Genomic DNA, 55,562 nt, shown 5'->3' with positions numbered 1-55,562 from the left:
TCGTCACCTCCTCCGGCGTCCAGGTCATCGACGTCGCCGAACCGAAGCCGGGGCCGCATGAGGTCCTGGTCCGGGTCCGTGCCAGCGGGCTGAACCGCGCCGATCTCGGCGTCGCCGCCGGCCATGCCCATGGCCGCATGGGCGGGGCGGGCACCATCCTCGGCCTGGAATTCGCCGGCGAGATCGCGGCGGTCGGCACCGAGGTTCCGGCCGAGTTCACCCCGGGCCTCAGGGTGATGTGCAGCGGCAACGGCGGCTACGCCGAATATGCCGTCGCCGACTGGGGCCGCACCACGCCCCTGCCGGACAGCAACATGAGCTGGGCCCAGGCCGCCACCCTGCCGGTCGCGCTGCAGACCATGCATGACGCCATCATGACCAATGGCGCGCTGAAGCCGGGCCAGACCATCCTGATCCAGGGCGCCTCCTCCGGCGTCGGGCTGATGGGCATGCAGATCGCCAAGGCGATGGGCGCGAGCCAGGTCTTCGGCTCCTCCACCAATGCCGCGCGCCGGGCGAAGCTGGCGGAATTCGGCTGCGACCTCGCCATCGATACCAGCGACGCCGCCTGGCCCGACCAGGTGCTGGCGGCAACCGAAGGCCGCGGCGTCGACGTCATCATCGACCAGGTCTCGGCCAGCGTCGCCAATGCCAATATGCGCGCCTGCGCCATCCTCGGCCGCATCGTGAACGTCGGGCGGCTCGGCGGCGCGAAGGGCGAGTTCGACTTCGACCTGCATGCGCTGCGCCGCATCGCCTATATCGGCGTCACCTTCCGCACCCGCAGCGTGGCCGAGGTGCGGGAGATCAACCGCCGCATGCGGGCCGATCTCTGGCCGGCGGTGGAGGCAGGCAAGCTGGCCCTGCCGATCGACCGCGTCTTTCCGCTCGCCGAAGCCGTCGAGGCGCTTGCGCATATGCGCAACAATCAGCATTTCGGCAAGATCGTGCTGGCAGACTGACCGCCGGCCTGCCAGGGGCGCTGAGAGTGGAGCCGGGATTGAGCGAGGACCAAGGGCAGCACCGGAACCAGCCCGGCCCGGGACCGGCGACACCCCCGGTGCCCGAGGGTCCAGGCGCCGGCACAACCGAGGCCGGCCCGGCCGAGCCCTGCTTGGCCGAAGCGGACCGGCTTCGCGCCGCGCTGGCGGCCATGACCGCGGCCCATGCCGAGGCCGAGGCCCGCGCCGCCCGCGCCGAGCGCACCATCGCCACCCTGCGGGCCGAGGTCGCCCTGCTGAGCGCCGCCCGCAATGCGGCCGAGAAGGCCCGCAATTTCGCCCAGGAAGCGGCCATGTCCCAGCATGGGGAGCTGATCCGCCTGCGCGCCGAAACCGGCATCATGCCGGAAGCCCCGCCGGTGCTCAGCCCCGCGCCGCCCCCGCCGCCACCGCCGCCGCCCCTCCCCTTCGACGAGGACTGGTACCTGGCGACCTATGGCGACGTGAGGGCGGCGGTGGCGGCGGAGATCTTCCCCTCCGGCCGCGACCACTACCTCCAGCACGGCCGGGCGGAAGGCCGCCAGCCGCTGCCGGAACCGCCCAAGGCCAAGCAGGGCTGAAGGCTTCCCCTGGCGGCGCCGTCGCTGCCGCGCCAGACTGCCGCCCTGCGGGCGCAACGCCGCCCGCATCCAAGGGGGGACACCAACCATGCTCGGCCGCATCCTGGCCGGGGCCGCACTCGGCCTCGCGCTCCACCTCAGCCCCGCCCCACTTACCCCCGCCGCTGCGCATGGCCCGAACCAGCCACCGCACCAGATGGCCCGGCTCGGCGACCTCACGCTGGAAAGCGGCGAGACCATCCGCGACTTCGGCATCTCCTATGTCACGCACGGAACGCTGAACGCGGCGAAGTCCAATGCCATCCTCATGGTCACCGCGGTCGGCGGCAACCACCACCGGCTGGACTTCCTGATCGGCCCGGGCAAGGCGCTGGATACGGAGAAGTATTTCATCGTCGCCACCGATGCGATCGGCAACGGCCTGACCACCTCCCCCAGCACCAGCACGGCGCAGCCGCGCATGCGCTTCCCGCGCTACGCCATCCGCGACATGGTCGCCTCGCAGCACCGGCTGCTGACCGAGCACCTCGGCATCAACCATGTCGTCGCCGTGGTCGGCCCCTCGATGGGCGGGATGCAGGTGCTGCAATGGGGCGTCAGCCAGCCCGACTTCATGGACAGCCTGGTCGCCATGGTGCCGCTGGCCCGCACCCCGGCCTGGACCGTCGCGGTGCTGGAGGCGAGCCGCAAGGCCATCATGCTCGACCCCGCCTGGGCCGAGGGCAACTACACCGCCCCGCCGGAGCGCGGCATCCGGCTCTGGCGCGACATCCTCAGCTTCCTCGCCGCCCGCAGCCCGGAGCTCTACCGCGACCAGTTCGCGCAGGACCCGATGGCGGTGCTGCCCTGGCTGCAGCAGCAGGAGACCGCGCAGCTGACGGCCTTCGACGCCAACGACTGGCTGTACCAGACCTGGGCCTATGAGCGGCACGACATCGGCGCGACGCCGGGCATGGGCGGCGACCTGATCCGCGCGCTGCGCGCCATCAAGGCCAAGACCCTGATCCTGACCGGCACCAAGGACCTGCTGAACCCGGAATACGAGCCGCAGGAGGCCGCCCGCTTCATCCGCGACGTCCGCGTCGTCACCATCAGCCCGGGCACCGTCACCGGCCATGCCGCGGCCGGCGGCGGCGCCCCGGCCGACGTGGACTTCCTGAACCGGGAGACCGCCGGCTTCCTCGACCTCGTCGCCCGCGGCGCCCGGCGGAACTAGCTTGAGCCTAGCCGCAGCGGACGGACATGCCGCCATCCACCACCAGCTCCGTCCCCGTGACGAACCTGGCCTCCTCCGAGGCCAGGAACAGCACCGCGGCGGCGGTATCCCGGCCGTCCCCGGCGAAGCCCATCGGGATGCGCGACAGCCGCTGCTTCACCAGCGCCTCCACATCGCCGCCGGCCCGCTGCCCAGCCAGCCGGGTCTCGACCATCGGCGTGTGCATCTGCCCCGGCACCACCGTATTCACCCGGATGCCGCGTGCCGCATATTGCACCGCGACGACCCGCGAGAGCTGGATCACCCCGGCCTTGGAGGCGGCATAGGCGACCTGCGCCGCCCCGGTCCAGCGGATGCCGGAGGTGGAGGCGAGATTCACCACCGCGCCGCCGCCCTGCCGCTCCATCACCGGCAGCACGTGCTTGAGGGTGAGGAAGACGCTTTTCAGGTTGGTGTCGATCTGCAGGTCCCAGACCTCCTCGCCCATCTCCACCGGCCCGCCGGGCGCCGAGCCGCCGACGTTGTTCACCAGCACGTCGATGCGGCCATGCCGGGCGACGATATCGGCCACCAGACCAGCGATCGCGGCGCCGTCCCGCACGTCGAGCGTCGCCGGCTCGAAGCGGCCGCCCTCGGCGGCGATGCGCTCGGCGGTCTCGGTCATGGACTCAGGCGACCGGTCCACGCCGACGACCATGGCGCCCTCCCGCGCCAAGCCGACCGCGATGGCCCGGCCATTGCCCCATCCCGGGCCGACGCAGCCGGCCCCGGTGACCAGGGCGACCTTGCCCGCGAAACGCTGTGCCATTCTTCCGCTCCATCCCTCAGCCATGGCGTCCCTTCTAGCGCCGGCCCAGGCTGCAGCAGAATCCACCGAATATCCGGGACGAAATCCATGACGCGACGCCTTCTCCTCGCCACGCTCCTGACCCTGGCAGCAACGCTGCCGGCCCAGGCCCAGGACCGCTTCCCCAGCCGCCCCATCCGCCTGGTGGTGCCCTTCGCCGCCGGCGGGCCGAGCGACATCATCGCCCGCATCCTGGCGCCGCGCATGGGCAGCACCCTGGGCCAGCCGGTCATCATCGAGAACCGCGCCGGGGCCGGCGGCGTCACCGGCGTCGACGTCATCGCCAAGGCGGCACCCGATGGCTATACCTTCGGCATCGGCAGCGCCGGGGCGCTGGCCATCTCCCCCAGCCTCGGCCGCGGCACGCCCTACGACCCCAGCCGGGACCTGCTGCCGATCAGCCTCGCGGCCCTGGTGCCGGAACCGGTGGTGGTGCCCGCCGCCTCCCCCTTCCGGACCCTGCAGGAGCTCGTCGCCGGGGCCAAGGCCAAGCCCGGCTCGCTGAACTTCGGCACCACCGGCAACGGCAGCATGCCGCATCTGGCGGCCGAGCAGCTCCGCGCCGCCGCCGGCATCGATATCGTCAACATCTCCTACAACAGTGGCGGCCAGCTCGCGACGGCGGTGCTGCGGAACGAGGTCCAGCTCGGCTTCGCCGACCTGCCGGTGCTGCTGTCCAACATCCAGGCCGGCAGCCTGCGGGCGCTGGCGGTCGGCACGCCGCAGCGGCTGTCCTGGCTGCCGGACGTGCCGACCTTCGTCGAGCTCGGCCTGCCCGGCGTCGATGCCAGCAACTGGCACGGGCTGGTCGCCCCCGCGCGCATGGCCGAGGCGCCGCTGCGGCTGATCCGCGAGGCCGCCCTCGCAGCGCTGCGCGACGCCGAGGTGCAGCGCCTGCTGCACGACCAGGGCGCCATCCCCGGCGGCAACAGCCCGGAGGAATTCGCCGCCTTCCTGCAGTCCGAGCTGGTGAAGTGGCGCGAGGTGATCCAGCGCAACAACATCTCCCCGGACTGAGCGGCCGGGGCACCACCTTCGCATCAGCCGCCTCCCATGCCTCAATGCCAGCCGCATTCGAGGATGACCGGCATGACCCACCCGCTCCGCATCGGCATCTGGGCACTCGTCCACGGCAACCGCGCCGCGCTGAACGACCCGGAGGAACCCTACGACGCCTCCTGGCCACGCAACCGCGCCCTGGTGCTGGAGGCCGAGCGCCTCGGCTACGACTGCACCCTGGTGGCGCAGCACACCGCCAATCCGCACAAGGAGGAGCTGGACCAGCTCGAGGCCTGGACCTCCTCCGCGGCGCTAGCGGCCGAGACCAGCCGGATCGAGATCATCGCGGCGATCAAGCCGATGCTCTACCACCCGGTGGTGCTGGCCAAGATGGCGCTGCAGATCGAGCACATCAGCCGCGGCCGCTTCGCCATCAACCTGGTCAATGCCTGGAACCGGAAGGAGATCGTCGATGCCGGCATCCCCTTCCTCGAGCATGACGACCGCTACGCCTATGGCGGCGAATGGCTGGAGGTGGTCGAGCGCCTGATGCGCGGCGAGCGCGTCGACCACCAGGGGACGCATTTCCGGATCAGGGACTACATGCTGCGCCCGGCCGGCACCTTCCGCCCGCGCCCGCGCATCTACATCGGCGGCGAATCCGAGCCCGCCCGGGCGCTGAGCGCGGCGCAGGCCGATGTCTGGTTCATCAACGGCCAGCCGCTGGAGGATGTGCGGGCGCTGATCGAGGACGTCTCGCGCCGCCCGCGCAGCGGCGCCCCGCTGCGCTTCGGCCTTTCCGCCTTCGTCATCGCGCGGGAGACGGCGGCCGAGGCCGAGCGGGCCTACCAGCGGCTGCTGGCCCTCGCCGCCGAGGACGGCGAGATCAAGGCCTATGTGAAGGCCAATACCGACCCCGCGGTGGTGATGCGCCAGACCATGGCGAAATCCGTCCGCGTCGGCACCAACGGCGGCACCGCCGCCGGCCTGGTCGGCAGCTACGAGGAGGTCGCCGCCCGCATCGCCGCCTTCCACGAGATCGGCATCGAGACCCTGCTGGTGCAGTTCCAGCCCTTCGAGCCGGAGATGCGCCGCTTCGCCGAGCACGTCATGCCCCGCCTCCGCGGCCTCCGCCAAGCATGAGGCACCAGGCATGAGGCGGCGTGCGCTGCTCGGCGCCGCCCTGGCGGCACCCGGCCTCGCCCAGGCCCAGCCGGATTGGCCCAGCCGCCCGCTGCGGCTGGTGGTCCCCTTCCCGCCCGGCGGCGCCTCGGACCTGCTTGGCCGGCTGCTGGCGGAGCAATTGCAGGCCCGCCTCGGCCAGACGGTGGTGGTGGAGAACCGCGGCGGCGCCGGCGGCCTGACCGCGGCGGACTACGTCGCCCGGCAGGCACCCGATGGCCATACGCTGATGCTCGGCACCCAGGCGACGCAGGTCTTCAACAAGTACCTCTATGCCCGGCTGCCCTACGACCCCGACCGCGAATTCACCGCCATAAGCACCGTCGCCGCGGTCGCCTTCGTCCTGGTGGTCACGCCCGGCATCCCGGCCGCCGACCTGCCCGGGCTGATCGCCTATGCCCGGGCCAATCCGGGCAAGCTCAACTACGGCTCCTCCGGCATCGGCGGCGGCATGCACCTGGCGACGCACCTTTTCGCCGAGCGGGCCGGCGGCGCGATGGTGCACGTGCCCTATCGCGGCGCCGCCGCCGCCGTCACCGCCCTGGTGCAGGGCGAGGTCCAGCTCATGGTGGACCTGGTGCCCAACAGCCTGCCGCTGGTGCGCGGAGGCCAGTTGAAGGCCTTCGCCGTCGGCCTGCCGGAGCCGACGCCGCTGCTGCCCGGCGTGCCGACCTTCCGGCACTACGGCATCGCCGACTTCGACGTCGCCTCCTGGTTCGTCCTGGTCGCCGCCGGCCGGGTGCCCGCCCCCGTCGAGGCCCGGCTGCGCGAGGCCACCGCCCAGGCGCTCGCCGACCCCGGCTTCGCCGCCCGGCTGGACGCGGTCTCGGCCCGGCCCATGCCGCTGGCGGGAGAGGCGCTGCAGGCCTTCCTGGCACGCGAGAATGCGCGGTGGGAGCCGATCATCCGCAGCACCAGGGTGCAGCTCGACTGAAGCGCCGGCCTTCCCGCCCGCCGCGGGACGCGCCACAGTCGCCCGCCCGGTCCCGCCGGGCCAAGAAAGCACCGAGGAACCGCCATGATGCCGACCATTCCCCGGCGGGCCGCGCTGGCGCTGCTGGCCGCGCCCGCCCTCGCCCATGCCCAGGTTTTCCCGCAGCGCACCATCACCGTCATCGTGCCCTCCGCGCCGGGCGGCACGCTGGATGCGCTGGCGCGCTTCTTCGCCCAGGCCATGGCGCCCCTGCTCGGCCGCAACGTGGTGGTGGAGAACGTCAGCGGCGCCGGCGGCCTGGTCGGCATGCAGCGCGCGGCGCGGGCGGAACCGGACGGCCACACGCTGTCCTTCGGCAACATGGGCGTCATGGCCGTCGGCTATGTCCTCAACCCCCATGGCGGCTTCGACCCGCGGCGGGACATGGCGCCGGTCTCGCTGGTCGCCGACGTGCCCATGGTGCTGGCCGGCAGTCCGCGGCGGGAGCCCCGGACCCTGGCGGCGCTGCTCGCGCGCATCCGCGGCAGCGACGGCCAGGCGACCTTCGGCACCGCCGGCCTCGGCACCACCAGCCATCTCGCGCCGGGCTACCTGCTGCACCTGGCGGGGCTGAAGGGAACGCTGGTCTCCTACCGCGGCGCCGGCCCGGCGATGAACGACCTCGCCGCCGGGGTGGTGGATGCGGTGATCGACCAGACCGTGACGATGATCCCGGCGCATCGCGGCGGCACCGCGGTGGCGCTGGCGGTCAGCGCGGCGCAGCGCATCCCGCAACTGCCCGATGTCCCCACCTTCATCGAGGCCGGGCTGCCCGGCTTCGACCTGGTGATCTGGAACGGCTTCGCCGCCCCGCCCGGCACCCCCGCCCCGGTCATCGCCCGGCTGGCCGAGGCGCTGGAGGCGGCGCAGCAGGATGCGGCGCTGCAGGGCCGGCTGCAGGAGCTGGCGAGCACCGCACCGCCCGCCGCGGCGCGCGGCCCGGCGGCGATGCAGGCGCGGATCGCCGCCGATGTAGAGAAATGGACCGGGCTGATCCGCAATTCGGGGATGAACCAGGAGTAGCAGCGGAGACCGGAGACCCTCAGCATTCATTGAAGCGCCATCACTTGGCAACCGGTGGCTGGCATCCCGGCCGATGTCTGCGGCGTCCCGATCATCGAACCAAGGATGAGGTATCCGCATACACGGAATGCGATTATCGAGATTGTGAATTTCGCGTCCTGGCTGCAGATTGCAGACAACTCAGGCGTGCCGGTTGGTCGTCGACCAAGGCATTCGTGTGCTGCACAAGGCGTAGGATCGGGTCAGATCCTCGCCGAATGACCAGGGGTCCAGGCGATGCGAAGCGGTGCGCTGCATCCGGTCATGGTCGCGGTTAGCCGGCCCGCCCCGAGCCATCCGTCCCCGACCGGCACCCGCCGGCATTCGGCATGGTCATGGCCGGCACTGATGGTACGAAAGTCAACGGTCCGATGAAAATCTTCCACAGCCCCGATATCGCCGTCGTGGACCGGACTTTCGCGGAAGACACCGACCTCGTCGTCGTCACCTTCCCGGCCCGCACGGAACGCCAGGGCATCCATCGCAAGGGCTTCGGCGAGGACTATTTCGCCAAGCACCGCATCTCGACGGTGCTGGTCAAGGCCGGATGGAACCACTGGTTCCAGGTGTCCGAGGCCGAGGCGGCGATCGCCGCCATCCAGGCCATCACCCGGCGCTTCCGGCGCGTGGTCACCTATGGATCCTCAATGGGTGGCTACGCCGCGGCGCTCTGGAGCGGGGCATTGGCCGCAGATGCGATCATCGCCGTCTCCCCGCAGTTCTCGATCGACCGTCTGACGTCGCCACGGGAGAAGCGCTGGGCTGAGGATGCGCGCCGGATCACCTTCAGCCGGGACGACATGGCCGCCGGCCTCAATCCCGCGGCGCAACTCAACCTGCTCTATGATCCCTTCACGCCGGACCGCGACCATGCGGAACGCCTGCTGGCGCTATCCTCCAATCCCCGGCCGCTGCTCATTCCCTTCGGTGGCCATCCCGCAGGAGCCTTCCTCCGCGATGCCGGCTGCCTGAGCCGGATCATCCTAGGCTTGGTCCGGGGGAGCCTCGGTCCGGCAGAGGCAAGGTCGATCGTTCGGCAGAGCCGCCGGTCCACCGCCGTCTATTGGGCGAATTCCGCCGCGCTTCTCACCAAGAACAGGCGCAGTCTCGCCCTGGCCGCAATCGGCCAGGCCCAGGCGCTGCAAAGCAGCAACCCAGGCGTCCACTACCAGCTCGGCAAGATCCTCTCCCGCCTCGGGCAGTTCACCGAGGCGGCGCGAGCCTTCGAGCAGGCAGTGGCTGGCAAGCCATTGGTTGCCCCCTACCACCTCGAGTGGGGCCTGTCCTTGCTCCGCATCGCACAGCCGGATGCGGCGGTCAGGGTTCTCACCACCGCCACCTCGCTCGACCCGCGGCAGGTGAGGGCGCATGCCGCACTTGCGGCTGCATACCTGGCCACGGAGGCCATCGGCCCGGCCAGGGAGGCCCTTGACCGGGCCGCCACCATGAATCCGCAAGATCCCGTGGTCGTCAAACTCCGCCGCCAGATCGCCGGACGTTCCGCCGAAGTCCTGCTGGCCGGGCCTTGAGCCCGGCTCCAGGCCCAGCGCCGTTGCCGGCGCCGGGCATGGCCATCAGGCCGCTTCAAGCGGCTTGCGCTGCGCCCGAATGACGGCCTTGGCGAGACGTGCGCTCGCCGCCAGCGAACGGGTGGCCAGTTCCTGGCGTACGAAGCCCAGCGATCCGCTCAGCTTGCCGAGAGCGACCGAGATTGCCTCGAGCACCTCCGGCGCCGCATCACCGAGGCTGATGTCACGCTGCCGGCGATCCGCGTCGGAGACCGCCACCTGGACCAGCTTGCGCTCCTCGAGCGAACGCAGCAGGTCGCGCAGCCTCTGCCGGGAAATGCCGACCTGGCGGATCAGCGCGAGGTTCCCGACCGAGCCACCTTCCGCCTGGGACACTGCCCGCAACACGGCCCATTCGGCCAGGCCGATGCCGTGTTCCGCGAAGATGGCCGAGTCCGACAGGACCGAGACGATGCGGTTGGCATCCAGGACATAGTCCTCGAATGCGGCGTTGATGCTGATAGGCTGATTGGTCTGGGACATCGTCATAGCCCTTTCGTCATGACCGACCACCAGCTGCTACCGGTGGTTGCTCATGAGAGCATCAAATCGCCCCTTTATGTCAAGGGGGCTTCCATATTACCGCCGCAGCCCCAGCACCACCTCCCGCCGCCAGATATACAACCCGCTCGCCACCAGCACCGCGATCCCGGCGAAATCCCAGCCATCCGGCAGCTCCGCCCAGACCACCGCGCCCATCGCCGTGGTCCAGAGGATCGCCGAATACTCGAAAGGCGCCAGCAGGGTCGCCTCGCCCCGGCGATAGGCTTCCGTCATCATCACCTGCGCCCCGGCCGAGAGCAGCCCGGTCCCCGCCAGCATCGCCCATTGCAGCGGCGTCGGCGCCACCCAGAGCGGCACCGCGACCACCGCGGAAACCGCTGTCGCCCCCAGCGCGAACCACAGCACGATGGTCGCATTGCCCTCGCCGGCATCGCCCATGCGGCGGATGGTGATCATCGACAGCGCCCAGCCCACCGCCCCGGCCAGCACCGCCGCCGTCCCCAGCGCATTGGCCGCGCCGCCGCTGCCCGGCACCGACATCAGCAGCACCCCGCCGAACCCCGCCAGCACCGCCGCGCCCCGCCGCGGCCCGACCTTCTCGCCCAGCAGCGGGATCGACAGCAGGGTCAGGAACAGCGGCATGGTGAAGCCGAGCGCCGTCACCGTCGCCAGCGGCAGCACCGCATAGCCGTAGAAAGCGCCGACCATGCCCACCAGGCCGGTCAGCATCCGGATGGCATGCAGCTTCGGGTTCCGCGTCCGCAGCGCCGACCAGAGCCCGGCGCGCCCGGCGGAGATCCAGACCAGCGGCAGCAGCGCCGGGATGCCAAAGAGGTTGCGGCAGACCACCACCTGGGCCAGCGGCAGCTCCCCCTTCAGCCCCTTCACCAGCGCCCCGGCGACCGAGAAGACCGCCGCCGCCGCCAGCACCATCAGCACGGCATGCCGCCGCGCCGCGCCGCGCTGGCGGCGTTCGGCTTCCTCCGAGGCAGGCTCGGCCGTGCCCTTGGCGAGGGCTGCTTCCAGTTGCGTGTCCATGGACGGCGTTCCGCCCTGAGGCTAGGGTCCTCGGCGCATGAACACCAGACCCCCCAAGGCCCCGCTCATCCCCGCCCACCCCGGGCTCGAGGTCCGCGCCGACGAGGTGGTCTGGGACGGCCGCTTCCCGCTCCAGCGCGTCCGCTTCACCTATGAGCGTTTCGACGGCGCCCGCTCGGCCGAGCTGACCTGGGAGCTCTGGCGCCGCGGCAGCGGCGTCGCCGTGCTGCCCTACGACCCCGCCGCCGATTGCGTCGCGCTGATCGAGCAATTCCGCCTGCCGGCGCTGGCCGCCGGCTTTCCCGCGGTGATGACCGAATGCCCCGCCGGCCTGCTCGAGCCCGGCGAGGACCCGGCCGAGGCCGCCCGCCGCGAGACCGAGGAGGAGACCGGCCTCAGGCCCGACCGCTTCGAGAAGATCAGCCACACCATGCTGCTGCAGGGCGGCTGCGACGAGGCGATGTTCCTCTACGCCGCCCGCGTCACCCTGCCCCGGCCCGGCGCCGCCGGCACCTTCGGCCTGGCGCAGGAGGGCGAGGATATCCGCGTCCTGGTGATGCCGGCGGAGGAGGCCTTCGCCCTGCTGGACGCCGACCGGATCGGCAATGCGACCGCGGCCATCTGCCTCTGGTGGCTCCGCCACCACCGCGCCCGGCTACGGCGCGACTGGGCTTGACGCAGGGGGCTGCAGCGCCGCCCGCAGCTGCTCCCGCTCCGCCGGGCTGAAATCCGCCCAGGTCATCTCATGGTCGAGCGGAAACGGCGCCTGCCCCGGCACGCCGACGCCCAGCGCCACCGCCTGGGTCGCATCCAGCCAGAGCGGCTCCGCCTTGGCCGGCAGCGGCCAGACCATCGGCGTGCCGCCGGCCATCGGCACCAGCTGCCAGCCGTTCTGGTCACGCCGCAGCAGCCGCAGCGGCACCGGCGCCAGCCGCTGGCCGGACAGCGCGCGCATGGCGCTCCGGGCCCGCCAGCCGCGGCGCATGCTGATCAGCCCGCCGAAGATGATCAGCAGCATGCCCAGCGCGAAGCCCGCCAGGGTCAGCATGCGGTTGACCAGGTGGTCCTGGCCCATATCCGTGGTCAGCCAGTCCGGCCGGTCCGGATCCGCCATCACCTGCACACTGTAGTCGCCCATGTGCGGCTCGACGAAGAGGTAGTCGACCTTCTGCCGCAGCGGCGCGCCGCCCTTCATCTGCGAGGCGGCGATCAGCACCATCTCGCAATCCTGGAACAGCGCCCAGCGCGACCGGCAGCGCCCGGACTCGATCCGGCCGCGGATGGGGGCCGCGCCCTCCCGCACCGCGTAGTCCTGCAGCAGGGTCGGCACCACCTCCGCCGTGGCGAACCAGCCGAAGCCGCCGGCCAGGATGATCGCGCCGATGGCGAGGAAGACGCTGCGCACCCAGGCGATGGGAGCCTTCAGCGTCAGGGGACGGGCCGGGAAGGCAGCTTCCAACGTCGGCTTGCTCAAGCAGCGGCTCCTGGATGCGTGAAATGGCATGGGATGGCGGCAGCCTAGCCCCATGCGCAGGCCACGCGAAGCGGGTCGGGGCCGGTCGAACCGGACTGTGATCGGGCGCGGCGAGGCTTGCCACCGGCCGCCGGGCGGGGGATGAAGTCGTATGCCGACCGAACTGCTCTATCGCGACGACGCCACCCTGCAACAGGCCGAAGCCCGCGTGCTCGCCGCCGGGCCGGAAGGCGTGCTGCTCGATCGCACGCCCTTCTACGCCCAGGCCGGCGGCCAGCCCGGCGATTCCGGCTGGCTCCGCTGGGCCGACGGAGAGGCCATCGTCGCCAAGGCGGTGAAGGGGCCGGAGGATACCGTGCTCCATCAGCTCGCGGAGGGCGCCGCCCTGCCCCCCGTCGGCACCACCGTCACCGCCGTGCTGGACTGGGGCCCGCGCCACCGCCACATGCGGATGCACACCGCCATGCACCTGCTCTGCAGCCTGATCCCCGGCGCCGGCGTCACCGGCGGGCAGATCGGCGCCGAGCGCTCGCGCCTCGACTTCGACCTCGCCGCGCCGCCGACCAAGGAAAGCCTGACCGAGGGGCTGAATGCGCTGATCGCCGCCGACCACGAAGTCGGCGAGCGCTGGATCAGCGAGGCGGAGCTCGACGAGAACCCCGGGCTGGTCCGCACCCTCTCGGTGCAGCCGCCGCGCGGCGCCGGCCGCATCCGTCTGGTCCGCATCGGCGAGGAAGCAGCGCCCGTGGACCTGCAGCCCTGCGGCGGCACCCATGTGCGCCGCACCGCGGAGATCGGCCGGGTCGAGGTCACCAAGCTCGAGAACAAGGGCAAGCAGAACCGGCGGGTCTACCTCGTCCTGGGAGAATGAGCGTCATGGAAGATCTGGTCAGCACCGAATGGTTGGCGGCCGAGCTCGGCAAGCCGGACCTCCTGGTCTTCGACACCACGAAGTACCTGCCGAACGAGCCGCATGACGGCAAGACGAAGTACGCCGAGGCGCATGTCCCCGGCGCCGACTACTTCGACATCGACCTCATCGCCGATCCCGAGGCGACGCTGCCGCACATGATCCCGAGCCCGGCGCGCTTCGAGAAGCTGATGGGCCTGCTGGGCGTCAGCAATACCAGCCGGGTGGTCTTCTACGACCAGAAGGGCCTCGCCTCGGCGGCTCGCGGCTGGTGGCTGATGCGGCTCTTCGGCCATCACCAGGCCGCCGTGCTGGATGGCGGCCTGCCGAAATGGCTGCAGGAGGGCCGCGCCACCGAGGCCGGGCCGCCGCCCTGCACCACCGCCGCCACCTTCACCGCCGATTTCCAGGCCGAGCTGGTGCGCGGCATCGGCGACGTGAAGAAGATCGTCCGCCAGGGCAGCGGCGGCGCGCTCATCCTCGACGCCCGCGCCCGCGGCCGCTTCGACGGCACCGCGGCGGAGCCCCGGCCCGGCCTGCCCTCCGGCCACATGCCCGGCGCAGCGAACCTCCCCTTCAACGAGCTGCTGAACCCCGACCAGACCATGCTGGACCCGGCCGCGCTGCATGCCCGCTTCGTCGCCGCCGGCGTCACCGCCGAACGCCCGGTCGTCACCTCCTGCGGCACCGGCGTCACGGCCTGCATCCTCTCGCTCGGCCTGGTCCGCGCCGGCTTCCCCGAACCCGCCGTCTACGACGGCTCCTGGACCGAATGGGCCGGGCGGCCCGAAACCCCGAAGGTGCATTCCTGATGGCCGACGACCCGAAGACGCATGGCTTCGCCACCCGCCTGAGCCATGCCGGCCGCGCCGGCACCCATGTGCATGGCTTCGTCAACCCCGGCGTCCATCGCGGCTCCACCGTGCTCTTCCCGAATGTCGCCGCCCGCAAGGACGGCGCCAAGCACCGGTTCGAGCAGTTCATGACCTACGGGACCCAGGGCGGCCCGACCCACTACGCCTTCGAGGACGTCATCGCCGAGATCGAGGGCGGCACCCGCTGCCTCGTCGTCGGCACCGGCCTCGCCGCCGTCGCCGTGCCGCTGCTCGCCTATCTCAAGGCCGGCGACCACTGCCTGATGCCGGACAATGCCTATGGCCCGGCCCGCAACCTCTGCGAGGGGCTGCTGAAGGGCTGGGGCGTCAGCACCACCTACTACGACCCGACGGTCGACGAAGCCGGCATGGCCGCGCTGATCCAGCCCAATACCAAGGTCGTCTATACCGAGAGCCCCGGCAGCCACACCTTCGAGGTGCAGGACATCCCTGCCATCGCCCGCGCCGCGCATGCCCGCGGGGCGAAGGTGCTGATGGACAATACCTGGGGCATCCACCACTTCATGCCCTTCCAGCACGGCGTCGACGTCTCGATCCAGGCGCTGACCAAGTATGTCGGCGGCCACTCGGATATCCTGCTCGGCAGCGTCACGGTGAACGACGAGGCCGACTGGCAGACCGTGCGCGCCACCGGCTCGCTGCTCGGCCAATTCGCCTCCCCCGACGATGTCTGGCTGGCGCTGCGCGGCGTGCGCACCATGCTGGTCCGGCTGAAGCGCCAGGAGGCCAGCGGCATCGAGGTGGCGCGCTGGCTCGAGGGCCAGCCGCAGGTGCTGCGGGTGCTGCACCCGGCGCTGCCCTCGCATCCCCAGCACGAAATCTTCAAGCGCGACTTCACCGGCGCCTGCTCGCTCTTCGGCCTCGTGCTCAAGCCGCGGTACAGCCCGGAGGATGCGGCGCGCTTCATCGACAGCCTGCAGCTCTTCGGCATCGGCGCGAGCTGGGGCGGCTTCGAGAGCCTGGCGATCCCGACCACCGGCCATATCACCCGCACCGCCGGCACCGGCGACTTCGGCGGCCCGATGGTCCGCATCCACATCGGGCTGGAGGAGCCGGCCGACCTGATCGCCGACCTGACCCAGGGCCTGGCGCAGCTCGGCTAGCCCAGTGGCGAACCTCCGCGACCTCCGCTCCGTCGCCCCGATCCTGATCGGCTCGGCGGTGATGCTGAGCCTGGCGATGGGGCTGCGGCAGAGCCTCGGGCTGTTCATGCAGCCGGCGGTGAAGGACCTCGGCATCGCGGTCGCGGAGTTCACCCTGGCGGTCGCCATCCAGAACCTCGCCTGGGGCTTCCTGCAGCCCTTCGCCGGGGCGGCGGCGGCGCGCTTCGGCTTCCGCCCGGTGCTTGTCACGGGGGTGCTCTCCTACCTCGCCGGGCTGTTGCTGCTGGCGCGGGCCAACAGCGCGCTGGACGTCATGCTAGGCGCCGGCCTGCTGATCGGGCTGGCGCTGGCCTGCACCGCCTCGGGCATGGCCATGGCGGTTGCCTCCCGCCCGGTCCCGCCGGCCTTGCGCAGCACGGTGCTGGGGCTGGTCTCGGCGGCCGGGTCGCTCGGCGCCCTCATCGCCGCGCCGATCGGGCAATTGCTGTCGGAAGGCTATGGCTGGCGCGCCGGGGTCTTCGGCTTCCTCGCCCTCGGCCTGCTGATGCTGCCGGCGGCCTGGAGCGCCGGCAAGGTCGACAAGGTGGTGCTGCCGACCGCCCGCAACGAGGCCGACAGCGCCATGGCCGCCTGCGGCCTCGCCATGCGGCACGTGCCCTTCCTGGTGATGTCCGGGGCCTATTTCATCTGCGGGCTGCAGCTGGTCTTCCTGACCACCCACCTGCCCTCCTACCTCCAGCTCTGCGGCATGGATCCGATGCTGGCGGCGGAGGCCCTGGCGACCATCGGCGGCTTCAACGTGCTGGGCAGCCTGTTCTTCGGCTGGGCCGGCGGGCGCTGGTCCAAGCCGGCGCTGCTGGGCGGCATCTACCTCACCCGATCGCTCGTGCTGGCCTGGTATTTCGCGGTGCCGCCAACGCCCGGCACCACCCTGGTCTTCGCCGCGCTGATGGGCTTCCTCTGGCTCGGCGTCGCGCCGCTGGTCGCGGGGATGACGGCGGAGATGTTCGGGCTGCGCTGGCAGGCGCTGGTGCAAGGCCTCGCCTTCACCAGCCATCAGCTCGGCAGCTTCCTCGGCGCCTTCGGCGGCGGGCTGGTCTTCGACCTGCTCGGCTCCTACGACCTCGCCATCCGGATCGGCGTCGGCATGGGGCTGGTGGCGGGAACCATCCAGCTGCTGGCGGCGCTGCCACGCTGGCCGGGCTCGGCCCGGCCCGTTCCCGCCGGCTGAGCCTGGAGCGCGATCAAACAATCCGCTAGACCGTGATCTGCGCTTTCGTCAGCGCGGATCACGGTCTAGCGCGGGGGCTTCGTCCCGGGATTCATCCAGCCGCCGTCCAGCAGGGGCGGCGGCCCAACCGGTACCACGCCGCAGGCCGGGCGGAGCACGCCGCAATCCCAGCGATGCGCCGCCGGCCGGCCGGTGAGCGACCCGCCCGGCTGCCAGCGGCATTCGCAGAGCCTCTCGCCGAGGCAGGCGGTCATGCCCTCCCGCCCCGCGGTGCAGGCGGGCGGGGTTTGCGCAGTCGCCGGCAGGGCGGCGAGCAGCAGGAGGAAGGCGATGCATCGCATACGCCGCAGCCTGCACCGCCAGGGATGAGCGAAGCCTGAACGGCAAAAAGGCCCCGGCCTTGCGACCGGAGCCCCCGCGAAACATGTGGTGCCGCCTCGCCTAGTCCTTGAGCTGGACCGCCTGGCGCCCGCGCTGGCCGTCCCGCACGTCGAGCGCGAGCTTCTCGCCCTGCTGCACATCCTGCTTGCCCGCGCGCTGCAGCACGGAGGAATGCAGGAAGACGTCCTGGCCGCCGTCATCCGGCGTGACGAAGCCGAAGCCGCGCACCTGGTCGAACCACTTCACCGTGCCGTTCACCGCATAGGTCGGCCCGCCCGCGTCACGGTCCCCGCCGAACTCGCGCCGCGGCGGCGGCCGGTCCCCGAAGGAGGGGCGCGGCGCTCCGAAGCCGGCACCCGGCGGGCTGCCGAAGTCGCGCCGCGGCGGCCGGTCACCGAAGCCGCCGCCACCGAAATCGCGGCGCGGCGGCCGATCCCCGAAGCCGGCGCCCGGCGGGCCGCCGAAGTCACGCCGCGGCGGCCGGTCGCCGAAGCCGCCGCCGAAGTCGCGCCGGGGCGGCCGGTCGTTGAAGCCGCCGCCCGGCGGGCCATCGCGGAAGGGGCGCCGTGCCGCGCCCGCCGCCGCGCTGCCGTCGCCGAGCTTGCGCTCGGTGATGCGCGTGACGAGCCGCCTGCCCTGCCGATCCGTGCCGATTTCGCAAACCAGGGTGTCGCCGGTCTCGGGCGGCTCGATCCCCGCCTCGGTCAGCGCCGAGGCGTGGAAGAACACGTCCTGCCCATCCGGCCCCAGCACGAAGCCGAAGCCCTTGCGGGCATTGTACCACTTCACCTGGGCCTCGACGGGCCCGGCGCCGCCCTGAATATCGCTGTCGGAAGGCACTTGCTGATTGATCCGTATCTAGTGACCCACGGCCCAACGGGGATGCGGAACCGCGTCACGAAAGAATGGCATCGCCCCCAGGACAAAGCGAGCAGGAAATTACCCGAATCGCCGTGGATCATACGGTTTGGCATCAAACTCCGTTGGTTGGCCCAACAGCATTTGCGCCACCAGACGGGCCGATCGGGGCGCCGATACCAAACCGACATGACCATGCCCGAAAGCATGGATCACGTCGCCCGTCGCCCGCGACGGGCCGAGGCAGGGCAGGCCATCCGGCATGCTCGGCCGATGCCCCATCCAGACCTTCACCCGCTCCGCCGGCAGGTCGCGCGGCAGGCCGGGGAAGCTCCGCAGCAGGTGGTCGCGCAGGATCTCGGCGCGCCGCCAATTCGGCGCCGCCTCCAGCCCGGCGATCTCCACCTGCCCGGCGCAGCGCAGGCCGAGATCGGTCATGGTGACGGACATCTTGCCGTCGGAGGGCATCATCGGCGTCCGCGGCCCGACTTCGGGATGCGTGATCATCGCGTGGTAGCCGCGCTCGGTCTCGAGCGGCACGTCATCCCCCACCGCCGCCGCCAGCACCCTGGAATAGGCCCCGGCCGAGATCACCGCTTTATCCGCCGCGATCTCGCCCGCATCAGTCAGCACCGCGCGCAGCCGCCCGGCCTCGACGCGGAAGCCCGTCGCCCGCGCCGTGACGCGCTTGGCGCCCTGCGCCTCCGCCAGCTGCACCAGCGCCGCGACATAGGCGCCGGGGTCGCGGCAATGCCCGCCTTCCTCGACCAGCGCGGCGAAGCCGTAGCGCCGGTCGAGCTCCGGCTCGCGCTGGCGCAGCTCGTCGGCGGATAGCTCGAGCCATTGCACGCCGACCTGGCGGCGGATGCGCCAGGCCATCGCCTCCGCCTCGAATTCCGCCCTGGAGGGGTAGATGTACATCAGCCCCCGCCGCTCGATCAGGTGGGCGACGCCGGCCTCCTCGGCGAGTGCCCGATGCAGCGCGGGCGCATCGGCCAGCATCGCCCGCAGCGCGCGGGCCGTCCGCAGCACCCGGCCCTCGGTCCAGCCGGAGGCGAGGTAGCGGACCAGCCAGGGCAGCACCTTGGGGAAATAGGACCAGCGGATGGCCAGCGGCCCGAGCGGATCCGCCAGGAAGCCCGGCACCTTCCGCCACAGCCCCGGCATCGCCGGCGGGATGACCGACATGGGGCTGAGCCAGCAGCCGTTGCCATAGCTCGCCGCCTGCTCGCCGCCCGGGGCGCCGGGTTCCAGGATGGTGACCTGCCGGCCCGCCTTCAGCAGCTCCAGCGCAATGCAGGCGCCGACGATGCCGGCGCCGATGACGACTGTCTGAGCGCGCGCCTCCGGCACGACCTCAGCGCGCGCCTCCGGCACGACGTCAGCGCGCGCCTCCGGCACGACGTCAGCGCGCGCCTCCGGCACGACGGTCTGCGTCATGCCCTGGCCACCCGCCCGGGGTCGCTGCCGGCCAGCAGCGAGACATGCGCCGAGACCACCTTGAAGCCGAGCCCCGGCAGCCGTGCCATGATCTTCGTCTCCCGCCCCACCAGCCCGCTGTCGGTGCGCTGGTATTCCAGATGGGTGCAGGCCATGTCCGGCCCGAAGGCGGTGATATGGACGCGGCGGATTGCCCGCGGCGCATAGCGCCCGACGCTGGCGCGGAAGGCGCGGATCGCCTCGATCCCATAGAGGATCTCGGTGATGCCGAAGCGCACCGTGCGCGGGTCCGCCCAGAAGCAGTCGTTCAGGACGTCTCCGTCATTGGTGGCGATCGCCTGTTCGTAGCGGTCGAAAACGGCACGGGCTTCGGCGATGACCGCCGGATCGTCGATCTGCATGTGGCCAGGATGCCGCGACGGCAACGACGACGCAAAGATTACATAGAGTTCATGCGTATACGCTCACGAAATACTGAATAATCAACGAAATCACGCTTTCGTGGGAACGCCACCCCAATGCTGGACTCCCTGCCGCTCACCGCCGCTCCGCCGGCCCTGCATGCCCTGGCCGACCAGGGCTTCCTCTTTGCCACCGGCATCGAGAACAGCGCCCCGACCCTCGACGGCGGCCGCATCCGTCGCGACCAGATGGCCGAATGCGGCCATTACGACCGTTGGCGGGAAGACCTCGCCCTGGTCAAGCAGATCGGCTGCGGCGTGCTGCGCTATGGCCCGCAGCTGCACACCACCCTGCGCGGCCCCGGCCTGCACGACTGGGCCTTCGCCGACGAGAGCTTCGCGGAAGTGCGCCGCCTCGGCATCCTGCCGATCGTCGATCTCTGCCACTTCGGCGTGCCCGACTGGATCGGCGATTTCCAGAACCCGGACTTCCCCGAGCTTTTCGCCGACTATGCCGAGGCCTTCGCCCGCCGCTTCCCCTGGGTGCAGCTCTACACGCCGGTGAACGAGATGTTCATCACCGCCGTCTTCAGCGCGAAATACGGCTGGTGGAACGAGCAGCGGCACGACGACCGCAGCTACGTCACCGCCATTAAGCACATCGTCCGCGCCAATGTGCTGGCGATGCAGGCCATCCTGCGGGTGCGCCCGGACGCCATCTTCATCCAGTCCGAATCGACCGAGCAATTCCATCCGGAATGCCCGCTCGCCCTGCCCCATGCCGAGCACCGCAATGCCGAGCGCTTCCTGACGCTCGACCTCAACTACGGCCGCCGCGTCTGCTCCTCGATGTACGAGTACCTGCTCGACAACGGCATGACCCGCGCCGAGTACCACTTCTTCCAGCGCCAGGACCTGCGCCGCCACTGCATCATGGGCAACGACTGGTACGTCACGAACGAGCACCTGATCGGCGCCGATGGCCATAGCCGCTGGGCCGGTGAGGTCTTCGGCTACGACACCGTGACGCGCGACTACCACGCCCGCTACGGCCTGCCGGTGATGCATACCGAGACCAACATGGACGAGGGCCCGAACGGCGACGAATCCGAGCGCTGGCTTTGGAAGCAGTGGTCGGGGCTGATGCGGCTGCGGCGCGACGGCGTGCCGATCCTCGGCTTCACCTGGTATTCGCTGACCGATCAGATCGACTGGAACAGCGCCTTGCGCGACCGCGCCGGGATCGTGAACCCGCGCGGGCTCTTCGACCTCGACCGCAACATCCGCACCGTGGGCCGTGCCTACCAGCGGCTGATCGAGGGCTGGAAGCCGGTGCTGGCGCAGCAGGGGCATTGCCTGCGCCTGCCGGTGCGGGCCTGAGGAAGGACGGCCGGGGAATGGCCCCTCCCCGGCCCCGCCCTATTCCGGCTTGATCTCCGCCACCCGCACGACCTCCGTCCAGCGCGCCACCTCCGCCGCGATATGCGCGCCGAATTCCGCCGGCGTGCTGGTCTTCGGGTCGATCCCCAGCCGCGCATAGGACTCCAGCACCGCCGGCACGCCCATCGCCCGCACCACCGCATCGTTCAGCCGTGCCGTCACCGCGGGCGGCATCCGGGCCGGGCCGAGGATGCCGCCCCAGCTCGTCGCCTGGAAGCCGGGGAAGCCCTGCTCGGCGATGGTCGGGATCTCCGGCGCCGCGGCCACCCGCTGCAGCGAGGTCACCGCCACGCCCCGCACCCGGCCCTCCCGCACCTGCGGCAGCACCACCGGCGCGGTATCCATCAGGAAGGGCACCTGCCCCGCCACCACCGAGGCGATGGCCTGCTGCCCGCCGCGGAAGGCGACCTGGACCCAGTTGATCCCGGCGAGCGTCGCCAGCTGCGCCAGCACGAGATGCGGCGCCGAGCCGATGCCGCCCGTCGCGTAATTCACCTCGCCCGGCCGCGCCTTGGCATAGGCGATCAGCTCCGGCAGCGTCTTCGCGGGATGCTCGGGATACATGCCCAGCACCATGGGCACCGAGGAGACCAGGCAGATCGGGGTGAAGTCGGCGACCGAATCATAGGGCAGCCGGCGGCCCAGCAGCGCCTGGTTCATCGCGCTCGGCCCGGCATTGCCCATGAACAGCGTCGTGCCGTCCGGGGCGGCGCGCACGACGAGGTCGGCGGCGATCGCCCCATTGGCCCCCGGCCGGTTCTCGATGATCACGGTCTGGCCGAGGATCTCCCCCATCGGCCCGGCCAGCAGCCGGGCGATGACGTCGCTCGCCCCGCCCGGCGGATAGGGCACCACCAGCCGGATGGTCCGCGCCTCCTGCGCGCCCGCCTTGAAGACGACAGGGGCGGCCAGCGCGACCAGCCCGAGCGTCGTCCGCCGCCCGATCATGCCGCCACCTGCGTCAGCTCGGCGGCGGTGCGGCCATGGTTGCCGAAGCGGGTGAAGCCGAAGCGGAGCTGGTCGTTCTCGATCCGCCGCAGCCCGTCGTTCTGCAGCCAGAGCCGCAGCATCAGCCGGCGGCGATCCGCCTCCGGATGGTCCTGGTAGCCGCGCCGGGCGTGGAAGACGGTGTAGTTGCTGGCGAATTCCATGTCCCCCGGCTCCAGGTGGAATTCCAGCAGCAGCTCCGGGTCCAGCGCGACCTTGTCGAAATAGTCGAGCGCCGCCTTCTCCATCGGCGCCAGCGCGATGCCCGTCCGCTGCTCCGCCCGGGTGATGTAGGACCGGGCATAGCGGGCGCTGACCGTGCCGTCGGGCGCCGTGGTGAAGAGCGGGATGCGCCCGCTCACCGCCGGCTCGCCCGGCCCCTCCTCGCCCTTGCGGTCGTAGGGGAAGCCGCGGTGCAGCAGCGGCAGGTATTCCGGATGCTCCGCCAGGATGCGGTTGTAGATGGACAGCGCGCTGACCAGCAGCGTCTCCCCGCCCGACTTCGCCCGGCGCAGGCAGAACAGCCCGACCAGGTCGGAGTTGTCGCAATGCATGGAAAGCTCGGCATTGACCTGATAGGCCCGGACATCGCCGCCGAAGGGCCGGCCGCGGTCATAGACCCCGGCGATCAGCTCCGCCGCGGCATTCTGGGTCACGCCCAGCCCGAGGTGGGTGCCGATCCCCCAGAAGATCAGCCGCGCCTCCGCCTCGGTATAGCGCTCCACCGGCAGGCCGCGCAGCAGCGCCACGCCGCGCCCGGCGCTGACCTGCCGCCACAGGGCGGACAGGACATCGCCCCATTCCGGCAGCGGGAAATCCGCCTTGGTGACGGCGGCGAAGGGCAGGCCGCGCGCCTGCACCGCGGCGAGCGCTTGGTCCAATGCGGCGATATGGTCGGGGGTCAGCCGGATCCGCCAATCGGGGTCGGCTTCCATCGCCGCCCGGGTCCAGGCGGCGGCTTCGGTGATCGGCGTTCGGCGGATAAGTCCCGGCATCGCAGCCCTCCCAGGCTTCCGCCCTTGAGGGCGGTTGCCGGAATGCTCGCGCCGGATGCCGCCGAAGGCAAGGGCTGCGCCACCGCGCCGCCCCTGCCATTCGGTTCAACCGGCGGCGATGACCGCGCGCTTGGCCATCACCGTCACGAGATGGGCGCGATACTCGGCGCTGCCATGGATGTCGCTGTTCAGGTCCTCGGCGGACTGCTTCACGCCGGCGACGGCATCGGGCGACCAGTTGGCGGCCAGCGCCGTCTCCATCGCGGTCTGGCGGAAGACGCCCGGGCCGGCGCCGTTGATGGCGACCCGCACCTTGCCGCCGGTCTTGGCGATGAAGGCGCCGGCCATGACGTAGCGGCTGGCCGGGTTGCGCATCTTGGCGTAGCCGGCCTTCTCGGGGATGGGGAACTCGATCGCCACCAGCAACTCGCCCGGCTCCAGCGCCGTGGTGAACATGCCCTGGAAGAAGTCGTCCGCCGCGATGCGCCGCTTGTCGGTGACGACGGTCGCATCCAGTGCCATGACGGCCGAGGGGTAATCCGCCGCCGGGTCGTTGTTGGAGACGCTGCCGCCGATGGTGCCGCGGTTGCGGACCTGGGTATCGCCGATGGTCCCGGCCATCATCGCCAGCGCCGGGATGGCGCCCTTCACGACGTCGCTCTCGGCCACCTCATGGTGCTTCGACAGCGCCCCGATGACGATCTTGTTGCCGTCCTTCCTGATGCCCTTCAGCTCGGCGATGCCGGAAAGGTCCACCACGGAGGTCGGCTTGTTCAGCCGGTGCTTCAGCGCCGGCAGCAGGGTCTGGCCGCCCGAGATCGGCTTCGCATCCGGATCGGCGGCCAGGATCTTCACCGCATCCGCAATGGAGCCGGGCTTGTGGTATTCGAAATCATACATGGGTCGGGTCCCCTCTATTCGGCTGCCAGCGCGTGGCCAGCATTGATGATGCCCCAGATTTTCGCGGGCGTCGCGGGCATCTCGATATGCCGCACCCCGTAATCCTTCAGCGCATCGACCACCGCATTGATGACCGCCGGCGGCGAGCCGATCGCCCCCACCTCCCCGCAACCCTTCACCCCGAGCGGGTTATGGGTGCAGAGGGTGACATGGGTGGCGACGCTCACCATCGGCAGGTCGTTGGCGCGCGGCATCTGGTAATCCATGAAGCTGCCGGATACGAGTTGGCCCTCCGCGTCATAGACGCAAGCCTCCAGCAGCGCCTGGCCGATGCCCTGGCAGACGCCGCCCTGGACCTGGCCCTCGACGATCATCGGGTTGATGACCCGGCCGACGTCATCGACCGCGGTGAAGTTGACCACCGTGGTGATGCCGGTCTCCGGCTCGATCTCGACCTCGCAGATATGGGCGCCGCCGGGATAGGTGAAGTTCTTCGGGTCGTAGAAGGCGGTCTCGTCCAGGCCCGGCTCCAGCTCCTCGATCGGGTAGTTGTGCGGGACATAGGCGGTCAGCGCGATCTCGCCCCAGGACTTGGTCTTGTCGGTGCCGGCGACGCGGAAGGTGCCGCGGTCGAACTCGACGTCCTCGACCGAGGCCTCCATCAGATGCGCCGCGATGCGCCGCGCCTTGGCGACGATCTTGTCCATGGCCTTGACCATGGCCGAGCCGCCGACCGCCAGGCTGCGGGACCCATAGGTGCCCATGCCGAAGGGGATCTTGGCAGTATCCCCATGCACCACGTCCACCTGGGCCAGCGGCACGCCGAGCCGGTCCGTCACCAGCTGCGCCAGGGTCGTCTCATGCCCCTGGCCATGGCTATGGGTACCGGTCAGCACCGTCACGCTGCCGGTCGGATGCACCCGGATGGTGCCGACCTCATACAATCCCGCCCGGGCGCCGAGCGCGCCGACCACGGCGGAGGGCGCGATGCCGCAGGCCTCGACATAGGTGCTGATGCCGATGCCGCGCAGCCTGCCGCGCTTCGCCGCCTCGGCCCGGCGGGCCTCGAAGCTGGCCCAGCCTGCGGTCTCGAGCGCCTCGTTCAGCGTCGTCTGGTAGTCACCGCTGTCGTATTGCAGGGCGACCGGGGTCTGGTAGGGGAAGGCATCGCTGGGAATGAAATTGCGCCGGCGGATCTCGATCCGGTCCATCCCGGTCTCCCGCGCCGCCACGTCGACCAGCCGCTCGATCAGGAAGGTCGCCTCCGGCCGCCCGGCGCCGCGATAGGCATCGACCGGGACGGTATTGGTGAAGATCGCCTTCACCTCGGCATAGATGGTCGGCGTGGTGTACACGCCGGCCAGCAGGGTCGCGTAAAGGTAGGTCGGCACGCTGGTGGCGAAGGTGGACAGATAGGCGCCCATGTTCGCCAGGGTCTGGACATGCAGCGCCAGGAATTTCCCGTCCTTGTCCAGCGCCAGCCGCGCCTTGGTCACATGGTCGCGGCCATGCGCATCGGTCAGGAAGCTCTCGGTCCGCTCGCAGGTCCATTTCACCGGGCGGCAGACACGGCCGGCGGCCCAGGTGACGATGGCCTCCTCGGCATAGTGGAAGATCTTGCTCCCGAAGCCGCCGCCGACGTCGGGGGCCACGACGCGCAGCTTGTGCTCCGGCAGGTGCAGCACGAAGGCGCCCATCAGCAGCCGGATGACATGCGGATTCTGGCTGGTGGTGAACAGGGTATACTCGTCCGTGGTGCGGTCGAAGTCGCCGATGGCCGCCCGCGGCTCCATCGCATTCGGCACCAGCCGGTTGTTCACCAGGTCGAACTCGACGACCTTGGCGGCGCCGGCGAAGGCCGCCTCGTTCACCGCCTTGTCGCCGATATGCCAGTCGTAGCAGACATTCCCGGCCACGCCGTCATGCACCAGCGGGGTGCCCGGGGCGATGGCCGCGGTCACGGTCGAGACCGCCGGCAGCACGGTGTAATCCACCGCGATGGCCTCGGCCGCATCCTTGGCCTGCGCCTTGGTCTCGGCGATCACCACCGCGACGGCATCGCCCACGAAGCGCGCCTTGCCCACGGCGAGGACCGGATGCATCGGCTCCGCCATCGGCGAGCCGTCCTTGTTGTGGATCTGCCAGCCGCAGGGGATGCCGCCGAGGTCGGGCATATCCGCCCCGGTGAAGACCGCCACCACGCCCGGCATGGCCTGGGCCGCGGCGATGTCGATGCCGTTGATCGTCGCATGCGCATGCGGGCTGCGCAGGATGCTGGCATAGGTCTGGCCGGGGCGGTTGATGTCGTCGGTATACTGGCCCCGCCCCGACAGGAAGCGCAGGTCTTCCTTGCGCCGCACGCTGGCGCCGATGCCTTCGAACGGGGTCACGACATTCATGGCCAAGCCTCCCAAAGCCGACCGCCCGGCCTTGGTGGCCGATGCGTATTATTGCAGCACGCCGTATCGGGCGCGCGGGCCTTGCCGCGCGCCCTGCCCCGTCTCAGTCCCCGGCGAGTGCCAGGGTCGAGGCGCGGCCATGCATCACGTCCTGCGCCGCGGCGATCGCCTTGACGATGTTGTGGTAGCCGGTGCAGCGGCAGAGGTTGCCCTCCAGACCCTCGCGGATCTCCTTCTCCGACAGGCCGGCCGGGTGCTTCTGCACCAAGTCGATCGCCGACATGACCATGCCCGGCGTGCAGAAGCCGCACTGCAGCGCATGGTATTCGCGGAAGGCTTCCTGCATCGGGTGCAGCGTGCCGTCCGGCTTGGCCAGGCCCTCGATGGTGGTCACCTGGCACCCATCGGCCTGCACCGCCAGCAGGGTGCAGGATTTGACGCTCTCGCCATCCACATGCACCACGCAGGCGCCGCACTGGCTGGTATCGCAGCCCACATGGGTCCCCGTCAGCCGCAGCTTCTCCCGCAGCAGCTCCACCAGAAGCGTGCGGCCCTCGACCTCGACCGTGCTGGTCTTGCCATTCACGGTCAGCGTTACCTGCGGCATGCCGCGCCTCCCCCTCAGATGTCCGTCATTGCCGCGGTGCCGGCCTGCCCAGAACGGGGCCGGCTGCCGCGCATGGTGCGAAAGGTCGCCTCGCACCCGGCTTCCGTCAAGCTTTGCCGCGTGAAGAAGCGCGATCAGCGTCCCGGACCGGGATCAGGACCCGTCTGCGGCACGCTGCCGCCCCGGCGGGCCGGCGACGGTGCCGGGATGGGGCCTGTCCCCGGCTCCGGCGGCGCCGGGATCAGCCGCTTCCGCCCCCGCGTCGCCAGCAGCAGCACCCCCAGCACCAGGGTGCCGAGCGGCCAGATGGCCCAGAGCGTGCCGATCGCCATGGCGCCGAACATGCCGGCCCCCAGCGCCACCTCCGGGTCCGGCCCGGCGACATAGGGGGTGACGGCGGCGCAGGTGCCCAGGGTCAGCAGCAGCATCAGCGGCTGGAAGACCCAGAAGCACCATTTCACCGCGCGGCCGAAGCGGCTCCGCCGCTCCCGCACCTCCAGCAGCACGGGCTCGGGCATGGCGCTACAGCGCCAGCAGCGCCTCGCCCTTGGCGATGGCCAGCGGGTTTTCCGCCTCCGGCCGGTCGTGCAGGTGGCAGGCGGCGGTATGCCCCGCCTCGAGCGCGGTCGGGATCGCCACCAGCTTCGGCTCCTCCACCCGGCAGCGGTCGAAGGCATAGGGGCAGCGGGTGTGGAAGCGGCAGCCCTTGGGCGGGTTGATCGGGCTCGGCACGTCGCCGCGCAGGATCACCCGCTGCCGTGCCGCGCCCGGCATGGGCACCGGCACCGCCGAGAGCAGCGCTTCCGTGTAGGGATGCTTCGGCGCCGCGAAGAGGCTCCGCTTCGGCGCCACCTCGACGATCTTGCCGAGGTACATCACCGCCACCCGGTGCGTCATGTGCTCGACGATGGCGAGGTCGTGGCTGATGAACAGCAGCGCCAGGCCGAGCTCCGCCTGCAGGTCCTGCAGCAGGTTGACGATCTGCGCCTTGACCGAGACGTCGAGCGCCGAGACCGCCTCGTCGCAGATGATCAGGTCGGGCTCGGCCGCGAGCGCCCGGGCGATGCCGATGCGCTGGCGCTGCCCGCCGCTGAACTCGTGTGGCCAGCGGCCCACCGCGTCGCGCGGCAGCCGCACCGTATCCATCAGCTTGGCGACCTTCTCGTCGAGGTCGGCGCTGTTCTTCGCCAGCCCGAAATTCCGGATCGGCTCGGCCAGGATGTCCTTCACCCGCATGCGCGGGTTGAGGGAGCTGAAGGGGTCCTGGAAGACCACCTGCATCCGCCGCCGCATCGGCCGCAGGGTGGCGGCGGACATGTCGTCGATCCGCTGGCCGTCCAGCACCACCTGCCCATCGGTGATCCCGAACAGCCGCAGGATGGCCTTGCCGACGGTGGACTTGCCGCAGCCGGATTCGCCGACCAGCGACAGCGTCTCGCCCTTGTCGATGTGGAAGGACACGCCGTCCACCGCATAGACCTGGCCGGTGACCCCGCCGAAGAATCCGCCGCGGATCGGGAAATGCTTCTTGAGGTCGGTGACGTCGAGCACTTTGCTCATGCGGCGATCGCCCCTTCCTTGGTGGCGTAATGGCAGGCGGCGATATGCCCCGGCGCCTTCAGCTCCAGCGCCGGCGCCACTTGGCGGCAGAGGTCGGTCGCATGCGGGCAGCGGGAGGCGAAGACGCAGCCCGGGATCTTCTGCTTCAGGCTCGGCACCAGCCCGGGGATCTCGGCCAGCCGCGTCTCGGTGCCCGTGAGCGAGGAGCCGAGCCGCGGCATCGAGCCCAGCAGGCCTTGGGTATAGGGATGCCGCGGCGTCCGGAACAGCTGCCCGACCGGGGCCTCCTCCACCTTCCGGCCGGCATACATGACCACCACCCGCTCGGCGACCTCGGCGACGACGCCGAGGTCATGGGTGATGAGCACGATGGCCGCGCCGACCCGGTGCTTCAGGTCCCGCATCAACTCCAGGATCTGCGCTTGGATGGTCACGTCGAGCGCCGTCGTCGGCTCGTCGGCGATCAGCAGCTTCGGGTTGCAGGCGAGCGCGATGGCGATCATCACCCGCTGCCGCATGCCGCCCGAGAGCTGGTGCGGATACTCGCGCACCCGCCGCCCCGGCTCCGGGATGCCGACCAGGGTCAGCATCTCGACCGCCTTGGCCTCGGCATCCTTGGCCGAGAGCCCCTGGTGCAGCCGCAGGGTCTCGCCGATCTGACGGCCCACGTTCAGCACCGGGTTGAGCGAGGTCATCGGCTCCTGGAAGATCATGCTGATCTCGTTGCCGCGGATGTCCCGCATCTCCGGCTCCGAGAGCTTCAGCAGGTCCTTGCCCTGGAAGCGGATGGCGCCGGCGATCTTGCCTGGCGGCTCCGGGATGAGCCGCAGGATGGACATGGCGGTGACGGACTTGCCGCAGCCGCTCTCGCCCACGATGGCCAGCGTCTCGCCGGCCGCCACCTCGAAGGAGACGCCATCGACCGCGCGGTTGACCCCGTCCGGCGTGCGGAAATGGGTCTGCAGGTTTTCGACTTCGAGCAATGCCATCGGATCAGAGCCTCTTTGCCATGCGCGGGTCGAGCGCGTCGCGCAGGCCATCACCCAGCAGGTTGACCGCAAGCACGGTGATCGAGAGGAAGACCGCCGGGAAGAAGACGATATAGGGCTTCACCTGCCAGAGCGCGCGGCCCTCCGCCATGATGTTGCCCCAGGAGGGGATGATCGGCGGCGTGCCGGCGCCGATGAAGGACAGGATCGCCTCGGTGATCATCGCCGCGGCGCAGATATAGGTCGCCTGCACGGTGATCGGCGCCAGCGTGTTCGGCAGGATGTGGCGGATGATGATCCGCGGCGTCCGCGTGCCCGCGGCGACCGCCGCATCGACATAGGGCTGTTCCCGCAGCGACAGCACCACGCCCCGCACCAGACGGGAAACGCGGGGGATTTCCGCCACGGTGATCGCCAGGATCACGTTCTGCACGCTGCCGCGGGTGAGTGCCATCAGCGCGATCGCCAGCAGGATCGGCGGGATGGACATCATGCCGTCCATGATCCGCATGATGATGCTGTCGGCCCAGCGGATGTAGCCCGAGATCATGCCGATCGCCAGCCCGACGACGGAGGCGCAGAAGGCGACCGAGAAGCCCACCAGCAGCGAGACCCGCGCGCCGTAGAGCACCCGCGAATAGACGTCTCGGCCGAGCATGTCGGAGCCGAACCAGTATTGCGCCGAAGGCTCCCGCGTCCGCCGCGCCGGCGCCAGCGCCGTCGGGTCGACGGTCCAGAGCAGGGGCGCGAAGATCGCGATCAGCAGCATCAGCAGCAGCAGCCCGCCGCCGATGGCGATGGTCGGGTTGCGCCGGACGAAGCCGATGAAGCCTTTGCGCGGCTTCACCGGCGGCAGCACATCGCCCATGGGCGCCGCCGCGGCCACGTCGCGCGGCATGACGGCGGAGGAGAAGGCGGCTGAGGTCGACATCAGTACCGGATCCTCGGGTCGAACAGGGTATAGAGAAGGTCGATCAACAGGTTCACCAGCACGTAGATGAAGCTGAACAGCAGCACCACGCCCTGGATGACCGGGTAGTCGCGGCGCAGGATGGCATCCACCGTCAGCCGGCCGAGGCCGGGGATGGCGAAGACGCTCTCGGTCACCACCGCGCCGCCGATCAGCAGCGCGATGCCGATGCCGATGACCGTCACGATCGGCACCGCCGCATTCTTCAACGCATGCAGGAACAAGATGTTCATCTGCCCGGCGCCCTTGGCGCGCGCCGTGCGGATGTAGTCCTGCTGCAGCACCTCGAGCATGGTCGCCCGGGTGATGCGGGCGATCAGCGCGATATAGACGCCGCCCAACGCGATGGCCGGCAGGATCAGGTTCTCCAGCCAGGGAAAGAAGCCGTTGGAGAAGGCGGTATAGCCCTGCACCGGCAGCCAATCGAGCTCCAGCGCGAAGACATAGGCCAGCACGTAGCCCACCACGAAGACCGGCACCGAGAAGCCGAGCACCGCGAAGCCCATCACCGCGCGGTCGATCCAGGTGCCCTGCTTCCAGGCGGCGATGACGCCCATCGGCACCGCGATGACAATGGCGAGGCAGAGCGTCAGGATCATCAGCGACAGGGTCGGCTCGATCCGCTGCTTGATCATCGTCGTGACCGGCAGATTGGTGAAGATCGAGACGCCCATGTCGCCGTTGAGGATATTCCAGACCCATTCCCCGAACCGCACCAGGAAGGGCCGGTCGAGGCCGAGCGACGCCCGGATGCGCTCCACATCCTGGGGGGTCGCCTGGTCGCCTGCGATCACCGCCGCGGGATCACCGGGCGCGATGTAGAGCAGGCTGAAAACGAACAGCGCGACGATGGCCATCACCGGGATGGTGGCCAGCACGCGGCGGACGATATAGGCGAACATGGCGGCCCCTTACTTCTCGTCCAGCATCAGGACTTCGACACGCCCCAGAAGAAGGGCAGCGGCCCCTTCACGATGCCGGAGACATTCGCCCGCCAGGCCTGGTAGCCCAGGAAGAACCCGGTCGGGGCATAGACGACGTTATCCAGCGCGGCCTTGTTCAGCCGATCGATCGCTGCCTTTTCCGCCGCCGCGTCCGGCGCGTCAAACCAGGCGCCCACCTCGGTCTCGACCGCGGGGATATCCGGCCAGCCGAACCAGGCGCCGGCACCATTGGCGCGGACGGCGTTGTACACCGCAGGATTGATGCAGTCGGCGCCAGCATGCCAGCTGTGGAACATGGACCAGCCGCCCTGGCCGATCGGGTTCTTCATGGCGCGGCGCTGGCCGGTGGTGCCCCAATCCGTCGCAACGAAATCGACGTTCATGCCGAGCCGCTTCAGCAGGTCGGCGGTGACGTCGCCCTGCGCCTTGGTGATCGGCTGGTCCTGCGCCACCACGCAGGTGACCGGCGTGCCGTTGTAGCCGCTCTCGGCCAGCATCTTCTTCGCCGCATCCAGGTTGCGCGGCCCCTTCAGGATCTCGCCGCCTGCTTCCGAATACAGCGGCGTGCCCGGGGTGAAATAGCCCGGCAGCGGCTTCCAGAGCGCGTTGTCGTCGCCGACCAGCGCCCGCATGTAGTCTTCCTGGCTCATCGCCATCAGCACCGCGCGGCGCGCCTTCACGTCGTTGAAGGGCGTGGTGGTGTGGTTCATGCGGAAGGTGCCGATATTGCCGAGCGGATCGGCGATGTCGACGCGAAGGTTGCGGTTGCGGCGGAGCTGCGGCACCAGATCGGTGATCGGATTCTCCCACCAGTCGACCTCGCCATTCTGCAGCGCGGCGGAAGCGGTGGCCGGGTCGGGCATCACCAGCCACTCGACGCGATCCACCGCCATGCGCTTGCCGCCGGCCAGCCAGGAATTCGGCTCGTCGCGCGGCACGTAGTCGGCGAATTTCTCGAAGACCGCCCGGGCGCCGGGATTCCACTCGTCGCGCTTGAAGCGCATCGGCCCGCTGCCGATGAACTCGGCGACCTGGGTGAAGGGATCGGTCTTGGCCAGCCGCTCCGGCATGATGAAGGCCATCGGCGTGGAATTCTTGCCCAGCGCCATGAGCAGCTTCGGATAGGGCTTCTTCAGCACCCAGCGGAAGTTGCGGTCGTCGACCGCCACCAGCTCCTGCTGGATCGCCTTCAGCATCTGGCCCATCGGGTCGCGGGCGGACCAGCGCGTCAGGCTGGCGACCACGTCCTTCGCCAGCACCGGGCTGCCGTCGTGGAATTTCAGCCCCGGCCGCAGCCGGAAGTCCCAGGTCAGGCCATCCGCCGAGACCTGCTCGGACTCCGCCATCTGCCGCTGCGGCTTGAGCTGGGCGTCGAAGCCGTAAAGCGTATCCCAGACCATCGCCGCGCCGTTGCGGACGACATACTGGGTGCCCCAGATCGGATCGAAATTGGCGAGGTTGGCCTGCGGCACGAAGCGCAGGGTGCGCGCCGCGGCGCCCTGCGACAGCGCCGGGCCGGCCAGCCCCGAGGATGCGCCAACCAGGCCGGCAGCCGCCGTCCCCTTCAGGAAATTCCTGCGATCCATCGTCTTCCCTCAGCTCCCAGTCCAGGCGGGAGGTTTGCCCCGCCCGGTTTCACATCAGCCTGCCGCATCCATGGGCATTACGCCAGCGGTGCGCAGGGGCCATGGCACGGCCGCAGCTACGGTCCGGCCGGTTCCGCAGCCGGGGCTTGCACGGCGCGTGCCAAGCGGTTCAGCTCCGCTTCACGTTCCAGAACAGCGGCGGCCCGCCGGTAACGATATTCGTCAGGCTGCGCCGATAGGCCTGCGGCGGCCGCAGCAGGCCGAGCGGGATGAAGGGCGCCTCCTCCCAGACCAGCGCCTGCAGCTCGCCGGCGATCCGCTTCTCCGCCGCCAGGTCCGGGGCATCGAACCAGGCCTCGCGCAATGCCTCGCGCCGCGGGCTGGTCGCCCAGCCGATCCATCCCGCGGTGCCATTGCCGCGGATCGGCTGGTGGCTGCCGGGGACCGAAACGTCGAGCCCCTCCCAGGTCGTGCAGAAGATGCTCCAGCCGCCCTGGTCCGGCGCCTCCCGCTTGGCCCGGCGCTGCACCAGCGTGCCCCAATCCATGGATTGCAGGTCGACGTTCATGCCGATCCGCCGCAGCGTATCGGCGGTGACCTCGGACAGCGCGTTCAGCGTCGGGAAATCGGTCGGCGAGAGGATGACGACCTTCTCATTCTTGTAGCCGGCCGCGGCCAGCGCCCGCTTCGCCGCCTCCGGATCGCGCGGCCCGGTCACCGCCTCCATGCCGACGTCATTGGCCAGCGGCGTGCCGGGGGTGAAGGCCCCGGCCGGCACCTGCCACAGTGCCGGGTCCTCCCCGAGCGCTGCCTGCATGAAGGACTTCTGCTCCACCGCCGGCTGGATGGCGCGGCGGATCGCCTCCTTGTCGAAGGGCGGGTGCAGGTGGTTGAAGCGCATCATGCCCAGCGCGCCGGCGGTATTCACCACCTCGATGGCGATGTCCCGGTTGCGCCGCAGCAGCGGCAGCAGGTCGGCCAGCGGGGTCTCCCACCAGTCGACCTCGTTGTTCTGCAGCGCGGCGGCGGCGGTCGCCGGGTCGGGCATCACCCTCCATTCCACCCGGTCGAAATGCACCGTCTTGCCGCCGGCGAGGAAATCCGCCGGCTCGTCCCGCGGCGTATAGCCGGCGAAGCGCTCATAGGCCGCCAGGCTCCCCGGCACCCACTGGGAGGCGCGGAAGCGGAAGGGACCGGAGCCGACATACTCGGTGATCTGCGTGAAGGGATCGGTCTTCGCCACCCGTTCGGGCATGATGGCGCAGATATTGGCGGAAGGCTTGCCGAGCGCCCAGGTCAGCCCGTGCCAGGGCTGCTTCAGCACGATCTCGAAGGCATTGTCGGCGGTGGGCCGCATCTCCTCCAGCAGCGCCGAGAGCCGGAGGCCGAGCACGTCCCGCTTCGACCAGCGGGCGACGGAGGCGATGCAATCCTTCGCCAGCACCGGCTCCCCATCATGGAAGCGCAGGTCCGGCCGCAGGGTGATCTTGTGGATCAGCCCATCGGCCGAGACCTCGTGCCCCGCCGCCATCTGCGGCTTGGGCTGGAAATCGCGGCCGAGGCCGAAGAGCGTGTCATAGACCATCAGCCCGTGGTTGCGGGCGAGCGTCGTCGTGGTCCAGATCGGGTCGATATTCGCCAGGTTGCCCTGCGGCACGAAGCGCAGGGTCCGCGCGCTGCCCTGGGCCGAGGCCAGCCGCGGCGCTGCCAGGGGGGACGCGAGGGTCAGGGCCGAGCCCTGCAGCAGGGTGCGACGATGCATGCGGCGATCCTCCCGGTCGGCCGTTGCACCGGCCGCCCAACCCCATGCCCCAGCCCGCGCCACCACGCAACGGGGGTCAGGTCTTGGCCATGTTCCAGAAGGCGGTCACCGGCGACTTGAACACGCCGGTCACGTTGCGCCGCCAGGCCGAGGGCTGCCAGTAGAAGCCGAGCGGCACATAGGCCATCAGCTCCATCGCCCGCTTGTTCAGCGCCTCGGCGATCCGTCGCGATTCGGCGGCGTCGCCGGTCTCGGTCCAGGCACCGCGCAGCCGCTCGATCTCCGCATCCTCCGGCCAGCCGAACCAGGCCTGCGGCCCATTGGCGCGGAGGAACAGATGATAGGCCGGCAGGCTGAGGCTCTGGCCGGAGGCGGTGGTGTGGATGATGCTCCAGCCGCCCTTCTCCACCGGCTCCTTGCTCGCCCGCCGCTGGACCAGGGTGCCCCAGTCGGTCGAGACCACCTCGAGGTTCATGCCCAGCCGCCGCAGCACATCGGCGGTCACCAGCGACAGCGCGTTGATCTGCGGATAGTCGCCCGGCGCGACCAGCACGACCTTCTCGCCGTTGTAGCCGGCCGCCGCCAGCGCCGCCTTGGCCTTGTCGATGTCATGGGTCTTCAGCACCTCGCTGCCGACCTCGTTGGCCAGCGGCGTGCCGCAGGTGAAGACGCCCTCGCAGGCCTCCCAGCCGCCCGGCTCGTTGCCGGCGACGGCGCGCATGTAGTCCCGCTGGTCCACCGCCATCGCCACCGCGCGGCGGATGGCGGGGTTGTCGAAGGGCGGCTGCAGCGTGTTGAAGCGGCAGATGCCATAGGTGCCGTCCAGCAGCCGCTGCTCCACCACCACCCGGCGGTTGCGGCGAAGCAAGGGCAGCAGGTCGTGCAGCGGATATTCCCAGTAGTCCTGCTCGCCCGTGCTCATGGCGCTGGCCGCGGTCGCGGGGTCGGAGATGACGGTCCATTCCACCCGGTCCAGCCGCGGCACCCGGCCGCCGGCAAGGCCATCCACCGCGCCCTCGCGCGGGACATAGCCATCGAACTTGGCCCAGACCGCGCGTTGCCCGGGGTTCCACTCATCCGCCATGAAGCGGAAGGGCCCGCTGCCGACGGGGTCGCGGATCTGCTGGAAGGCATCGGTCTGGGCGATGCGTTCCGGCATGATGAAGCAGGGGAATTGCGTCTGGCCCAGCGCCAGCAGCAGCAGCGGCACCGGCTTCCGCAGCCGGAAGCGGAACCGCCGGTCGTCCAGCGCCTCCACCTCCGCCACCTGGGCGGCCAGCACCTGCATGAAGGGATCGCGCCGCGCCCAACGCCTGATGCTGGCGACGCAGTCCTTCGCCAGCACCGGTTCGCCGTCGTGGAAGCGCAGCCCGGGCCTGAGCGTGAAGGTCCAGGCGAGGCCATCCGCCTCGGTGACCCAGCCCTCCGCCATCTGCGGCTGGATCTCGCCCTTGGCATCCTGGGCGCAGATCTGGTCATAGGTGAGGAAGGCGTGGTTCCGCGTCACCACCGCCGTGGTCCAGACCGGGTCCAGGCTGGTGAGGTTGGCCTGCGGGATCACCCTGAGGGTCCGCGCCGCGGCGCCCTGGCTGAAGGCGGGCATCGGCAGGATGGCGGCCGCCAGTCCCGCCTGCATCAAGCTGCGTCGTTGCATGGCGTCAGGCCCTCCGAATGCCCCAGAAGATCGCGAAACCCTTCACCCGGTCCACCAGGGTTCGCCGATGCGCGGTGATGGAGTAATAGGCCCCGGTCGGGATATAGGGCAGGCCCTCCATCGCCACCGCCTGGATCCGCCGCGCCAGCGCCTGCTGGGAGGCGAGGTCCGGCGCATCCAGCCATTCCGTCCGCAGCCGCTCCACCTCCGGCAGGTCCGGCCAGCCCGGTGCCGCGGCGGCGCCGTCGGAGCGGAGCTGGTTGTGGGTGACGGGGTTGATGAAATCCATCCCCGAGGAGGCGAAGCAGGCGATCGACCAGCCGCCGGCATCGAGCGGCCCCTTGTTCATCCGCCGCTGCGCGACGGTCCCCCAATCCGTCAGCACCACGTCGAGGTTGAGGTCGAGCCGCCGCAACAGGTCGGCGGCCACCTGCGCCTGGGCCGTGGTCGAGTTGATGTCGGTGGTGCCGATCAGCCGGACGCGCTCGCCCTTGTAGCCGGCCTCCTTCAAGGCCTGCTTCGCCCGCTCGATGCTGCGCGGCCCCTTCAGCGGGCCGAGGCCCTCGTCGTTCGCCATCGGCCCCTTCGGGGTGAAGAAGCCGCAGCCGGTCTCGATCTTCGTCGGGTCCGGCCCGACGATCGCGGTCATGAAATCCTCCTGGCTGATCGCATGCAGGAAGGCGCGGCGGATCGCCGGATTGTCGAAGGGCGGCTGCAGGTGGTTGAAGCGGAACTGCCCCGGCAGCGGCAGCGGATCGATCGCCTCGAGCTGGATGGCCCGGTTGCGCCCCAGCAATTGCTGGATCTCCGGCCCCATCTGCTCGAACCAGTCGATCTCGTTGTTGGTCAGCGCCGCGGCGGCCGTCGCCGCATCGGGGATGATGTTCCACTCGATGCGGTCGAAATGCACCACCTTCGGTCCGGCGGTCATGCCGGCGCCGCCGCCGCTGGTCGGCACATAGGCCTCGTTCCTCGCCCAGACCGCGCGGCTGCCCTGGCGGAACTCATCCATCACGAAGCGGAAGGGCCCGCTGCCGATCGGCTCGCGGATCTGCTGGAAGGGATCGGTCTTCGCCAGCCGCTCCGGCATGATGAAGAGCGAGGGATTGGCCGGCACCGCCAGCGCCTCGATCAGCAGCGGGAAACGCCGCTTGAGGCGGAAGCGGAAGCGCCGGTCGTCCACCGCCTCCACCGCATCGGTGCGCGCCGCCAGGGCCTGGCCCATCGGGCTGCGCCGCATCCAGCGGGTGATGCTGGCGACGCAATCCACGGCCCGCACCGGCTCGCCGTCGTGGAATTTCAGGCCCGGTCGCAGGGTGATGGTGCAGGTCAGGTCGTCGTCCGAATAAACATGCCCCTCCGCCATCTGCGGGAAGACGCGGAAGGCATTGTCCGTCCCGTACAAGGTGTCCCAGACCATGTAGCCATGGTTGCGGATAACGTTGGAGGAGACCGCCACCGGATCGAGCCCGCCGAGATCCGCCTGCGGCACGAAGCGCAGCACGCGGGCGGAGGCCGGCTGGGCGATGGCGAAGCGCGGCAATGCCGCCACGCTCGCGGCCCCGAGAAGCGCGCGCCGACCTGCCATGCTCAGACCCTCCTGATGTTCCAGAACAGCGCCAGCCCGCGCACCCGGTCCGCCAGGTCGCGCCGCACCGCGGTCTGCGAGCGATAGGCCCCGGCGGGAATATAGGGCAGCTCCTGCATCGCCAGCACCTGCATGTCCCGGGCCAGCGCCTGCCGTTGCGCCAGATCCGGCGCCTCGAACCAGGCATCGCGCAGCGCCTCCAGCCGGGGGATATCCGGCCAGCCCGGCCAGGCCCCGGCGCCATTGGCCCGCAAGGTCGGATTGGTCGCCGGCGTCAGGAAATCCATCGAGCTGAAGGCATACATGGAGACGCTCCAGCCCCCCTGCTCCACCGGCCCCTTGTTGTTGCGCCGCTGGACCACCGTGCCCCAATCGGTCAGCGCCGCATCGAGGTTGACGCTGAGCCGCCGGAACAGATCGACGGCCACCTGGGTCATCGCCGCCGGCACCAGGATATCGGTCGGCCCCAGCAGCCGGATCGGCTGGTTGGTGTAGCCCGCCTCCTTCAACAGGGCCTTGGCGCGGTCCAGGCTGCGCGGCCCCCGCAGCGGCTCGAGCCCCGCATCGCTTGCCATCGGCCCGCCCGGGGTGAAGAAGCCGGCATCGGCCTGGTACAGCGCGGCATCGGTGCCGACCGCCGCCTGCATGAAGGCTTCCTGGTCCACCGCCGGCAGCAGCGCCCGCCGCATGGCCGGGTCGTTGAAGGGCGGCTGCAGATGGTTGAAGCGCATCAGCGCCATCATCGGCAGCGGATCCATCGGCTCGATCGCCACGGTGCGGCCGCGGCGGAGCAATTGCTGGATCTCCGGCGGCGGCTGCTCGTACCAGTCGATCTCGCCCGATTGCATCGCCGCCGAGGCGGTCGCCGCATCCGGGATGATCTTCCACTCGACGCGCTCGAAATGCGCCAGCTTCGGCCCGGCGGTATAGCCGGAAGCGGCGATCGGCGTCGGGCTATAGCCATCGAACCGCGCGAAATGCGCCTGGGCGCCGGAGACATATTCATCCGCCAGGAAGCGATAGGGCCCGCTGCCCATCACCTCCCGCAGCTGGGTGAAGGCATCGGTCTTGGCCAGCCGCTCCGGCATGATGAAGCAGGGCGGCGCGACCGGGGAGGCCAGCGCCTCGATCAGCAGCGGGAAGGCCCGCTTCAGCCGGAAGAGGATGCGCCGGTCGTCCGGGGCCGCGATCTCCTCGACCAGTGGCGCCAGCTTCTGCCCCATGGCGTGGCGGCGGAGCCAGCGCTGGATGCTGGCGACGGCATCGCGCGCCAGCACCGGCTCGCCATCATGGAAGCGCGGCCCGGGGCGCAGGGTGATGACCACCCGCCGCCCCTCCTCCTCGACCACATGCCCTTCGGCCATCTGGGGCTGCGGCCGGAACGCCCCATCCGAGCCGTAGAGCGTGTCATGGACCATGTAGCCCATGTTCCGGGTGACGTTGGAGGTGGTCCAGACCGGGTCGAGCGAGGAGAGATCGGCCTGCGGCACGAAGCGCAGCACCCGGCCCCGCTGCGCCACGGCCGGTGCGGCGACCGCCGCCGCCCCCGCCGCCAGCAGCCCGCGCCGCCCGATCATCCGCGCTTCATGTTCCAGAACAGCGCGAAGCCCGGCACCCGCCCCGTCAGGTTGCGGCGGAAGGAGGTCATCGAGGTATAGGCCCCGACCGGGATATAGGGCACCTCGTCCAGCATCGTGAGCTGGATCTCTCGCGCCAGCTTCTTCTGCGTCTCCATGTCCGCCGCATCGAACCAGGCGTCGCGCAGCTCCTCCAGTCGGGGGATCGTGGGCCAGCCGAACCAGCCGGCGGCGCCATTGCCGCGCAGCGGGAAATTGCCGGAGGGATCGGCGAATTCGAAGGAGGCGAAGGCGGTGAGGAAGACGCTCCAGCCGCCCTTGTCGAGCGGCTCCCGGCTCGCCCGCCGCTGCACCACGCTGCCCCAATCCGTCAGGACGAAGTCGAGGTTCACGTCCAGCTTGCGGAACATGTCGCCCGCCACCTGGGTCATCGCCGCCGGCGCCAGGATGTCGGTCGGGCCGATCAGGCGGATGAGCTGGTTGGTGTACCCCGCCTCCTTCATGAGCGCCTTGGCCCGCTCGATGCTGCGCGGCCCGTTCAGCGCCTCCATCCCCGCGTCGTTCGCCAGCGGCGTGCCCGGGGTGAAGGTGCCCATGTTGGCCGAATACAGCGCCGGGTCGGGTCCTACGATCGCCGTCATGTAATCGGTCTGGCTGACCGCCGGCAGGATCGCCTGGCGCATCTTCTTGTCGTTGAAGGGCCCATGCAGGTGGTTGAACCGCAGGATCGCCGGATTGGGCAGCCGGTCGATCGCCTCCACCGTGATGTTGCGGTTGCGCCGGAACAGCTGCTGGATCTCGGGCGGCGGTTGCTCGTACCAGTCGATCTCGCCGTTCTGCAGCGCGGCCGAGGCGGTCGCCGCATCGGTGATGATATGCCACTCGACCCGGTCGAAATGCGCGACCTTCGCCCCCGCGGTCAGGCTCGGCGTGCCCGTCACCGGCTGGTAGGCCGCATTCCGCTCATAGGCGACGAAGCTGCCCGAGTTGTACTCGCCGGGGAGGAACTTGAACGGCCCGCTGCCGACCGTCTCGCGGATCTGCTGGAAGGGATCGGTGCGCGCGATCCGCTCCGGCATGATGAAGGCGGCGGGGTTGGAGGGATTGGCCAGCGCCGCCAGCAGGCGGGGAAATGGCCGCTTCAGCTTGAAGCGCAGCCGCCGGTCATCCAGCGCGACCAGCTCGTCGATCGCCGGCTCCATCTTCTGGCCATTGGAATTGCGCTTCATCCAGCGCTTCAGGCTGGCGACGCAATCCGTGGCCCGCACCGGCTCGCCATCGTGGAAGCGCAGCCCGCTGCGGAGCGTGAAGGTCCAGTTCCGGCCGTCGTCCGAGACCTCGTGCCCCTCGGCCATCTGCGGCTGCGGCTGGAACTCCGCATCCATGCCATACAGCACGTCATAGACCAGCCAGGCATGGTTGCGCGTCACATTGGCCGTCGTCCAGATCGGGTCGAGGCTGGTGAGGTTCGCCTGGGGGACGAATTTCAGGGTCCGGGCCGCGGCATTCTGGCCGATGGCGAATCGTGGCAAGGCGGCGGCGCCGGCGACGCCGGCCAGCAGGGATCGACGCTGCACGGTCAGGCCCTCCTCACGTTCCAGAAGAAGGGCGGTCCCTTCGGCAGATCGGTGATGCTGCGGCGATGCGCCGTGGCGACATAGGCCTGGCCCAGCGGCAGGGTCGGCACCTCCTCGAAGGCGATCGCCTGCTGCTCACGCGCCGCCTGCTGCTGCGCCGCGAGGTTCGGCGCGTCGAACCATTCGGCCCGCTTGGCCTCCAGCCGCTCGGAACTCGCCCAGCCGAACCAGCCGTTCGTGCCGTTGCCGCGCAGCGTCTGGTTCACCCCGGGGCTGAGCGTGTCGAAGCCGGCCCAATAGGTGAAGAAGATGCTCCAGCCGCCCTTCTCCACCGGCTCCCGGTTGTTCCGCCGCTGCACCACGGTGCCCCAGTCGGAGGAGACGTAGTCGACGTTCAGCCCCACCTGCTTGAAGAGGTCGGCGCCGACCAGGCAGAGCGCATTGATGATGGGGAAGTCGGTCGCGCCCAGCAGCACCACCGGCTCGCCCTTGTAGCCACTGGCGGCGACGTCCCGCTTCACCTTCTCCAGGTCGCGCGGGCTGGTCAGCGCCGAGAGGCCGGCATCGCTGGCGAAGGGCGTGCCCTCCGGGAAGAAGCCGACCTTGTCGCGCCAGGCCCCTTTCTCGCTGCCGAAGGCCGCGGTCATGAAATCAGCCTGGTTGATCGCGCCCAGCAGCGCCTGCCGCAGCTTCGGATTGTTGAAGGGCGGGTGCAGATGGTTGAACCGTGCGAAGCCGAGCTGCCCGGTCGGGTCGGGGATATCGATGTTGATGTCGCGCGCCCGGCGCAGCGGCGGCAGCAGGTCGTTCGGCGGATTCTCCCACCAATCCGCCTCGCCCGATTGCAGCGCGGCGGAGGCCGTCGCGCTATCCGGCGTCACCCGCCATTCGACCCGGTCGAAGAAGGCCCGCTTGGGGCCGGAGGTCCAGGAGGGCGTGCCGCTCTCGCGCGGCTTGTAGTCGGCGAATCGCTCATAGACGAAGCGGCTGCCCTGCACCCGCTCATCCGCCTTGAAGCGGAAGGGGCCGCTGCCGATGAACTCGGTCACGGCGCGGAAGGGGTCGGTATTGGCCAGCCGCTCCGGCATCATGAAGGGCACCGGCGTGCCGACCTTGCCGAGGGCATCCGGCAGCAGCGGGAAGGGCTTCTTCAGCCGGAAGACGATGGTGCGGTCATCGGTCGCCAGCAGGTCGTCGGTGCGCGCGGCCAGTTCCTGGCCCAGCGGGTCGCGGCGCTGCCAGCGCTTTATCGAGGCGACGCAATCCTGCGCCCGCACCGGCTCGCCATCGTGGAACCTCAGGCCGGACCGCAGGGTCAGGGTCCAGCGGCGGCCGTCATCCTCGACGGTATGGCCCTCGACCATCTGCGGCTGCGGCTTCAGCTCCGCATCCAGCCCATAGAGCGTGTCCCAGATCAGGAAGGCATGGTTGCGCGTGACATAGGCCGTGGTCACGATCGGGTCGAGCGTGCCGACATCCGATTGCGGGATGAAGCGCAGCACGCGGCTATTGGCCGGCTGCGCGATGGCGAAGCGCGGCAGCAGGCCGGAAGCCCCGGCCGCCGCGCCGGCGCCGATCAGGTTGCGTCGAAGCATCGATTGTCTCCCCGGAGCCGGTCTCGCGGCCATTGCGGGGAGTGAAGCGCGGCGCGGCCGGCCCTGCAAGCGGGACCGGCCAATATTGCGTCGCGATCAGGCTTTCTGGACGTTCCAGAACATCGGCATGCCCTTCAGCACGCCGCTGAGGTTGTTCCGGTAGGTCCAGGGCTGGAAATACTGCCCGACCGGCAGGTAGGGCACCTGCTGGAAGGCCTCCGCCTGCAGCTCGGCGGCGATCGTCTGCTGCGCCGCCAGGTCCGGCGCATCGAACCAGGCGCTGCGCAGCTCCTCCACCCGCGGCATGGTCGGCCAGCCCGGCCAGGCCGCCAGCCCGTTGCCGCGCAGGCCGAGATGCCCGGCCGGGCTGAAGAAGTCGAGCCCGGTGAAGAAGGTGAGGAAGATGCTCCAGCCACCCTGGTCCGGCGGGTTGCGATTGGCCCGGCGGGTGACGACGCTGCCCCAGTCGGTCGAGACCAGGTCCACGTTCATGCCGGCTTTCACCAGCATGTCGTTGCAGACCTGGGCCAGCGCATTCAGGCTGGGGAAATCGGTGGCCGCGAGCAGCACCACCTTCTCCCCCTTGTAGCCCGCCGCGGCGAGGTCCCGCTTGACCTTGTCGTAGTCGCGCGGCCCGGCCAGCGGCGCCAGCCCGGCATCGCTGGCGAAGGGCGTCCCCGGCGGGAAGAAGCCGACATTCTCCCGCCACATGGATTTGTCGGTGCCGATCACCGCCGTCATGTAGTCCGCCTGGCTCACCGCTCCCAGCAGGGCGCGGCGGATCGCCGGGTTGTCGAAGGGCGGATGCAGGTGGTTGAAGCGGCAGAGGCCGAGCAGCCCGGTGCGGTCGTACTGCTCGACCACCACGTTCCGCATGCGGCCGAGCCGCGGCAGCAGGTCGGCGGTCGGCTGCTCCCACCAGTCCACCTCGCCATTCTGCAGGGCGCCGGAGGCGGTGGAGGCATCCGGGATCACCCGCCACTCGACGCGGTCCAGATGCGCCACCTTGGGGCCGGAGATGAACTCGGCCTTGCCGCCCTCGCGCGGCACGTAGTCGCGGTTGCGCTCATAGACCACGAGGCTGCCCGGCACCCGCTCGTTGGCGACGTAGCGGAAGGGGCCGCTGCCGATATTCTCGCGCATCGGCACATTGGCATCGAGCAGCGCGACGCGCTCCGGCATGATGAAGCACAGCGGGGAGCCGGCCTTGGCCAGCGCATCGAAGAGCAGCGCGAAGGGCCGCTTCAGCCGGAAGGTGAGGCGCCGGTCGTCATCCGCCGTCAGCTCCTCGAGGGAGGCGAAGAGCGCCTGCCCCATCGCATCCCGCTGCGCCCAGCGCCGGATGCTGGCGACGGCATCGCGCGCCCGCACCGGCTCGCCGTCGTGGAACTTCAGCCCCGGCCGCAGGGTGATCGTCACCCGCCGCCCGCCATCCTCGATGCTGTGGCCCTCGGCCATCTGCGGCTGCGGCCTGAACTGGTCGTCGATGCCGTAGAGCGTATCGTAGATCAGCAGCGCATGGTGCCGGGTGACATAGGCGGTGGTGACGATGGGGTCGGTCACCGCGACATCCGACTGCGGGATGAACCTCAGCACCCGGCTGCCGGACGATTGCGCCAGGGCGGGCGCGGAGAGGGCGGGGACCGCCAAGGCGCTGCCCGCCGAGGCGATGAGGAAACTGCGACGATCCATGCTGGCTTGTCCCTCGTTCATGCGCGCCGGAGGTTCCAGAACAGCGGCGGGCCCTTGAGCACGCCGGTCAGGCTGCGGCGATAGGCGGTCGGCTGGAAATACTGCCCGGTCGGCACATAGGGCACGCCCTCGAAGGCGGCGCGGCTGATGGCATCGGTCGCCGCCTTGGCCGTGGCCGCATCCGGCGCGTCGAACCAAGCATCGCGCTGCCGCTCGATCTCGGGGATGTCGGGCCAGCCGAACCAGGCCTGGGCGCCGTTGCCGCGCAGCGCGTTGTGCCCGGCCGGGTTCCAGTGGTCGACCGCCGACCAGAAGGTGAAGAAGCCGGACCAGCCGCCCTTCTCCAGCGGCTCCCGGCTCGCCCGGCGCTGCACCACGGTGCCCCAGTCGGTGCCGACGTAGTCGACGTCGAAGCCCATCCGCTTGAACAGGTCGGCGCCGACCAGCCCGCAGGCATTGATGCTGGCGAGGTCGGTCGCATTCATCAGCACCAGCTTCTGCCCCATGGCGCCCGCCGCCTGGATCTCCCGCCGCGCCTGCTCGATGCTGCCCCGGTAGGCATCGAGCCCGGCCGTGGTGCCGAAGGGCGAGGCCGGGGCGAAGAAGCCCACCCTGTCCCGCTTCAGCTTCGGGTCGTCGCCGATCACCGCCGTCATCATGTCCATCTGGCTGATGCAGGTCAGCACCGCGCGGCGGACGGCGGGGTTGTTGAAGGGCGCGGTCAGGTGGTTCGGCCGGAAGGTGCCGATGAGGCCCATCGGATCGGCGACCTCCACCACCACGTTGCGGTTGCGCGCCAGCGACGGAAACAGGTCCGCCGTCGGCTGCTCCCACCAGTCGATCTCGCCGGACTGGACGGAGGCCGCGGCCGTCCCCGGATCGTTGATGATATGCCACTCGACGCGGTCGAAATGCGCCACGTGCGGCCCGGCGGTATTGCGCGCCACGCCATCCCCGAAGGGCACGTAGGCGGCATTCCGCTCCCAGACCGCGCGGGCGCCGGGCACCCAGTCCTCCTTGCGGAACCGGTAGGGGCCGCTGCCGGTCGCGTCCGTGATCTGCTGGAAGGGATCGGTTTGCGCCACCCGTTCCGGCATGATGAAGAGGCAGGGCGTGGTCACCTTGGCGAAGGCGTCCAGCATCATCGGGAAGGGCTTCTTCAGCCGGATCTGGAAGCGCAGGTCGTCGAGCGCCGCCATCTCCTCGGTCTGGGTCAGCAGCCGCTGGCCGAAGGCATCCCGCCGGGCCCAGCGCTGGATGCTGGCCACCGCATCGCGCGCCCGCACCGGCTCGCCATCGTGGAATTTGAGGCCGGACCGCAGGGTGAAGACCCAGCGCTTGCCATCGTCCTCCACCACATGCCCGGCCGCCGCCGCGGGATGGACCTTGTAGTCGTCGTCCACGGCGTATAACTGATCATAGACCATGTAGCCGTGGTTGCGGGCGATATAGGCCGTGGTCCAGAACGGATCGATGATCGAGAGATTGGCCTGCGGGATGAATTTCAGCACCCGCGACGCGGCCGGTTGCGCCAGCGCCGGCCCCGACAACCCAAGGCTGGACAGGCCCAGCCCCGACAGTCCCGAGGCGGCTCCTGCCAGCGCCGCCCCACCCAACACGCCGCGTCGGAACATGCGCAATCCCCTCGCCCATGGAACGGTGCGGAAACTACCCCATTTCAGGACCGGACGAAGCCATAATCAGCCGAATACCGCATGGGCCGCGCAGACAGTCCGGGCACCGGATGGAACCATCGCGCAGGCGGCACGATCTAACCGCGATCCGTCTCAACAACGCCGTATCCAGCCGCCAATTCGCCGCTGAGCGTCCCTCCACCCCGGCCGGAATCGACCGCCGAATTCGCAGGATCGGGCCACGGCCCGAACACCCAGGGAGGAAGCCGAACCGCATGCTGCAACGTCCCGTTTCATTCCTATGCTGCGCCGCAAAACGTGACAGGGAAATTGGCCTGCAACAGGCATGAAGCGCCCCTTGTCACCACGCCGTGGTTTGTCCGGGGTAAAGCCTCAGCGTATGCAATCCGCATTCAGGATGCACCGCATGACCACTGCCATCGCCGGCGCCGCGACGCCCACCTCTCGCCTGCGCGCCGCACTCGACCGCGCCCTCACCCCTTCGGCCCGCCGCATGGTAGGAGAGCTGCTGCGCTTCGGCGTCGTGGGCGTGGCCGGATTCGTGGTGGATGCCAGCGTGCTCACCGCCGGCATCGCCCTCGGCACCGGCCCCTGGTTCGGCCGCGTGCTGTCCTACCTCGCTGCCGCCAGCAGCACCTTCGCGCTCAACCGCGCCTGGACCTTCCGCGATGCCGCCCGGCCCGAGGGCCGGGCCGGCGCCGCCCGCCAATGGGGATTGTTCCTGCTCGTTAATCTGATCGGATTTGCCTGCAACTATGGAACCTACGCCGCGCTCCTCGCCAGCGTGCCGTATGTTGCGGTGCACCCAATCCTCGGCGTGGCCGCAGGTTCCCTCGCAGGTTTGCTAGGTAACTTCTTGCTAACACGGCGTTTTGTCTTCAGAAACGGTCAGTCGTGAGGACCAGCAGCGCGATGTATGGCGCAGCCATCCCCGTGAGCCCCGGCCTCGCGCAGCACTTCGCGCCAAGCCCGGAAGGAGCAACCCCATGCAAGGCGTGATGCCCCCGAAGCCGCGCCCCGGCGCCAGCCAGATCCTGCCGGGCATGCCCGATGCAGGCTGGGGACGCTTCGCCGCGGATGCCCGCAGCGCCGCCCGCCGCCAGGGCCCGCTGCAGGCGCCGCTGCCGCCGGTCCTGCTCGCCAGCCTGGTCGGGCTGCTCGATGCGCTGGCCATCGGCATCGCCGGCTTCGCCCTGCAGGCGCTGCCCTTGCCGGCCGGCCGGCCGGACCCGGCGCTGATCGGCTTCCTCGCCCTGCTCGGCCCCTGCCTCATCGGCGCGGTCGGCGGCTATGGCCATGCCGCGCTCTATGGCAGCCGCAAGGCGGCCCTGGCCGTCCTCGCCGGGCTGACCCTGGCCGGCGGCGGCCTCTCGCTCGCCGCCATGGTGCTCGGTGCCCATGACAGCTTCCCGCCCGGCCTCGCCCTCGTCTGGCTCGGCTTCGCCACGCCGCCGCTGCTCAGCGGCCGCCTCGCCGCCGCCCTGGCGCTCCGCGCCGCCGCCGACCGCACCCGCCAGCGGGCCGTGGTGGTGGGCGATGGCCCGCAGGCCGCCCGCTTCGTCGCCGCCCTCCGCGGCCGGCAGGACCGTAGCATCGAGCTGCTCGGCCTGGTGGACGACCGCCGGACCCTGCAGCCCCGCGCCCAGCAGCCGGGCGGGCAGCGCAACGGCCTGCCCTACCTCGGCTCGATCGAGAAGCTCGGCGACATGATCCGCCGCGGCGAGGTCGACCAGGTCATCCTCGCCCTGCCCTGGGCCGCGGAAGCCCGCCTCGTCGCCCTGCTGCGCACCTTCGGCGACTATCCCGTCGACATCCGCCTCGCCCCGGACCTCATGGCCTATCGCAGCGCCGGCCAGGCCGGCCCGGAAGCCGAGCGGCTGCGCCTGCTCCGCCTCGCCGACCGGCCGATCCGCGGCTGGGGCGCCGTGGTCAAGGCGATCGAGGACTACCTGCTCGCCGGCATCGGCCTCGCCTTCGCCGCCGCGCCGATGGCGCTGATCGCGCTGGCCATCAAGCTGGACAGCCCCGGCCCGGTCTTCTTCCGCCAGCGCCGCACCGGCTTCAACAACACCCATTTCTACGTGCTGAAGTTCCGCACCATGTACAACGATGCGCTCGACCACACGGTCAAGCGCCAGGTCACCGCCGGCGACAGCCGCGTCACCCGGGTCGGCGCCATCCTGCGCCGCACCTCGCTGGACGAGCTGCCGCAGATCCTGAACGTGCTGCGCGGCGAGATGTCCTTCATCGGCCCCCGTCCGCATGCCCCCGGCACCCGCGCCGGCGGCCGCCCCTTCGAGGAAGTGGCCGCCCGCTACGCCGCCCGCCACCGGGTCAAGCCGGGCCTGACCGGCCTGGCCCAGGTCCGCGGCTGGCGCGGCCCGACCGAGACGGAGGAGAAGCTTATCCGCCGGGTCGAGAGCGATCTCGAGTATATCGAGACGTGGTCGCCTTGGCTTGATCTCACCATTCTGGTTCGCACCTTGCTGGCCGTGGCGCGGATGCGTAACGCCTGCTGATCTCGCGCCACCGGAGAATATCCTTGTCCGCCATGAATACCCTGACGTTCGACCGTGCGGCTGCCACGCCGCGCCCTGCCCCCGCAATGGCCCAGCCGCGCATCGCCGTGCTGATCCCCTGCTACAACGAGGAGGTGGCGATCCCCCGGGTCGTCGCCGCCTTCCGCGCCGCCCTGCCCGAGGCCACCGTCTACGTCTACGACAACAACTCGAAGGACGGCACTGTGGCCGCCGCCCGCGCCGCCGGCGCCGTGGTGCGGACCGAGATGCTCCAGGGCAAGGGCCATGTGGTCCGCCGGATGTTCGCCGATATCGAGGCGGATGCCTATGTGCTGGTCGATGGCGACGACACCTATGACGCCAGCGCCGCCCCCGCCATGCTCGGCCAGCTCTTCGACCAGCGGCTGGACATGGTGACCGGCATCCGCGTCACCCCGCAGGAGGTGGCCGCCGCCGCCTATCGCCCCGGGCATCAGTTCGGCAACGCCGTCCTCACCGGCATGGTCCGCTGGGTCTTCGGCGACCGCATCTCGGACATGCTCTCGGGCTACCGGGTCTTCTCCCGCCGCTTCGTGAAGAGCTTCCCCGCCCTGGCCTCGGGCTTCGAGACGGAGACGGAATTCACCGTCCATGCGCTCGAGCTGATGCTGCCGGTCGGCGAGGTCCCCTCCGCCTACAAGGAACGCCCGGCGGGCTCCACCAGCAAGCTGAACACCTACCGGGACGGCTTCCGCATCCTGCGGACCATCGTCACCCTGGTGCAGCGCGAACGGCCGCTGATGTTCTTCTCCGCCGCCGGCGCCCTGATGCTGCTGCTGGCGCTGCTCCTCGCCGCCCCGCTGGTCAGCACCTTCCTCGCCACCGGCCTGGTCCCCCGCCTGCCGACCGCGGTGCTCGCCACCGGCTTGGTCCTGCTGTCCTTCCTTTCCTTCGCCTGCGGCCTGACCCTGGATACCGTGACCCGCGGCCGGCAGGAGGCGAAGCGCATCGCCTATCTCGCCGTCCCCGGGCCCGATTTCGAGGGCTCCGAGACCAAGGGCGCCCCGACCGGACGGCTGGCATGAGCCTCGGCCCCTATCCCGCGCCCGTCCACCTCGCCGGCGCCATCGGTCCGCAAGCCCCGACCGACGCCGATGTGGTGATCCTGGCGCTGGACCGGGCCGAGGAAACCATCGCCGCCATCGCCTCCGCCCGCGCCCAGACCGGCGTTGCGAAGCATGTCTGGATCGCCGACCAGGGCAGCAAGCCGGAGAACCTGGCCCGGCTCGCCGCCGCCGTCGAAGGCGCCCCGGATGCGACCCTGGTGCGGCTCGACCGCAACTGGGGCGTCGCCGGCGGCCGCAACCGGGCGACCGCGCTCGGCACCGGCCGCGCCGTCTTCGCCCTCGACAACGATGCCGAATTCGCCACGCCGGATACCCTGGCCCGCGCCGTCCGGGCACTGGACGACGAGCCCGACGTCGCCGCCATCGCCTGCCGCATCCTGGTCTTCGCGACCGGCGCCGAGGATCTCTCCTCCTGGGGCTATCCCCCTTCCCTGCTCTCCCGCGCGGCGGGCGCCTTCGACGCCGTCACCTTCGTCGGTGCCGGCCATGCCATCCGCCGCGCCGATTTCGAGTCTGCCGGCGGCTACGACGACGCACTCTTCTTCTGCTGGGAGGAGTTCGACTTCGCCCTCCGCGCCATCAATGCCGGCCAGCGCATCCGCTACCGCGGCGACATCGCCGTCCGGCACAAGGTGAGCGGCGAGCACCGCTTCTCCTGGTCCGGCACCCGCTGGTTCCACTTCGTCCGCAACCGGCTCTACATCGGCATGAAATACGGCACGGGCGCCGCGGCGCTGATGCCGCGCTTCCTGGCCTATCAGGTGAAGGGCGCCCGCAATGGCGTGCTGGGCCAGGGGCTGCGGGCCGGTATCGCGGCGCTGAAGCTGGCCCGCGCCTTCCGTCCGGCGCCGGGGCAGGAAGCCCTCTACCGGCTCACCCCCGCGGCGCGCGCCTATATCGCCGCCAATGATGCGGCGCATCGCGGCAGCATGGCCAAGCGGGTGCGGGCGGAGATCCTGGCGGCGCTGCCGGCGGCGGCGAAGACCTGAGGGAAGAAAGGCCGGGGGTCGCGGCACTGCCGCGACGGTAGTCTCCCCGGACCCCTTATCTATTTCTGCTCTCCAGGAATCAGGGGGAAGCCTTGGAAGTATGATCTTCCCCCCGAGGCTTCCTACGCCCTGCGCTCGCGGGCTTCCTGGCGCAGCAGGGCGATGATGGCGGGACTGTCCACCAGATAGCGCCGTGCCAGGCGCTTCGGGTCCTGCGCCAGCCGCCAGGCCCATTCCATGCCCATCTTCTGCACCGGTACCGGGGCCCGCGTCTCCTCCCCGGTCAGGAACAGCAGGCTCGCGCCGATGCAGAGCCCGGTGCCGGTCGCCTTCCCCCGCTCCACCACCGCATGCGCCACCATGCATTGCCGGGGCGAGCCGACGGCCAGGAAGACGAAGCGGGCGGGATTCTCCTCGATGAAGCGCACCGCCGCCTCGAAGGCCGCCGGGTCGCGCTCGAAACCCATGGGCGGGTTGTGATGCGCGATGCGCCGCAGCCCGGTCCGTGCCTTCAGCCGCTCCAGCGCATCCGGCGCCAGTCCCAGCACCGTCACCGGCTCGTCCGGATCGATCTCATGCTGGATGAGGTAGGCGGTGAGGTCGCTTCCCGGCACCACGGCCGGCACCGGCAGACCCAGCACCTTGCCGATCTGCGCGACGACGCGGCTGTCCAGCAGCCGCATCGCGGAGTCCGTATAGAGCTGCCGGATGCGCGGATCCCGCGCCAGGCGGACCAGATGGTCCGCATTCGGGGTCACCACATAGCCGAAGGGCGAACCCTCCGGCCGGGCCGCCAGACTGGCCACCACCCCGGGCAGCGGCAGGTCGGCGAAGTCGAGGCCCAGCAGCCGGACCGTGGCCTCCTGGGAGGCAGGGAGCTCAGAGGGCGAAGCGGAGCCTGAGCTGGAGTAGATTGCGCGAGTATTCATCTAATCCTGCGCTCGTCTCGATCCGTCGGGCATATGCGTAGGTACCGATCAACTGCATGTTGCGATTCAACAGGTAGCGTGCCGACAGGGTCAGCACCGCATCGGTAGCCTTCTGGTTCGGACTTTCATACTCACGACGATCGGCGCGAAGCTCGGTCCCGAGGATGATGTTGCGCAAATACTCGTGGTCGACCGTCACCCCGGCCTGGGTCCGCTGGTAGCTGACCGCATCCTGCCGGATCGACTCTTCGATGGTGCGGGAGACGTAGAAGCGCAGGGAGGTGAGCTGCGTCGGCGTCCAGGTCAGCGACCCTTCCGCCGCCGGCCCCGAAAGGGTCTTGATCGTGGGGCTCTTGTAGTCCCGCTGCCGCCAGCCGAGCTGGAAGCGGCCCTGCCAGACACCGTCGAAATCGTACTGGAAACCGGCCAGGGCCTCCCAGGTGAGGCTGTCCCGGCCGCGCGACAGAATGTCCGTGTAGGTGATGTCCTGCAGCCGGACGACCGCATTCACCGACCGGCCCGGTGCAAGCGCGTAGCTGGCGCCGACCGCACCGATCGCGGTGTTGAAGCTCTGCTGCGAGGTCAGGTTGCGCTGCCCGCCGATCGTCACATCCTCGAAGTCGAAGGTGCGGTAGACGGCATTGGCCTGCAGCCCCAGCCGGTTGAACTGGGTCTGGCCGATCACCGCCGCCTCGTTGGAGGCATAGGCGACCGGCTGGGTCAGCCCGGCCCGCTGCACGTCGAAGCTGTAGACGTCGAGGTGCTCGCGGTAATGCCGGTACTGCGCCGTGAGGTTGGTGGTCGCGGAGAAATCGTAGCGGCCGAAGCCGCCGACGCTCCAGTCGTTGAAATCGAGCTGCGACCGGCTGAAATACTGCCGGTTGTCGCTGCTGACCGAGGCGCCGACCGCATGGGTGGTCCAGTCGCTGCGCAGATCGACGTTGGCCCGCTCGTCGACGAAGCCGTCGGAGACGATGTTGCGCTTGCGGCCGAACAGGTTGCTGTCCCAGCCCGGGGCGACATCCAGCGTCCCGTCCAGCCGGTAGCCGCCCAGCCGCACGCCGAGCGGGTCGTAGTCCGGGCGCGTGCGGCTGGTCACCGTCACCCCGCGGGCCGTGTCGGAGGCGGTGCCGAGCTGGGCGGAAGCCTCAGCCAATGGCGCTGCCGCCAGGACCACACCCCAGAATCCCCAGCGGAAACCCGCGACCGGAAACCTTTTCACCACCATTGCCCCGCCATGCTGCGCCCCCAACCTGCCTAGCACGAGGTCGTCATCGCGTGTGCCTGCAACGATCACGATCTGTCATTTCTTGCCGGTCCGGCGCATGGTTTTGGCCAGCTGTTGCAGACCTGCCGCGCTTATGCGGCCAGACATCCGTAATTCTCCCCGGAGTTACCGTCGCGCAAGCCGGCTCGAAGGGGGTTGCAATTCGCCGCGGCCCCGATGCCTATTCAATCCAGGTGCCACCCCCGGCCCAATGCATACCGCAACCGCATCCCGGGGTTCACTTCTTCGCGCCAGGCGGGAAGACTCCACCGATTAACCCGATGCGGGCTGACCGGCGGAAGCGTATCATCCTCCCCCATGGCCGGCCCAGGACGGAGCCCAGCAATGGCCAGCATCGAAACACTCCGGCCGGGCGCACCCGGACCGGCCTCCCAGGTCGCCGCGCCTGCTCCGGCAGACCAGTCGCCGCCCGTGTCCGCAGGGCCTGAGCCGTTGCGGCTTGACCTCTTTCTCGCGGATCCCGCCGCGGACCGCCTCACCGGGCTGGTCGCCTTCGCCCTGGCCGCCGAGCGCCAGGCCGATGCCGCGCCCGAGACCATCGCCCGCCTCCGCCGGGATGCCGAGGTGGCGCTGACCGACCACGCCTTCCGCACCCTGCACAACAACGTCGAACGCCTCCAGCAGGAAGCGGTGCTTGCCCGGCTCGGCCATCTGCCCCGTCCCCCGGGGCTGCTTCGCCTCGTCTCCGCCAACCTCGTCGCCCTGGCGCTCGCCGCGGCCGGCGCCGGCTGGCTCGCGCTGCACCCCCAAACCCTGGCCGGTATCACCGGCCTCCTGGCAGGCTGACGCATGTCCCTCACCCGTTCCACACCCGGCGGCGCCGAGATGGCCGCGGATACCCCGCTCCGCCGGGCCCTCAAGGCCTGCCGCACCCAGTTCATCCTGGTCGGCGTGTTCAGCGGGGTCGTGAACCTGCTGCAGCTCACCACCTCGGTCTACATGATGCAGGTCTTCGACCGGGTGCTCGCCACCCGGGTGCTGGATACCCTGCTCTATCTCTCCATCATCGCCATCGTCGCCGTGGCCGTGCTTTCCATCCTGGAAGCCGTCCGCGGCAAGATCATGCAGCGCATCGGCACCTGGATCGAGCACCGGGTCGCCCCGGAAGGCTTCGTCCGCGCCCTGGAATCGACCCTGCGCGGCCGCCCCTACCGGATGGAGGCGCTGCGCGACCTGGCCGTCTGCCGCGGCTACCTCGGCTCGCCGGGCGCCCTGTCGCTCTATGACATCCCCTGGGTGCCGATCTACATCGGCGTCATCTTCCTGCTGCACCCGGTGATGGGCATGATCGCCCTCGGCGGCGCCGTGCTGCTCTTCGGCCTGACCCTGGCCAGCGAGCTCTCGACCTCCGCCCTGCTGAAGGAGGCCAATACCGCGGCGATGTCGACCCAGCGCCGGGCCGACGCCATCTCCCGCAATGCGGAAGTCATCGACAGCATGGGCATGCTGCCCTCGGTCATCGGCCGCTGGCGCGAATCGGTCGCCGCCATGACCGCGCCGCAGCAGCGCGCCGCCGACCGTGCCGCCCTGCTGGTCGCCGCGACCAAGTTCTTCCGCCTCGGCGTGCAGATCGCCATCCTCGGCGTCGGCGCCTACCTGGTCCTGCAGCAGGAACTGACCTCGGGCGCCTCGATCGCCGGCTCCATCATCATGGGCCGGGCACTGGCCCCGGTCGAGCAGATGATCGGCGGCTGGAAGCAGCTCGTGCAGGCCCGGCAGTCCTTCCGCCGGCTGCAGTCCTTCCTCGGCCTGCCCCGGCTGCGCCCGCCCGGCCTGCCGCTGCCCGAGCCGACCGGCAAGCTCTCGGTCGAGCGCGTCTCCTATGCCTTCCCCGGCCAGGGCGTCGCCATGATCAAGGGCGTGAACTTCGCCCTCACCCCGGGCGAGAGCCTGGCGATCATCGGCCCCTCGGCCGCCGGCAAGACCACGCTGATCCGCATGCTGATCGGCACCCTGCCCGCCTCGGCCGGCACCGTCCGGCTCGACGGCGCCGATGTCTACCAGTGGCTGCGGGAGGATTTCGGCCGCCACGTCGGCTACCTGCCGCAGGACGTGGAGCTGTTCGACGGCACCGTCTTCCGCAACATCGCCCGCATGGCCGAGGCCGAGCCGGAGGCCGTGTACGAGGCCGCCCAGCTCGCCGGCTGCCACGACATGATCCTGCGCCTGCCGAACGGCTATGAGACCGAGATCGGCGACAGCGGCCAGTATCTCTCGGGCGGCCAGCGCCAGCTCATCGGCCTCGCCCGCGCCATGTTCGGCCGGCCCAAGCTGGTGGTGCTGGACGAGCCGAACTCCAACCTCGACGGCGATTCGGAAGCGGCGCTGACCGCCGCGCTGGACCGGCTGAAGGAACAGGGCACCACCGTCGTCCTCGTCTCCCACCGCCCGACCCTGGTGCAGGGCGTCGACAAGGTGCTGCTGCTGAAGGATGGCGCCATGGAGATGTTCGGCCCCCGCGTCGAGGTCCTGAAGCGCCTGATGAACCCGCCCCGCCCCGCTGAACTGCCCACCGGCGCCGCTCCCCTGGCCCGCCTGGAAGGGAGTGCCGCCGGGGCGGGCGGAGGGGCTTCGGTGGTGAGGCTCATCGGGCGGCACTCCCTTCCAGGC

Annotated in this window: 49 protein-coding genes (1 of these 49 running past the window's edge); 20 read left to right on the top strand and 29 right to left on the bottom strand. The window is 70.3% G+C overall.

Annotated features, from left to right (window positions below):
• The 3 genes from AC0IW9_RS08975 to AC0IW9_RS08965 all read left to right on the top strand — a co-directional run.
• On the top strand, window positions 1-962 hold the 3' portion of the coding sequence (locus AC0IW9_RS08975; protein ID WP_471647888.1) for a zinc-binding dehydrogenase. It extends 13 nt beyond the left edge of the window; only the last 962 of its 975 coding nucleotides appear in the window; the start codon falls outside the window, past its left edge; its stop codon occupies window positions 960-962.
• Between the two features lie 38 nt (window positions 963-1,000).
• Window positions 1,001-1,561, top strand: coding sequence for a hypothetical protein (locus AC0IW9_RS08970; protein ID WP_471647887.1), 561 nt, complete (start codon window positions 1,001-1,003; stop codon window positions 1,559-1,561).
• 88 nt (window positions 1,562-1,649) lie between these two features.
• Window positions 1,650-2,777, top strand: coding sequence for an alpha/beta fold hydrolase (locus AC0IW9_RS08965; protein ID WP_471647886.1), 1,128 nt, complete (start codon window positions 1,650-1,652; stop codon window positions 2,775-2,777).
• Between the two features lie 7 nt (window positions 2,778-2,784).
• On the opposite strand, the gene AC0IW9_RS08960 is transcribed toward AC0IW9_RS08965, so the two are convergent.
• Complete coding sequence (locus AC0IW9_RS08960) at window positions 2,785-3,585, bottom strand: SDR family NAD(P)-dependent oxidoreductase (RefSeq protein ID WP_471647885.1); 801 nt, start codon at window positions 3,583-3,585, stop codon at window positions 2,785-2,787.
• An 87-nt stretch (window positions 3,586-3,672) separates the two neighbouring features.
• Here AC0IW9_RS08960 and AC0IW9_RS08955 point away from each other — a divergent pair, with 87 nt between their 5' ends.
• The 5 genes from AC0IW9_RS08955 (at window position 3,673) to AC0IW9_RS08935 (ending at window position 9,369) form a co-directional block, all read left to right on the top strand.
• Window positions 3,673-4,641 carry a Bug family tripartite tricarboxylate transporter substrate binding protein gene (locus AC0IW9_RS08955; protein ID WP_471647884.1) on the top strand — a complete coding sequence of 323 codons (969 nt, stop codon included), beginning with the start codon at window positions 3,673-3,675 and terminating at the stop codon, window positions 4,639-4,641.
• Window positions 4,642-4,713: 72 nt separating this feature from the next.
• Complete coding sequence (locus AC0IW9_RS08950; RefSeq protein ID WP_471647883.1) at window positions 4,714-5,766, top strand: LLM class flavin-dependent oxidoreductase; 1,053 nt, start codon at window positions 4,714-4,716, stop codon at window positions 5,764-5,766.
• Window positions 5,767-5,776: 10 nt separating this feature from the next.
• Window positions 5,777-6,739, top strand: coding sequence for a Bug family tripartite tricarboxylate transporter substrate binding protein (locus tag AC0IW9_RS08945; RefSeq protein ID WP_471647882.1), 963 nt, complete (start codon window positions 5,777-5,779; stop codon window positions 6,737-6,739).
• 84 nt (window positions 6,740-6,823) lie between these two features.
• Window positions 6,824-7,801, top strand: coding sequence for a Bug family tripartite tricarboxylate transporter substrate binding protein (locus AC0IW9_RS08940; RefSeq protein WP_471647881.1), 978 nt, complete (start codon window positions 6,824-6,826; stop codon window positions 7,799-7,801).
• Window positions 7,802-8,169: 368 nt separating this feature from the next.
• Entirely contained in the window at window positions 8,170-9,369 is a 1,200-nt protein-coding gene (locus AC0IW9_RS08935) for a tetratricopeptide repeat protein (protein ID WP_471647880.1), read from the top strand.
• A gap of 45 nt (window positions 9,370-9,414) precedes the next feature.
• Here AC0IW9_RS08935 and AC0IW9_RS08930 read toward each other — a convergent pair whose 3' ends face one another.
• The gene (locus AC0IW9_RS08930; RefSeq protein ID WP_471647879.1) at window positions 9,415-9,891 is read right to left on the bottom strand and encodes a MarR family winged helix-turn-helix transcriptional regulator; all 477 of its coding nucleotides are present in this window, start codon (window positions 9,889-9,891) and stop codon (window positions 9,415-9,417) included.
• A 96-nt stretch (window positions 9,892-9,987) separates the two neighbouring features.
• A complete protein-coding gene (locus AC0IW9_RS08925; protein WP_471647878.1) occupies window positions 9,988-10,950 on the bottom strand; it encodes a DMT family transporter in 963 nt (320 codons plus the stop codon).
• Between the two features lie 37 nt (window positions 10,951-10,987).
• Between AC0IW9_RS08925 and AC0IW9_RS08920 the strand changes: the two genes are divergently transcribed.
• Window positions 10,988-11,626 (top strand): NUDIX domain-containing protein, encoded by a 639-nt coding sequence (locus AC0IW9_RS08920; protein ID WP_471647877.1) that lies wholly within the window; start codon window positions 10,988-10,990, stop codon window positions 11,624-11,626.
• Here the strand turns inward: AC0IW9_RS08920 and AC0IW9_RS08915 are convergent.
• A complete protein-coding gene (locus AC0IW9_RS08915) occupies window positions 11,606-12,424 on the bottom strand; it encodes a hypothetical protein (RefSeq protein ID WP_471647876.1) in 819 nt (272 codons plus the stop codon). The two genes, AC0IW9_RS08920 and AC0IW9_RS08915, sit on opposite strands and share 21 nt — an antisense overlap.
• Window positions 12,425-12,575: 151 nt before the next feature.
• Here AC0IW9_RS08915 and AC0IW9_RS08910 point away from each other — a divergent pair, with 151 nt between their 5' ends.
• From AC0IW9_RS08910 to AC0IW9_RS08895, 4 genes are read left to right on the top strand one after another with little or no spacing between them, the layout of a single operon-like run.
• Window positions 12,576-13,295 carry an alanyl-tRNA editing protein gene (locus AC0IW9_RS08910; RefSeq protein ID WP_471647875.1) on the top strand — a complete coding sequence of 240 codons (720 nt, stop codon included), beginning with the start codon at window positions 12,576-12,578 and terminating at the stop codon, window positions 13,293-13,295.
• 5 nt (window positions 13,296-13,300) lie between these two features.
• Entirely contained in the window at window positions 13,301-14,146 is an 846-nt protein-coding gene (locus AC0IW9_RS08905) for a sulfurtransferase (protein WP_471647874.1), read from the top strand.
• Window positions 14,146-15,333: a cystathionine beta-lyase gene (gene metC, locus AC0IW9_RS08900; protein ID WP_471647873.1), complete on the top strand. Its 1,188-nt coding sequence runs from the start codon at window positions 14,146-14,148 to the stop codon at window positions 15,331-15,333. Before AC0IW9_RS08905 ends, metC begins: the two co-directional genes overlap by 1 nt.
• Window positions 15,334-15,337: 4 nt before the next feature.
• Window positions 15,338-16,564 carry an MFS transporter gene (locus AC0IW9_RS08895; RefSeq protein ID WP_471647872.1) on the top strand — a complete coding sequence of 409 codons (1,227 nt, stop codon included), beginning with the start codon at window positions 15,338-15,340 and terminating at the stop codon, window positions 16,562-16,564.
• A gap of 65 nt (window positions 16,565-16,629) precedes the next feature.
• Here the strand turns inward: AC0IW9_RS08895 and AC0IW9_RS08890 are convergent, their stop codons facing one another.
• From AC0IW9_RS08890 to AC0IW9_RS08875, 4 genes are all read right to left on the bottom strand, one after another.
• Entirely contained in the window at window positions 16,630-16,905 is a 276-nt protein-coding gene (locus tag AC0IW9_RS08890) for a hypothetical protein (RefSeq protein ID WP_471647871.1), read from the bottom strand.
• A 100-nt stretch (window positions 16,906-17,005) separates the two neighbouring features.
• Window positions 17,006-17,785 carry a cold-shock protein gene (locus AC0IW9_RS08885; protein WP_471647870.1) on the bottom strand — a complete coding sequence of 260 codons (780 nt, stop codon included), beginning with the start codon at window positions 17,783-17,785 and terminating at the stop codon, window positions 17,006-17,008.
• A gap of 99 nt (window positions 17,786-17,884) precedes the next feature.
• Entirely contained in the window at window positions 17,885-19,243 is a 1,359-nt protein-coding gene (locus AC0IW9_RS08880) for an NAD(P)/FAD-dependent oxidoreductase (protein WP_471647869.1), read from the bottom strand.
• Window positions 19,240-19,644 (bottom strand): AtzH-like domain-containing protein, encoded by a 405-nt coding sequence (locus AC0IW9_RS08875; protein WP_471647868.1) that lies wholly within the window; start codon window positions 19,642-19,644, stop codon window positions 19,240-19,242. The genes AC0IW9_RS08880 and AC0IW9_RS08875 overlap by 4 nt, the downstream gene beginning before the upstream one ends.
• 117 nt (window positions 19,645-19,761) lie before the next feature.
• On the opposite strand from AC0IW9_RS08875, the gene AC0IW9_RS08870 reads away from it, so the two are divergent.
• Window positions 19,762-21,024, top strand: coding sequence for a family 1 glycosylhydrolase (locus AC0IW9_RS08870; protein WP_471647867.1), 1,263 nt, complete (start codon window positions 19,762-19,764; stop codon window positions 21,022-21,024).
• A 39-nt stretch (window positions 21,025-21,063) separates the two neighbouring features.
• Here the strand turns inward: AC0IW9_RS08870 and AC0IW9_RS08865 are convergent, their stop codons facing one another.
• From AC0IW9_RS08865 to AC0IW9_RS08775, 19 genes are all read right to left on the bottom strand, one after another.
• Window positions 21,064-22,032, bottom strand: a complete 969-nt coding sequence (locus tag AC0IW9_RS08865; RefSeq protein WP_471647866.1) for a Bug family tripartite tricarboxylate transporter substrate binding protein — start codon at window positions 22,030-22,032, stop codon at window positions 21,064-21,066.
• The gene (locus AC0IW9_RS08860; RefSeq protein WP_471647865.1) at window positions 22,029-23,066 is read right to left on the bottom strand and encodes a TauD/TfdA family dioxygenase; all 1,038 of its coding nucleotides are present in this window, start codon (window positions 23,064-23,066) and stop codon (window positions 22,029-22,031) included. Before AC0IW9_RS08860 ends, AC0IW9_RS08865 begins: the two co-directional genes overlap by 4 nt.
• A 105-nt stretch (window positions 23,067-23,171) precedes the next feature.
• Window positions 23,172-23,966, bottom strand: a complete 795-nt coding sequence (locus tag AC0IW9_RS08855; RefSeq protein WP_471647864.1) for an FAD binding domain-containing protein — start codon at window positions 23,964-23,966, stop codon at window positions 23,172-23,174.
• Window positions 23,967-23,980: 14 nt separating this feature from the next.
• Window positions 23,981-26,365, bottom strand: coding sequence for a xanthine dehydrogenase family protein molybdopterin-binding subunit (locus AC0IW9_RS08850; RefSeq protein ID WP_471647863.1), 2,385 nt, complete (start codon window positions 26,363-26,365; stop codon window positions 23,981-23,983).
• Window positions 26,366-26,468: 103 nt separating this feature from the next.
• Window positions 26,469-26,972 carry a (2Fe-2S)-binding protein gene (locus AC0IW9_RS08845; RefSeq protein ID WP_471647862.1) on the bottom strand — a complete coding sequence of 168 codons (504 nt, stop codon included), beginning with the start codon at window positions 26,970-26,972 and terminating at the stop codon, window positions 26,469-26,471.
• A 134-nt stretch (window positions 26,973-27,106) separates the two neighbouring features.
• A complete protein-coding gene (locus AC0IW9_RS08840; RefSeq protein ID WP_471647861.1) occupies window positions 27,107-27,490 on the bottom strand; it encodes a hypothetical protein in 384 nt (127 codons plus the stop codon).
• A gap of 4 nt (window positions 27,491-27,494) precedes the next feature.
• Window positions 27,495-28,532: an ABC transporter ATP-binding protein gene (locus tag AC0IW9_RS08835; RefSeq protein ID WP_471647860.1), complete on the bottom strand. Its 1,038-nt coding sequence runs from the start codon at window positions 28,530-28,532 to the stop codon at window positions 27,495-27,497.
• A complete protein-coding gene (locus AC0IW9_RS08830; protein ID WP_471647859.1) occupies window positions 28,529-29,521 on the bottom strand; it encodes an ABC transporter ATP-binding protein in 993 nt (330 codons plus the stop codon). Before AC0IW9_RS08830 ends, AC0IW9_RS08835 begins: the two co-directional genes overlap by 4 nt.
• A gap of 4 nt (window positions 29,522-29,525) precedes the next feature.
• Complete coding sequence (locus AC0IW9_RS08825) at window positions 29,526-30,452, bottom strand: ABC transporter permease (protein ID WP_471647858.1); 927 nt, start codon at window positions 30,450-30,452, stop codon at window positions 29,526-29,528.
• Window positions 30,452-31,393: an ABC transporter permease gene (locus AC0IW9_RS08820; RefSeq protein ID WP_471647857.1), complete on the bottom strand. Its 942-nt coding sequence runs from the start codon at window positions 31,391-31,393 to the stop codon at window positions 30,452-30,454. Before AC0IW9_RS08820 ends, AC0IW9_RS08825 begins: the two co-directional genes overlap by 1 nt.
• Before the next feature lie 26 nt (window positions 31,394-31,419).
• Entirely contained in the window at window positions 31,420-33,021 is a 1,602-nt protein-coding gene (locus AC0IW9_RS08815; RefSeq protein WP_471647856.1) for an ABC transporter substrate-binding protein, read from the bottom strand.
• A 169-nt stretch (window positions 33,022-33,190) separates the two neighbouring features.
• Window positions 33,191-34,783, bottom strand: a complete 1,593-nt coding sequence (locus AC0IW9_RS08810; RefSeq protein ID WP_471647855.1) for an ABC transporter substrate-binding protein — start codon at window positions 34,781-34,783, stop codon at window positions 33,191-33,193.
• Between the two features lie 76 nt (window positions 34,784-34,859).
• Window positions 34,860-36,437 carry an ABC transporter substrate-binding protein gene (locus AC0IW9_RS08805; protein ID WP_471647854.1) on the bottom strand — a complete coding sequence of 526 codons (1,578 nt, stop codon included), beginning with the start codon at window positions 36,435-36,437 and terminating at the stop codon, window positions 34,860-34,862.
• A 4-nt stretch (window positions 36,438-36,441) separates the two neighbouring features.
• Window positions 36,442-38,025, bottom strand: coding sequence for an ABC transporter substrate-binding protein (locus tag AC0IW9_RS08800; protein ID WP_471647853.1), 1,584 nt, complete (start codon window positions 38,023-38,025; stop codon window positions 36,442-36,444).
• A gap of 2 nt (window positions 38,026-38,027) precedes the next feature.
• Window positions 38,028-39,602 (bottom strand): ABC transporter substrate-binding protein, encoded by a 1,575-nt coding sequence (locus AC0IW9_RS08795; protein WP_471647852.1) that lies wholly within the window; start codon window positions 39,600-39,602, stop codon window positions 38,028-38,030.
• On the bottom strand, window positions 39,599-41,179 hold the full coding sequence (locus tag AC0IW9_RS08790) for an ABC transporter substrate-binding protein (protein WP_471647851.1): 1,581 nt from the start codon (window positions 41,177-41,179) through the stop codon (window positions 39,599-39,601). Before AC0IW9_RS08790 ends, AC0IW9_RS08795 begins: the two co-directional genes overlap by 4 nt.
• Before the next feature lie 2 nt (window positions 41,180-41,181).
• A complete protein-coding gene (locus tag AC0IW9_RS08785; RefSeq protein ID WP_471647850.1) occupies window positions 41,182-42,774 on the bottom strand; it encodes an ABC transporter substrate-binding protein in 1,593 nt (530 codons plus the stop codon).
• A gap of 96 nt (window positions 42,775-42,870) precedes the next feature.
• Complete coding sequence (locus AC0IW9_RS08780; protein WP_471647849.1) at window positions 42,871-44,466, bottom strand: ABC transporter substrate-binding protein; 1,596 nt, start codon at window positions 44,464-44,466, stop codon at window positions 42,871-42,873.
• 17 nt (window positions 44,467-44,483) lie between these two features.
• Window positions 44,484-46,100, bottom strand: coding sequence for an ABC transporter substrate-binding protein (locus tag AC0IW9_RS08775; RefSeq protein WP_471647848.1), 1,617 nt, complete (start codon window positions 46,098-46,100; stop codon window positions 44,484-44,486).
• Between the two features lie 427 nt (window positions 46,101-46,527).
• Between AC0IW9_RS08775 and AC0IW9_RS08770 the strand changes: the two genes are divergently transcribed.
• The 4 genes from AC0IW9_RS08770 (at window position 46,528) to AC0IW9_RS08755 (ending at window position 50,735) form a co-directional block, all read left to right on the top strand.
• The gene (locus AC0IW9_RS08770) at window positions 46,528-47,019 is read left to right on the top strand and encodes a GtrA family protein (protein ID WP_471647847.1); all 492 of its coding nucleotides are present in this window, start codon (window positions 46,528-46,530) and stop codon (window positions 47,017-47,019) included.
• Between the two features lie 88 nt (window positions 47,020-47,107).
• A complete protein-coding gene (locus AC0IW9_RS08765) occupies window positions 47,108-48,640 on the top strand; it encodes an exopolysaccharide biosynthesis polyprenyl glycosylphosphotransferase (RefSeq protein WP_471647846.1) in 1,533 nt (510 codons plus the stop codon).
• Between the two features lie 86 nt (window positions 48,641-48,726).
• Window positions 48,727-49,704 carry a glycosyltransferase family 2 protein gene (locus AC0IW9_RS08760; RefSeq protein ID WP_471648002.1) on the top strand — a complete coding sequence of 326 codons (978 nt, stop codon included), beginning with the start codon at window positions 48,727-48,729 and terminating at the stop codon, window positions 49,702-49,704.
• Window positions 49,701-50,735 (top strand): glycosyltransferase family 2 protein, encoded by a 1,035-nt coding sequence (locus tag AC0IW9_RS08755; protein WP_471647845.1) that lies wholly within the window; start codon window positions 49,701-49,703, stop codon window positions 50,733-50,735. Before AC0IW9_RS08760 ends, AC0IW9_RS08755 begins: the two co-directional genes overlap by 4 nt.
• 122 nt (window positions 50,736-50,857) lie before the next feature.
• On the opposite strand, the gene AC0IW9_RS08750 is transcribed toward AC0IW9_RS08755, so the two are convergent.
• A complete protein-coding gene (locus AC0IW9_RS08750; protein ID WP_471647844.1) occupies window positions 50,858-51,664 on the bottom strand; it encodes a WecB/TagA/CpsF family glycosyltransferase in 807 nt (268 codons plus the stop codon).
• Window positions 51,615-52,820, bottom strand: coding sequence for an outer membrane beta-barrel protein (locus AC0IW9_RS08745; RefSeq protein WP_471647843.1), 1,206 nt, complete (start codon window positions 52,818-52,820; stop codon window positions 51,615-51,617). Before AC0IW9_RS08745 ends, AC0IW9_RS08750 begins: the two co-directional genes overlap by 50 nt.
• 564 nt (window positions 52,821-53,384) lie before the next feature.
• On the opposite strand from AC0IW9_RS08745, the gene AC0IW9_RS08740 reads away from it, so the two are divergent.
• Together AC0IW9_RS08740 and AC0IW9_RS08735 are read left to right on the top strand one after the other, a co-directional pair.
• The gene (locus AC0IW9_RS08740; protein WP_471647842.1) at window positions 53,385-53,738 is read left to right on the top strand and encodes a hypothetical protein; all 354 of its coding nucleotides are present in this window, start codon (window positions 53,385-53,387) and stop codon (window positions 53,736-53,738) included.
• Between the two features lie 3 nt (window positions 53,739-53,741).
• Window positions 53,742-55,562: type I secretion system permease/ATPase (locus tag AC0IW9_RS08735; protein WP_471647841.1), on the top strand; the 1,821-nt coding region annotated here is incomplete at its 3' end.

This window comes from Belnapia sp. AC561 (assembly GCF_979252845.1).
This window is presented reverse-complemented; position numbering and strand designations above follow the sequence as displayed.

Excerpts from the sequence above, each read along its gene's own strand:
- AC0IW9_RS08965 (WP_471647886.1), top strand. The coding sequence starts at position 1,650 with ATGCTCGGCCGCATCCTGGCCGGGGCCGCACTCGGCCTCGCGCTCCAC.
- AC0IW9_RS08960 (WP_471647885.1), bottom strand. The coding sequence starts at position 3,585 with ATGGCACAGCGTTTCGCGGGCAAGGTCGCCCTGGTCACCGGGGCCGGC.
- AC0IW9_RS08955 (WP_471647884.1), top strand. The coding sequence starts at position 3,673 with ATGACGCGACGCCTTCTCCTCGCCACGCTCCTGACCCTGGCAGCAACG.
- AC0IW9_RS08950 (WP_471647883.1), top strand. The coding sequence starts at position 4,714 with ATGACCCACCCGCTCCGCATCGGCATCTGGGCACTCGTCCACGGCAAC.
- AC0IW9_RS08945 (WP_471647882.1), top strand. The coding sequence starts at position 5,777 with ATGAGGCGGCGTGCGCTGCTCGGCGCCGCCCTGGCGGCACCCGGCCTC.
- AC0IW9_RS08940 (WP_471647881.1), top strand. The coding sequence starts at position 6,824 with ATGATGCCGACCATTCCCCGGCGGGCCGCGCTGGCGCTGCTGGCCGCG.
- AC0IW9_RS08935 (WP_471647880.1), top strand. The coding sequence starts at position 8,170 with ATGGTCATGGCCGGCACTGATGGTACGAAAGTCAACGGTCCGATGAAA.
- AC0IW9_RS08930 (WP_471647879.1), bottom strand. The coding sequence starts at position 9,891 with ATGTCCCAGACCAATCAGCCTATCAGCATCAACGCCGCATTCGAGGAC.
- AC0IW9_RS08925 (WP_471647878.1), bottom strand. The coding sequence starts at position 10,950 with ATGGACACGCAACTGGAAGCAGCCCTCGCCAAGGGCACGGCCGAGCCT.
- AC0IW9_RS08920 (WP_471647877.1), top strand. The coding sequence starts at position 10,988 with ATGAACACCAGACCCCCCAAGGCCCCGCTCATCCCCGCCCACCCCGGG.
- AC0IW9_RS08910 (WP_471647875.1), top strand. The coding sequence starts at position 12,576 with ATGCCGACCGAACTGCTCTATCGCGACGACGCCACCCTGCAACAGGCC.
- AC0IW9_RS08905 (WP_471647874.1), top strand. The coding sequence starts at position 13,301 with ATGGAAGATCTGGTCAGCACCGAATGGTTGGCGGCCGAGCTCGGCAAG.
- metC (WP_471647873.1), top strand. The coding sequence starts at position 14,146 with ATGGCCGACGACCCGAAGACGCATGGCTTCGCCACCCGCCTGAGCCAT.
- AC0IW9_RS08890 (WP_471647871.1), bottom strand. The coding sequence starts at position 16,905 with ATGCGATGCATCGCCTTCCTCCTGCTGCTCGCCGCCCTGCCGGCGACT.
- AC0IW9_RS08880 (WP_471647869.1), bottom strand. The coding sequence starts at position 19,243 with ATGACGCAGACCGTCGTGCCGGAGGCGCGCGCTGACGTCGTGCCGGAG.
- AC0IW9_RS08875 (WP_471647868.1), bottom strand. The coding sequence starts at position 19,644 with ATGCAGATCGACGATCCGGCGGTCATCGCCGAAGCCCGTGCCGTTTTC.
- AC0IW9_RS08870 (WP_471647867.1), top strand. The coding sequence starts at position 19,762 with ATGCTGGACTCCCTGCCGCTCACCGCCGCTCCGCCGGCCCTGCATGCC.
- AC0IW9_RS08865 (WP_471647866.1), bottom strand. The coding sequence starts at position 22,032 with ATGATCGGGCGGCGGACGACGCTCGGGCTGGTCGCGCTGGCCGCCCCT.
- AC0IW9_RS08860 (WP_471647865.1), bottom strand. The coding sequence starts at position 23,066 with ATGCCGGGACTTATCCGCCGAACGCCGATCACCGAAGCCGCCGCCTGG.
- AC0IW9_RS08855 (WP_471647864.1), bottom strand. The coding sequence starts at position 23,966 with ATGTATGATTTCGAATACCACAAGCCCGGCTCCATTGCGGATGCGGTG.
- AC0IW9_RS08850 (WP_471647863.1), bottom strand. The coding sequence starts at position 26,365 with ATGAATGTCGTGACCCCGTTCGAAGGCATCGGCGCCAGCGTGCGGCGC.
- AC0IW9_RS08845 (WP_471647862.1), bottom strand. The coding sequence starts at position 26,972 with ATGCCGCAGGTAACGCTGACCGTGAATGGCAAGACCAGCACGGTCGAG.
- AC0IW9_RS08840 (WP_471647861.1), bottom strand. The coding sequence starts at position 27,490 with ATGCCCGAGCCCGTGCTGCTGGAGGTGCGGGAGCGGCGGAGCCGCTTC.
- AC0IW9_RS08835 (WP_471647860.1), bottom strand. The coding sequence starts at position 28,532 with ATGAGCAAAGTGCTCGACGTCACCGACCTCAAGAAGCATTTCCCGATC.
- AC0IW9_RS08830 (WP_471647859.1), bottom strand. The coding sequence starts at position 29,521 with ATGGCATTGCTCGAAGTCGAAAACCTGCAGACCCATTTCCGCACGCCG.
- AC0IW9_RS08825 (WP_471647858.1), bottom strand. The coding sequence starts at position 30,452 with ATGTCGACCTCAGCCGCCTTCTCCTCCGCCGTCATGCCGCGCGACGTG.
- AC0IW9_RS08820 (WP_471647857.1), bottom strand. The coding sequence starts at position 31,393 with ATGTTCGCCTATATCGTCCGCCGCGTGCTGGCCACCATCCCGGTGATG.
- AC0IW9_RS08815 (WP_471647856.1), bottom strand. The coding sequence starts at position 33,021 with ATGGATCGCAGGAATTTCCTGAAGGGGACGGCGGCTGCCGGCCTGGTT.
- AC0IW9_RS08810 (WP_471647855.1), bottom strand. The coding sequence starts at position 34,783 with ATGCATCGTCGCACCCTGCTGCAGGGCTCGGCCCTGACCCTCGCGTCC.
- AC0IW9_RS08805 (WP_471647854.1), bottom strand. The coding sequence starts at position 36,437 with ATGCAACGACGCAGCTTGATGCAGGCGGGACTGGCGGCCGCCATCCTG.
- AC0IW9_RS08800 (WP_471647853.1), bottom strand. The coding sequence starts at position 38,025 with ATGGCAGGTCGGCGCGCGCTTCTCGGGGCCGCGAGCGTGGCGGCATTG.
- AC0IW9_RS08795 (WP_471647852.1), bottom strand. The coding sequence starts at position 39,602 with ATGATCGGGCGGCGCGGGCTGCTGGCGGCGGGGGCGGCGGCGGTCGCC.
- AC0IW9_RS08785 (WP_471647850.1), bottom strand. The coding sequence starts at position 42,774 with ATGCTTCGACGCAACCTGATCGGCGCCGGCGCGGCGGCCGGGGCTTCC.
- AC0IW9_RS08780 (WP_471647849.1), bottom strand. The coding sequence starts at position 44,466 with ATGGATCGTCGCAGTTTCCTCATCGCCTCGGCGGGCAGCGCCTTGGCG.
- AC0IW9_RS08775 (WP_471647848.1), bottom strand. The coding sequence starts at position 46,100 with ATGTTCCGACGCGGCGTGTTGGGTGGGGCGGCGCTGGCAGGAGCCGCC.
- AC0IW9_RS08770 (WP_471647847.1), top strand. The coding sequence starts at position 46,528 with ATGACCACTGCCATCGCCGGCGCCGCGACGCCCACCTCTCGCCTGCGC.
- AC0IW9_RS08765 (WP_471647846.1), top strand. The coding sequence starts at position 47,108 with ATGCAAGGCGTGATGCCCCCGAAGCCGCGCCCCGGCGCCAGCCAGATC.
- AC0IW9_RS08760 (WP_471648002.1), top strand. The coding sequence starts at position 48,727 with ATGGCCCAGCCGCGCATCGCCGTGCTGATCCCCTGCTACAACGAGGAG.
- AC0IW9_RS08755 (WP_471647845.1), top strand. The coding sequence starts at position 49,701 with ATGAGCCTCGGCCCCTATCCCGCGCCCGTCCACCTCGCCGGCGCCATC.
- AC0IW9_RS08750 (WP_471647844.1), bottom strand. The coding sequence starts at position 51,664 with ATGAATACTCGCGCAATCTACTCCAGCTCAGGCTCCGCTTCGCCCTCT.